The sequence below is a fragment of the Thioclava sp. F1Mire-8 genome (assembly GCF_002213165.1).
Lineage (GTDB): Bacteria > Pseudomonadota > Alphaproteobacteria > Rhodobacterales > Rhodobacteraceae > Thioclava > Thioclava nitratireducens.
This window is the reverse complement of record NZ_NBNY01000006.1, coordinates 1-55,368: the sequence shown is the minus strand read 5'-3', so window position 1 is coordinate 55,368 and position 55,368 is coordinate 1. Positions and strand designations below refer to the sequence as shown.

The following is a 55,368-nucleotide window of genomic DNA, read 5'->3' as shown; positions in this document are numbered from 1 at the left end:
CGCGAAGCTGGCCTTCCCGATCCGGGGGGGCATTCCGATCCTCTTGGAAGACGAAGCGCGCCGGATCGACGAATAAGGCGCGGTGCTTACAGTGCGCGGCCCTGCAACAGGCGGGGCAGGGGGCCCGAAAGCCCCGCCGCTTGCTGCATGAACCCGCGCCGCAGCCCCGGGATTGCCTGCACCAGACCCATTCCCAGATCGCGCCCCGCCTTCAGTAGCGGATTGTCGTTCGAGAACAGCTTGTTCACGGTATCCATGCCGAGTGCGAGCGACGTCGAGTCGAAGCGTCGCCAACCCTGATAACGCTCCAGCACGTCCTCGGCCCCGATATCCTCACCCCGGCGCATTGCTTCCACGACGATCTCCGCCAGTGCCGCCACGTCGCGCAACCCGAGATTCAGGCCCTGTCCCGCGATCGGATGCACCCCATGCGCCGCATCGCCCACCAGCGCCACGCGCGGCGCTACATAGGCTTTCGCAAGCGTCAGATTCAGCGGGTAGGAGAACCGTGGCCCGGCCAGTTTGATCTCGCCGAGGAAATCCCCGAAACGCGGGCGCAGCACAGCGAGGAAATCCTCGTCATCCAGCGCCGAAATGGTCTTTGCGTTTTCTTCGGTCTCGCTCCAGACGATGGAGGACCGATTGCCTTTCAGCGGCAGGATCGCGAGCGGTCCGGTCGGCATGAAGAACTGATGCGCGATGCCGTTATGGGGCTTCTCGTGCTCGACCGCCGCGACCAGCGCGGTCTGACCATAGCCCCAACCCTCACGGGTGATCCCGGCGCGTTCGGCCACGCCCGACCGGCGACCGTCCGCGCCGATCAGCAGTTTCACGGTCAGGGTCTTGCCGGTGGACAGGCTCACCTCGACCCCGCCGGGCACGACCTGCTGTCCCGTGACCTGCGTCTCATGCAGTAGCGTGATCTTGTCGCTCGCCTCCATCGCATCGAGGAACGCGCGATAGAGGTAGCGATCCTCCAGCATGTACCCGACCGGTGCCTGATCCAGCTCGCGCGCGTCGAAATGCAGGAAGAAGGGCGCCGCCCCTTCGCCTGCGTGACCGTCGGCGGCTTTCACCTCCATCATCGGTTGCGCCTGATCGGCAAGCCCGTCCCAGACGCCGATCGCGCGCAGCAGTTTTTGCGACGCGATCGCCAGCGCATAGGCGCGTCCGTCGAACGTGTCGGTCGCGCGCTGGCGAGCCGGCGCCGCATCGACGAGGGTCACGGAAAGGCCGGCGGAGGCCAATGCAAGCGCCAAGGCGGGGCCGTTGAGCCCGCCGCCTGCGATGATGACGTCTGAATCGTGTTTCATGGCGCTTACTATGGCGCTGGAAGCGGGATTGTCCATGCGCGGGACTGTCGCTAGCGTGGCGGAAAGAACGAAGGAGGTGGGGTATGGAATGGCGTCTGGCAGGGGCTGCGGAGCAAGGGCGGGCGATCGCCGCCGGGCAGCTCGATCCGGTGGAGCAGACCGAGGCCTATCTCGCAGCGGCTGAAGCGTCGGAAGACATCTATGCACGCCTTACGCCGCAGCGCGCCCGCGACGAGGCGATGGCCGCGCATCAGCGCGCCAAGCAGGGCCGTCGGCGCGGGATGCTCGATGGCGTTGCGCTGTCGTGGAAGGATCTGTTCGACACCGCGGGCGTGGCGACGGAAGCGGGCACGCGGTTGCTGGCCGGGCGCGTGCCCGAGCGCGACGCCGATGTGCTGATCGAGGCCACGCTGGGGGGCTCGGTCTGTCTGGGCAAGACGCATATGACCGAACTGGCTTTCTCCGGGCTGGGCGTGAACCCGATGACGGCGACGCCGCCGAACATCCATGATCCCGAACTCGCGCCGGGCGGGTCTTCCTCCGGAGCGGCGCTGTCGGTGGCGCGCGGCTTGGCGGCGGCGGCCGTCGGATCGGACACGGGCGGGTCGGTGCGCATTCCTGCGGCATGGAACGATCTGGTGGGGCTGAAGACCACGCATGGCCGGATCACGACCAAGGGTGTCGTGCCGCTGTGTAGGAGCTTCGACACGATCGGTCCGTTGACACGCAACGTCGAGGACGCGGCCCACGTGCTGGCGCTGCTCGAAGGGCGTGCCGCGCCGGATCTGCGCGACGCAAGCCTCAGTGGCAAACGGCTGCTGGTGCTCGAAGGGCTGCCGTTCGAGGGCACCCGCGAAAAGCCGGTGCAAGGCTTTGAGCGGGCTGTTGAGGCCTTCGCTAAGGCGGGTGCGGTGATCGAGCGGCGGGGCTTGCCGATGGTGCGCCCGGCGATGGACCTTTCCGGCGTTCTCTTCGCGCCCGAGGCCTATGGCGAATGGAAGCACGAGATCGAAGCCGCGCCCGAGAAGATGTTCGCAGCGATCCTCGAGCGGTTCCGCAGCGGGCGCGACGCTCTGGCCTCGGATTACGCCAAGGGGTGGCACGCGCTGGAGGGCTATCGCGCCGCCTATCTGGAGGCGACTGCGGAATATGACGCCGTTCTGGTGCCGACATCGCCGATCCTGCCGCCCGATGTCCGCCGCCTTCTCAGCGACAAGCGCTATTTCCAAGAGGAAAACGTGCTCGCGCTGCGCAACACCCGGATCGGCAACGTGCTGGGGCTGTGCGCGCTGAACCTTCCGACGGGAATCCCAAGCTGTGGTATTTCGCTGATGGCGCCGCCCATGACAGAGGATCGATTGCTGCGTTTGGGCATGTGCGCCGAATCGGCGCTGGCCTGAAAACCACATTTCTTGTGGTCAACCCGCTCTGGAGCTTGTCTTTTTCTGGACGAAACGGCGGAGCTTTTGTAACCTCGTCGGTAATAAGGGGCGACATAGACCCCATTCGATGAGGCACAGATGGACTTTCCCGAGCGGTTTTCGAACCTGCCCGAATACGCATTTCCGCGTTTGCGCGCGCTGCTCGATTCGCATGAACCGGGCGGCGACGTCTTGGCCATGTCCATCGGTGAGCCGCGCCATCCGATGCCCGAGTTCGTGGGTGATGTCATTGCGCAATGCCTTGGAGAGTTTGGGAAATATCCCGCCAACGACGGCACTCCCGAATTGCTGGACGCGATCTCTGGCTGGCTCAAGCGGCGCTATTCGGTCGAGATCGGGCCGGAGCGGATCATGGCGCTCAACGGCACCCGCGAGGGTCTTTACAACGCCGCGATGGCACTTTCGCCCGAACAGAAACGCGGCAAGACGCCCGTGATCGCGATCCCGAACCCGTTCTATCAGGTCTACGCGGTGGCCGCGGCAGCGGTCGGCGCGGAGCCGGTTTTCGTGCCCGCAGGCGCCGAGACCGGGTTTTTGCCTAATTATGCGGCACTTCCGGCGGAGGTGCTGGACCGCGTCACCGTCGCCTATCTGTGCTCGCCCTCGAACCCGCAGGGCGCAGTCGCGAGCCGCGAATATCTGGCCGATCTGCTGCATCTGGCCGAGAAGCACGACTTCATGGTTTTCGCTGACGAGTGCTATTCCGAGATCTGGCGCGAGGCCCCGCCGCCCGGTGCGGCACAGGTCGCCGCCGAGGAAGGCATCGACCCCGAGCGCGTGGTGATCTTCCATTCGCTCTCGAAGCGGTCGAACCTGCCGGGTCTGCGCTCGGGCTTCCTCGCCGCCGGGCCGCAAAGCATTAAACATATCCGTCGCCTGCGCGCCTATGCCGGTTCACCGCTGCCGCAACCGCTGCAGCGCGTCGCAGAACGGGCTTGGGCGGATGAGGCTCATGTCACGGAAAATCGTCGCCTTTACGCCGAGAAATACGAGATCGCGGGACAGATCTTCGACGGCGTCGATGGCTTCCAGCTGCCGCAGGGCGGTTTCTTCCTCTGGCTTCCCGTCGAAGACGGGGAGGCAGCGGCGCTCAAGCTTTGGAAAGAGACCGGCATTCGCGTGCTGCCGGGCGCCTATCTCGCGCGCGAGGTGAACGGGGAAAACCCCGGCCAGAAATATATTAGGGTGGCTCTGGTCGCCCCAAAAGCAGAAACGCAGCGCGGGCTCACGCAGCTTCGCGACTGCCTATACGGTTGAGGACGGTAGGTTATGGCATCTTATCAGGTTCGACAGCGCGATCCGCTTTTCGATCAGGACACGCAAGCCGTTCTGGAACGGCGTGGCAAGGAATTGGTAGGGGGGCTGCTGGTCGTCTTCGGCCTGCTCGCCGCGATGATGCTTTTCTCCTATCATCCCGAAGATCCAAGCTGGATGGCAGCCTCGGATGAGCCGGTGCAGAACTGGCTCGGCCGGATCGGCGCCGGGATCGCCTCGCCGTTGTTCGTGATCGTGGGTCACGGCGCGTGGTTGCTGCCTGCGGCGCTGGTGGCCTGGGGCCTGCGCATGATCACCCATCGCGGCGAAGAGCGCCTCGTTTCGCGGATGATCTTCTTCCCGATCGCCGTGGCCGTCGCCTCCGTCTATGCAGCGCTTCTGGTGCCGGGCGATCAATGGGGTCAGGCCTTCGGCCTTGGTGGGCATTTCGGCGATATGATCGCGGGTGCGATGCTGGGGATCGTCCCGATTTCTGGCGTGGTCGGGCTGAAGCTTCTTTCGCTGGTCCTCGCCGCGGCGATGCTGGCGATGGCGACCTTCGTTCTCGGCTTCACCAAGCCCGAGTTGCGCGCGATCACGCGTTTCATGTGGCTGGGCACGGTCGCGGTCTATGTCGGTGTGATGAACGTTCTGGGTCGCGGGGCCTCGGCCTCGGTCATGGGGGCGCGCTCGGCGGCGGAGCGTGCGCGCCAGCGTCGCGCCGAAGCCGCCGAACGTGCCGCTGAGCAGGCGGCTTGGGAAGAGCAGCAGGCGCTCGCCGCGCAGCATTGGGCCCCGGAGGTCGAAGCCGCCCCGGCCGCGCGCCCGTCCTTCCTGTCTCGCATCCGTCGCCCGGTGGAGCCGGACTACGATCCCTATGATGCCTCGCCGGAGCTGTTCGAGACCGAACCCTATTGGGAGGACAAGCCGCCGGCCGCGCCCACCGAAGATCGGATCCGTGCGCGCATCAGCCAGGCGGTGCAGAACCGCAAGGCCGCACCGGTCGCCACCGATTACGCGCCCGAGCCTGCCGGAGCGCCGCTGCATCACGATATGCCCGAAACCTTCGCCGAGCCCGAGCCGGAGCCGCCGCGCCCTTCGGCCTCGGTGCTCGCCGCCGTCGCCAAGCGTCTCGCGCGCGGCCCGCGCCAGCCGCAGGTGGTCCATCAGGAGCCGCGGCTGCGGGCCGAGCCGCAATTGCGTGCGGAGCCACCGCTTCGGGCCAAGCCGCGTTTCATGCCGGGCTTCGGCGCACCGGCCGCAACCGCCCCGGAGCGCGCGCCCGAAATGGCGACCTATGCCGAGGCCGAAGAGCCGCATATGACGGCTGCCGAGCAGGTCGCACAGGAACGCGAATACGCAGGCGAAGAGAGCCGCGACTGGACCCACCCGGATTACGAAGGCTTCGAACCCGATCTCCGCGATATGCGCACCGAGCATTTCTATGCCGGCGAGCCACATTCCTTCGACGAGACCGGCAATGCGCAATGGATCGAGGAAGACGTGGTGCCGGAAATCCCGGCCTCGGCGCGTGGCCTCGACCGTCAGGTCATCAAGCAGCCCGAGCCGAAGCGCGTGGTGCAGCCCGCGGCGAAACCCGCGGCCCCGTCGCGTCGTGCGATCGAAGAGGCGCAGCCCAAGATGACTTTCGAGAAGCCGCAGACTGCGCCCTTCGAAATGCCGCCGCTGTCGCTGCTGACCAATCCCACGACGATCCAGCGTCACCAGCTCTCGGATGAGGCGCTGGAAGAGAACGCACGGATGCTCGAGACGGTGCTCGACGATTACGGTGTGAAGGGCGAGATCGTCTCGGTCCGCCCGGGCCCGGTTGTCACGATGTATGAACTCGAGCCCGCGCCGGGTCTCAAAGCCAGCCGCGTGATCGGTCTGGCCGACGATATCGCCCGCTCGATGTCGGCGCTGTCGGCACGCGTTTCGACCGTGCCGGGCCGTTCGGTGATCGGCATCGAACTGCCGAACGATCACCGCGAGAAGGTGGTGCTGCGCGAGATTCTCTCGGCGCGCGACTTCGACGACAAGAACATCAAGCTGCCGCTGGCTCTGGGTAAGACGATAGGTGGCGAGCCTATCGTGACCAACCTCGCCAAGATGCCCCACCTGCTGATCGCGGGGACGACCGGTTCGGGTAAATCCGTCGCGATCAACACGATGATCCTGTCGCTCCTCTACCGTCTGACGCCGGAAGAGTGCCGCCTGATCATGATCGACCCGAAGATGCTCGAACTCTCCGTTTATGACGGCATCCCGCATCTGCTCAGCCCCGTCGTGACCGATCCGAAGAAAGCCGTCGTCGCCCTGAAATGGGTCGTCTCCGAGATGGAAGAGCGCTATCGCAAGATGTCCAAGATGGGCGTGCGCAACATCGAGGGCTACAACGGCCGCGTGAAGGAGAGCCTTGAGAAAGGCGAGATGTTCAAGCGCACCGTGCAGACCGGCTTCGACGAGGAGACCGGCGAGCCGATCTTCGAGACGGATGAATTCCAGCCCGAACCCTTCCCCTATATCGTCGTGATCGTCGACGAGATGGCGGACCTGATGATGGTCGCGGGCAAAGAAATCGAAGCCTGCATCCAGCGTCTGGCGCAGATGGCGCGGGCCTCGGGCATCCACCTGATCATGGCGACGCAGCGCCCCTCGGTCGATGTCATCACCGGCACGATCAAGGCGAACTTCCCGACCCGGATCTCCTTCCAGGTGACGTCGAAGATCGACAGCCGCACCATTCTGGGCGAGCAGGGCGCCGAGCAGCTTTTGGGCATGGGCGACATGCTCTACATGGCGGGCGGCGGCAAGATTACCCGTTGCCACGGGCCCTTCGTGTCCGACGAGGAAGTCGAGGAAATCGTCAACCACCTCAAGAGCTTCGGTCCGCCGGCCTATATGTCTGGCGTGGTCGAGGGTCCCGATGACGAGGTGGCTTCCGACATCGATCAGGTGCTGGGCCTCAACACTGGCGGCAATACCGGCGGCGAGGATGCGCTCTATGATCAGGCGGTGGGCATCGTGATAAAGGATCGCAAATGCTCGACCTCCTACATCCAGCGCAAGCTGGGCATCGGCTACAACAAGGCCGCGCGCCTCGTGGAGCAGATGGAGGATCAGGGCGTCGTGTCCTCGGCGAACCATGTCGGCAAGCGCGAAATCCTCGTGCCCGAACAGCAATAAGCCGGTCACAATCTGAAATGCAGAGCGCCCCCGGGGGAGACCTCGGGGCGTTTTACATTGGGCCGCACGGGCTATCCGCACCCGGTGTGCTGTCATCCGATACTGGGGGAGATGTTATTGAATGACATCCCCGGTTCGGCGCAAATGCGCTCAAGACGGACCCGCAGCGCGATTGGCGCGTTACGGCGGGACTTCCGCTTTCGCAAGGAGTGCCTAAATCTATGGTCATGAAACAGATCCGCATCCTGCTCGCCGCGATCTTCACGCTGGCGCTCGCCCTTCCGGCCTCGGCCGGGAAAGTCTCGCTGAATCAGATATCGTCCTATCTGAACTCGCTGACCTCCGCTTCGGCGGATTTCACGCAGGTCAACTCGGACGGGTCTATCTCGACCGGCAAGCTGTTCATCAAGCGGCCCGGCCGGGCGCGCTTCCAATACAATAACGACAAGACTTTGGTGCTGGCCTCGGCTAACCGCGTCGCTGTGTTCGATCCGAAATCGAACCAGCCACCGGAGCAATACCCGCTGGTGAAGACGCCGCTGAACCTGATCCTCGGGCGCAATATCGACCTGAATCGTAACGGTATGGTCGTGGGCTACACGACGGACGGGCCGAAGACGATCGTCACCGCGCAGGACCCGCAGCATCCTGAATACGGGAATATTCAGCTCATCTTCACTGACGGGCCGGTTGAGCTGCGCCAATGGGTGATCACCAACCAGTCGGGCGAGAAGACCACGACGATCCTCAACAACCTCCAAAAAGGCGGCAACTTTGCCACCTCGATGTTCTCGATCGACCAGGCGTTGGCCCAGCGGCGCTGATTGTTCAGCGCCGGCAGGCTTGAAGCTGGATCTCGTACATCTGCGCGCGGGATGCGACTCGGTCGGCCACGGCGAGAAGCCAGGATTTCGACCGGTGTGACCCGCGCGAATAGCCGCCGCGCCCTTCGTGATAGGCGAGATACTGGTTGCGCGCGTCGGCCTTGGAGATGCCGAGCTTCTTCTGCGTGCCATCCATGTACCAACCCATGAAGTCGGTGGCATCCGAGATGCGGTTGCGCCGGGCACCGAAGCGACGGGTATCTTCGCGATACTCGTCCCAGGTGCCGTCGAGGGCTTGGCTGTAGCCGTAGGCAGAGCTCTGGCGGCCCAGCGGGATTATCCCGAGCGCGAAGCGCTGCGGTGTCTTCGCGTTGCCGTCGAACTTGCTTTCCTGGTGGATCGTGGCCATCTGAACCGCGACCGGAACGCCCCATCGGGCCTCCGTCCGGCGCATGGCGTTGAAATATTGCGGACGCTCCTTGATGATCGCGCAGGCGTCATCAAGGTTGCGCGGGGGCTTGGACGGTCCGCCTCCGCAGGCGGCCACCGCAAGCAATACGCCGAGGGCGAGGTATTTCTTCATAGCTGCTCTTCTTTGCTCTGACGGCCTTGTTTTTTGTCATCCTATGCGTAATTGGCCCGTTCGAAAACCGGGAAACGCACGATGTCAGCGGACTGTCGCGACGAATCGGACAATCTGTTTCCGGCGGAAATGAGGCGAAAACGTGGACCTGAGCGGTTTCACGATTTAGGTATTAGGTATGAGGATAGACATGCATACCACGCACGCGAAATATCACATCGGCCAAGTGGTGCGACATCGCAACCACCCGTTCCGGGGGGTGGTCTTCGACGTCGATGCAATCTTCTCCAACTCGCAGGAATGGTACGACGCGATCCCCGAGGAGTCGCGCCCGTCCAAGGATCAGCCCTATTACCACCTGCTCGCGGAGAACGACGAAAGCTACTATGTGGCCTATGTGTCCGAGCAGAACCTCGTCGCGGATTTCTCCGGCGAGCCGGTGAGCCATCCCGATCTCGATGATCTGTTCGGTGAGTTCGGAAACGGCTCCTATCGGCTGCAATTCCAGATGAACTGAACGACCCTGCGGGTTCGGCGCCGGCTTATCCCTCTTGGAGTATCTCGACCGGTTCCAGCGGCATCCGGAAGGCCAGCAGATTGCGCCCGTCCTGCCGGTGATAACCAAGATCGGTCGCGAGGTCGCGGATCAGGAACCAGCCGAAGCCGCCTTCGGGCAGGCTGCTCGGGTCGGGCCGCTCCGGGTCGCGGTCCCGGAGGTCGAGGCAGGCCGGGGGCAGAGGGATCCCGTCATCGCTGACCGAACAGTTGAGCCCTTTTCGGTCGCGGACGATGGATAACGCGATCACGCCCTCCTCGCTTTCGCCGTAGCTGTGTTCGACGATGTTGTTGAGGATTTCCGCGAGGATCAGTTCCAGTGTTCCGGCCTCTTCCTCGGTCATCAGACGGATGAAACGCGCCACCGCAGCCCGCAGGGCATCACGCACCGCGATCGGTGTCGCCGGGAAGCTGAGGTTGAAGACGCGCACCTCGCCCCCATCCGGGCGGGGGTCTGGGCGCGCAGTCGTGGCGGGGGCTCTTGCATTCAGACGCTCACGCATATCTCCGGTCCTTCCCCAAGGCGGTTGCGAGATCGGCATGGATCGGCAGGACCGAATTCATGCGGGTGAGGCGGAAAACTTTCACCACATTCGGTGTCAGCCCGCAAAGCTCCAGCTGTCGGTCGGGGGCGAGCGATTTCATCACCGCCACCACCGCGCCGAGGCCGGAACTGTCGAGAAACTCCACCTTCGAAAGGTCGAGCAGTACCCGCGGCGCGGGCTGCATCGTCACATCGCGCATCCGTTCCTTGAACCTGAGGGCGATCGCAGCGTCCAGCCGCGCCTCGGCCAGATGGACGACAAGCGCGCCTTTCAGCGCTTCGGCAGTAAGGTTCATGTACGCCTCCCGCGGTTGATCTGACGGGAAGGCTAGACGGCAATGCTTACCATTCGGTATCCGTGGAACAGGATTTTGGAGGATATCATGGAAAACGTGGTGATCGTCGGAGCGTCGCGCACGCCGATGGGTGGGATGCAGGGCGTCTTCGCAGGTGTGTCTGCGTCCGAACTGGGCGGTGTCGCCATCAAGGCAGCGATGGACGGTGCGGGTGTCGCGCCTGCGCGCATCGAGGAAGTGCTGATGGGCTGCGTGCTGCCCGCAGGTCAGGGGCAGGCGCCCGCGCGGCAGGCGGGTTTCGCGGCGGGCCTCGGCGAAGAGGTGCCCGCGACGACGCTGAACAAGATGTGCGGCTCGGGCATGAAAGCGGCAATGGTGGCCTATGACCAGATCGCGCTTGGCCAGACCGGGGTGATGGTCGCGGGCGGCATGGAGAGCATGACCAACGCGCCTTACATGCTGCCGAAGATGCGCGCAGGGGCGCGGCTCGGCCATGCGCAGGCGCTCGATCACATGTTCCTCGACGGGCTGGAGGACGCCTATGACAAGGGGCGCCTGATGGGCACCTTCGCGGAGGATTGCGCGCAGGCGTTCCAGTTTACCCGCGAGGCGCAGGACGATTACGCGATGGCGTCGCTGAACCGTGCCGTTGCCGCGGAGAAATCCGGGGCCTTCGCGGGTGAGATCGCGCCCGTGACGGTGAAGAGCCGCAAAGGCGAGACCGTGGTCGCGATCGACGAGCAGCCGGGTAATGCGCGCCCCGACAAAATCCCCCAACTCAAGCCCGCCTTCCGCAAGGACGGCACGGTGACGGCGGCGAATTCGTCCTCGATCTCGGACGGGGCGGCGGCGCTGGTGCTGGCCTCGGAGTCTGCGGCGAAGGCCGAGGGGCTGCCGATCCGCGCACGCATTCTGGGCCATGCGAGCCATGCGCAGGCGCCGGCCGATTTCCCGACGGCTCCGGTGCCGGCGGCGGAGAAGCTGCTGAAGAAGCTGGGCTGGACGATCGAGGATGTCGATCTTTGGGAGGTCAACGAGGCCTTCGCGGTCGTGCCAATGGCCTTCATGCACAAGCTGGGCATTTCGCATGACAAGGTAAACGTGAATGGCGGCGCCTGTGCGCTTGGCCATCCGATCGGCGCGTCGGGTGCGCGGATCATCGTGACGCTGCTCAATGCGCTGGAAAAGGCCGGTCTCAAGCGCGGCGTGGCCGCGATCTGCATCGGTGGGGGCGAGGGCACGGCCATCGCGATTGAACGGGTATGAACGTGGATTACCAAGACCTGACGAAACGCATCGCGGCGCTGACCGAGGGCGAGACCGACGAGGTCGCGCTGATGGCGACGCTCGCCTGCGAAATCCACCACGCGGATGACCGCTTCGACTGGACCGGCTTCTACCGGGTCACCGAGCCGGAACTACTGAAGATCGGCCCCTATCAGGGGGGGCATGGCTGTCTCGTGATCCCGTTCTCGCGCGGGGTCTGCGGGGCGGCGGCCCGCGAGGGGCGCACGCAACTGGTGCCCGATGTCGAGGCTTTCCCGGGCCATATCGCCTGCGCCAGCTCCACCCGTTCGGAACTGGTGATCCCGGTCTATGCGCAGCGGGGCCTCATCGCGGTGCTGGATATCGACAGCGACCAGCCCGACGCCTTCACCGAGGCGGATGCCGCGGCGCTGGAAGCGATCCTGAAAAACGTGTTCGGCCATTTGTGAGGAAGCGATGAAACATACCGGCGCGTGCCTGTGCGGGGCGGTCAGCTACGAGGTCGAGGGAGAGATGCAGCCCGTGGTGGCGTGTCATTGCTCCCAGTGCCGCAAGACCTCCGGCCATGTCTGGGCCTCGTCGCAGGTCGACGCCCATCAGCTCGTGCTGATCAACCGCGACGGGCTGCGCTGGTATCGCTCTTCGGAGACGGCGGAGCGGGGCTTTTGCGCGGTCTGCGGCAGCTCGCTGTTCTGGCGTCTGGATGGGGAGGGACGGATCTCGATCGCGGCGGGCACGCTTGACCTGCCGACCGGGCTTTCGATGGCGGAGCATATCTTCGTGGCGTACAAGGGCGATTACTACGAAATAGAGCCGGGGCCGCCCCAATCGCCCTGAGGCTTGACCCGACAGGCGGCGCAGTGCATCTCGCAGTCCATGAGTTATGTCTATGACCCGCCACAGGAGGCCCCGCGCATCCTTCATGCCGATCACGAAATCCTCGTGGTCGACAAGCAGGCGGGGCTTCTCTCGGTGCCGGGCAAGGGGCCGGACAAGGCCGATTGCCTCATTGCGCGGCTGCGGGGGATTTACCCCGAGGTGCTGCTGGTCCATCGGCTCGATACCGATACCTCGGGTGTGATGGTCTTCGCGCTGACGCCCCATGCGCAGCGCCATCTCGGTCTGCAATTCGAGAAGCGCCAGACGAAGAAAGCCTATCAGGCGCGGCTCTGGGGGGAACTGGCCGATAAGGAAGGCCGGGTTGATCTGCCGCTTTGTGTCGACTGGCCGAACCGCCCGCGCCAGCATGTCGATCACCAGAACGGCCGTCCCGCGCAGACCGACTGGCGGGTTATCCGGCATGAGGATGGCACGACGCGGGTGCGGCTGATGCCGGTGACCGGGCGCAGCCATCAGCTGCGGGTGCATATGGCCGAACTGGGCCATCCGATCCTCGGCGATCCGCTTTATGCCGAAGGGGAGGCGCAGGAGTTCGAGCGTCTGATGCTCCACGCCGAGACGCTGCGCTTTCGCCATCCCGATGGCGGGATGCATATGACCTTCACCGCGCCGGTCCCGTTCTGAAACCGATACAATCGCAGGTCTTTTCCCCGCCTGCGCGCGCAGGCATACTCCTGCGAGACCTATTGCGGAGAGCCCGATGTCCAAACCCTTGCGCCTTGGTGTGAATATCGATCACGTCGCCACCGTGCGGAATGCCCGCGGCTCGGCCTATCCTGACCCGCTGCGCGCCGCGCGTCTGGCCGAACAGGCCGGAGCCGACGGGATCACCGCGCATCTGCGCGAAGACCGCCGCCATATCCGCGACGCCGATATCGACGCGCTGCGCGGCGGCATCGACATCCCGCTGAATTTCGAGATGGCCGCAACGCCCGAGATGCAGAAGATCGCGCTGCGCCATTTGCCCCATGCCTGCTGCATCGTGCCGGAAAAGCGCGAAGAGGTGACGACCGAAGGCGGTCTGGACGTGGCGGGCGATGTCTCGCGGCTGACCGATTACGTGGGGCCGCTCGTCGAGGCTGGCATCCGCGTGTCGATGTTCATCGGTCATGATCCGGCGCAGATCGAAGCCTCCGCCAAGATCGGCGCGCAGGTGATCGAGCTGCATACCGGCCATTTCTGCGACATGCATTACGCGGGCGATTTCGCCGCGCGTGATGCCGAGCTGGAGGCGCTGAAAGCGGGCGCAGCCTATGCCGACAGTCTCGGGCTGGAGGTCCATGCGGGCCACGGTCTGACCTACGAGACGGTCGAGCCGATCGCCGAGATGAAGCAGATCCGCGAGTTGAACATCGGCCATTTCCTGATCTCCGAGGCGATCTTCGTAGGGCTCGGCCCCGCGATCGTGCATATGCGCAAGCTGATGGACGCGGCGCGGGGCTGAGGCGGCATGATCCTCGGCATCGGCACCGATCTCGCGAATATCGAGAGGATCGAGCGCACGCTCGAACGCTTCGGCGACCGTTTCCGCAACCGCGTCTTCACCGAAATCGAGCAGCGCAAGGCCGAGCGCCGCAAGGATGTGGCGGGCACCTATGCCAAACGGTGGGCGGCGAAAGAAGCCTGTTCCAAAGCGCTTGGGACCGGGTTGCGGATGGGCATCGCGTGGAAGGATATGGCGGTCACGAATCTGCCAACGGGACAGCCGGTGATGCAGGTCACGGGCTGGGCGGCGGACCGGCTTAAGGAAATGACACCAGAGGGTTACGAGGCCGTCATCCATGTGACGCTGACGGATGACCACCCCTGGGCGCAAGCCTTTGTCGTGATCGAGGCCCGCAAGCTTTCTTGACTCGGGCGCGAGGCCGCGTATTGAGGCCAAGGAATTTTGAGGCAGGGTAAGAGATAATGGCGAAGAACAAGGCCGAGGGCGGTATCCTCGACACGATCAAGACGATTGTCTGGGCACTGGTGATCGCGGGGGTGTTCCGCACGCTGTTCTTCCAGCCCTTCTGGATTCCCTCCGGCTCGATGAAGGACACGCTGCTGATCGGCGACTTCCTCTTCGTGAACAAGATGGCCTATGGCTATTCGCGCTATTCCTGCCCGTTCTCGGCCTGTCCCTTCGACGGGCGCCTGCTGGCCCGCGACCCCAAACGCGGCGACGTGGTGGTGTTCCGCCATCCGACGAAGAACGTCGATTTCATCAAGCGTCTGATCGGCCTGCCGGGCGACAAGATCCAGATGATCAACGGCGTGCTGCAGATCAACGGCAAAGCGGTCGAGATGAAGCCCGAGCCCGATTTCGAGGAAGTCATGCAACCGCAGGGTCCGCAGGGGCTGTTGCCGCGCTGCTCGAATTCGCCGGTCGGCATGGGCGATACCTGCATCAAGAAACGCTATGCCGAGACGCTGCCCAACGGCGTCACGCATGACATTCTGCAGATCAATAATGACGGTCCCGTGGACAACACGCCCGTCTACACCGTGCCCGAGGGCATGTATTTCTTCATGGGCGACAACCGCGACAATTCCGAGGACAGCCGCTTCCCGCAATCGGTGGGCGGTCTCGGCTTCGTCCCGAAAGAGAACCTGATCGGCCGGGCGGACCGGGTGATGTTCTCCTCGGCGGGTCGCTCGCTGTTCTACTTCTGGACCTGGCGTCCGGATCGGTTCTTCAAGGCGATCAATTGAAGCTGAGCGCGGAGATCAAGGCATTCGAGAAGCGCCTCGGGCACAAGTTCAAACGGCCCGAGCTGCTCGCGCGTGCGCTGACGCATAGCTCGATCTCCACGCCGACCCGGCCCGACAACCAGCGGCTGGAATTTCTGGGCGACCGCGTTCTGGGCCTCGTGATGGCCGAGGCGCTGTTCCTAGGTGACCGTGCCGCTTCCGAGGGGCAGATGGCGCCGCGCTTCAACGCGCTCGTGCGCAAGGAAGCCTGCGCCGATATCGCCCGCAAGATCGACCTTGGCGCGGTGCTCAAGCTCGGCCGATCCGAGATGATGACCGGCGGGCGGCGCAAGCTGGCGCTGCTGGGCGACGCGATGGAGGCGGTGATCGCCGCCGTCTATCTCGATGGCGGGTTCGAGGCGGCGAAGGAGCTGATCCTGCGGCTCTGGGAAGACCGGCTCGACAGCGTCGAGGAGGACGCCCGCGACCCGAAAACCGCGCTGCAGGAATGGGCGCAGGCACGCGGTCTGCCGCCACCGCGCTACGAGATCACCCATCGCGACGGTCCCGATCACGCCCCCAATTTCACCATCGAGGTGAGTCTGGAGAACGGCGCGCGCGAAACGGCCAAGGCCGGATCGAAGCGTCAGGGCGAGATGACGGCGGCGAAGACGCTGCTGAAACGTCTGGAAGACGACGCCGAGGGCTGAGATTTCGGTGGGACCGGGGCGACCAGCCCCGGGCCGCGCCCGACCCTCCCCATGGGAGGGCGCATTGGCGATGTCGGCGCGGGCATATCCGCCACTCAGGCTTGAAAGATAAACTGCCCGGCCACGAATGGGGCGAAGCGCCCACCTAAGGATCGGGCGCGGCCCTCGTCGCACAAGCCATATGACAAGATGACTGGCAACACGCGCCGTTATAAGCTACCCCGCGCCCCGTATCGCTTTCGCGTATCGCCAAAAAGGAATCCACATGACCACACGCGCCGGTTTCGTCGCCCTGATCGGAGAGCCCAATGCGGGCAAATCCACCCTGCTCAACGCGATGGTTGGCGCGAAGGTCTCGATCGTCACCCACAAGGTGCAGACCACCCGCGCCCGCATCCGTGGCGTCGCGATGGAAGGCCAGAGCCAGATCGTCTTCGTCGACACGCCCGGCATCTTCCGTCCGCGCCGTCGTCTGGACCGCGCAATGGTCAATGCCGCTTGGGGCGGGGCGGCCGATGCCGACATGATCGTCCTCCTGGTCGAGGCGCATCGCGGCCTCACCCCGGGTGTCGAAAGCATTCTCGAGGCCCTGCGCGGTCGCGAAGGCACGCAGCCGGTGGCGCTTGCGATCAACAAGATCGACAAGGTGAAATCCGAGGAGCTTCTGGGCCTGACCGCGAAGCTCAACGAAGCGTTCGAGTTCACCAAGACCTTCATGATTTCCGCAGAGCGTGGCTACGGCGTGCAGGATCTCAAGGAATGGCTTGCGGGTGAGATGCCCGAGGGGCCGTGGCTCTATCCGGAAGACCAGATCGCCGACCTGCCGATGCGCATGATCGCAGCCGAGATCACCCGCGAGAAGCTGACCCTGCGCCTGCACGAGGAACTGCCCTACCAGCTGACGGTCGAAACCGAGAGCTGGGAGGAGCGCAAGGACGGCTCCGCGCGGATCGATCAGGTGATCTATGTCGCCCGGGACGGCCACAAGGGGATCATCCTTGGCAAGGGCGGCGAGACGATCAAGGCGATTTCCAAGGCCGCGCGCGAGGAACTGATCGAGTTTCTCGACCGGCCCGTGCATCTGTTCCTGCAGGTGAAGGTGCGCCCGAACTGGCTCGAAGAGGCCGAGCGCTATTCCGAAATGGGTCTCGATTTCAAGGACTCGAAGTGATGGCCGAGGCGCGTCTGACCACGGATTTCTGGGTCCGCGCCTATCTCAAGCGGCTGGAGCTCGCGAATATTCCGGCCTATGTCACTGCGCATGGGCAGGCATCTTCCGGTGCCGTTCTGGTGAAATGTGCCCGCCTCGACGGGACCGCGCAAAGCTACGAGCGGCGCGCGGATCTGATGACCGGAGAGAGCGCGTGGATGCTGTTGCATGACGGGCCCGAGGCCGAGGTCGATGCCAGCATCCGCAAGCAGCGCAGTTTCGACCCCGACCTCTGGGTGATCGAGATCGAGAGCCGCGACGGGCAAACGTTGCTGGAAGAGGACGGCCTCAGCGGCTGATCCCGAGCCGGTTGAGACCGCGGCCCAAGGTGACGATCACCAGCCCGCCGATCCAGAAGGCGACGAGGAACTTCACGCACCACAGGCCCAGTCCGCCCCAGCCGAGCTTGTCGAGGTTGAGGAAGAAATACGGGTAGAACCCGGTTTCCAGCCCCCGGATCACCGCATAGACCAAATAGATCAGCGGCCAGGCCAGCCAGATCACTGCGTGATGGCTCGTCAGCCCACCTTTCGGCGCGAAGGCCAGCCACCAGACCGGAACGAGTATCGGGGCTGCGGAGTGATAAAGCAGGTTCGAGACGTAATCGAGCCCGTGCAACGGCGTGTCGCCAGCCAGAAGCAGGTGATAGACCACGCCGACGATCAGCATCCACAGCACCAGAGCGGCAAGGAACGGTTTGGCCAGCGCCCGCTTGCGCCATGCCATCCAGCCGAAGGCGAGCCCCGCCAGCGTATTCGTCCAGATCGTGAAATAGCGAAACATCAGCCACAGGATGCCCAGCGGCACGGCGGCCTGCGGATGTTCGGCCATGTTGTCGAGGAAGCTTGCGCCGAACGCCGTCAACTCGACGAGGGCGATCAGGGCGGCGAAAAGGGTCGAGGCGCGTGTCATGCGACAAACGCTAGTGCGGCGCGGGGCGTTTGCGCAACTCACGAAGCCGCTTGCGCCGCAACGTCACGGAAAGGATAGTCGCAGCCATGGACTGGCAAGACCTCGGCACGATCCTCTCGGCACGACCGCATGGCGAAAGCTCGATGATCGTCGAGCTGTTCACCTCGGCGCATGGGCGTCACGCGGGCGTGGTGCGCGGCGGGGCGTCGCGCAAGATGGCGGGAATTTTGCAGCCGGGAAACCGGGTGACGGCGACGTGGCGCGCGCGGCTGGAAGATCACCTTGGCAGTTATACGATCGAGCCGCTGCAAAGCCGCGCGGTGATCCTGTCGGACCGGCAGGCCTTGGCCGGGCTGAACGCGGCGACGGCGCTGCTGCGGTTCACGCTGCCCGAGCGCGAGGCGCATGACGCGCTGTTTCTGGCGTCCGAGGCGCTGTTCGACGCGATGGCCGAAGGCGGCGATTGGGTGCCGACCTATCTGCGCTGGGAGTTGGGGCTACTAGAGGAGATGGGCTACGGGCTCGACCTGTCGCGCTGCGCGGTGACCGGGTCGCGCGACGATCTCGCCTATGTCAGCCCGCGCTCGGGGCGTGCGGTGAGCCGTCAGGGGGCCGGGGAATGGGTGCCGAGACTGCTGCCGCTGCCGCTCTGCCTGCTGGGGCAGGGGCCCGCGAGCCTGGGCGAGATCGTGCAGGGGCTGCGGCTGACCGGGTTCTTCCTTGGCGAGCGGATGGCGCCGGATCTGGGAGACCGGCCCTTGCCCGAGGCGCGGCAACGGTTCGTGGATTTGCTGGGGCGGAACGTGCGGTAGCTCATGGAGCTTGGCGCGGGGCGACCAGCCCCGGACCGCGCCCGACCCTCCCCCCGGGGGGGCGCATTGGTGATGTCATCGCGGGCACATCCGGCATGCGGGCTTGCGAGATAAAACGCCAAGCCACTGGCGGAGCACAGCGCCCACCCAAGGGTCGGGCGCGCCCCTCACCTCAAGCTCAAGGCCGCTCGCGATCGTCCAGCAACAGCGTCAGCAGCGCCAGATCCAGCCAGCGCCCGAACTTCTTGCCAACCTGCGGCATCAGGCCAACCTGAGTGAAGCCCAGCCGCTCGTGCAGCCGGATCGACCCGTCGTTTGCGGCATCGATCGCGCCGACCATGACGTGAAACCCGCCCTCTTTGGCACGCTCGATCAGTGCCGCCATCAGCTTCGCACCCTTGCCGCCCGCGCGGTGGTCGCGATGGACATATACGGAATGCTCTACGCTCAGGTGATAGCCGTCATGGGGGCGGAACGGGCCGAAGCTCGCATAGCCTACGGCGCGCCCATCTTCCTCCCAGACTAGAACGGGATAACCCGCCGCCTGCCGATCCGCGATATAGGCGCGGCGGTTCTCGGGGCCGACTTCGATCTCGTTCCAGATCGCGGTCGTGTTGCGCACCGCGTCATTGTAAATCTCGGTGATCGCCTCTGCGTCTTCGGCCTTTGCGTCGCGGATCATCTGTGCCCCTCCAGTTCGTCGCGCCAGATTTGGCCGCGAAACCGGGCGAGCGCAACGCTATTTCTGCGCGATGAAATGTCCGGTGCGGCGCACGGCCTCGGCGGCGGGCACGAATTCCACGCCCAGATCGCGCGTTGCGGCCTCGTTGCTGAGCCGCATCGTCATCCCGAGCATCGGCTTGATCAGCGCGATCTGTTCGTCGAACAGCGCAAGGATCGAGACGATCCAGTTCGGCGCCTTCCGGGTCGGGATCTTGCGGTCGGGGAATTCGGCCTTCAGTACCTTCGCCATCTCTAGGAAGGACATGAAGCTTGCCGCACAGATATAGCGGCGACCGATGCTCTCGGGGCGGTCGAGCGCCGCGACATGGCAGGCGGCGACATCGGCCACATCGACCACCGGAATGTCGAACTCCGGCGCCATCGGGTCCTTGCCCGCCATCAACCGCTCGATCACCGCGACCGACGAGCCGGTACGGCGATCCATCGGCGTGCCGCAGACGAGGCCCGGATTGATCACCGTCAGCTGCATCTCGTGGTGATCCTCGATGAATTCCCACGCCGCTTCCTCGGCGAATATCTTCGAGCGCGTATAGGCGCTGCAGGTCGGCGCGCGCGGGTTCGACCAGTCGGCTTCCGTAATCAGGTCGGAGGTCACGCCATGCATCACCGCCTCCATCGAGGAGGTCTGGATCACGCGGGTCACGCCGGCGGCCTGCGCTGCGCTCAGCACCCGCTTGGTGCCCTCGACCGCGGGCTGGATCACCTCGGCCTCGTTCTTGGGGTTGCTGAGCGGGAAAGGGGAGGCGGTGTGGATCACGGCATCGACCCCGGTCATCGCCGCGTCCCAGCCCTCATCCGCCATCAGATCGGCCTCGACGAAGCTCAGCCGCTCCAGCGCCTCGGGGCCGAGGTCGCGAAGCGCCGCTTTCACCTCTTCGCCCCGGCTGGCCTTGCGCAGCGTGCCGCGCACCTTTTCGCCCTGCGTGAGCAGGTCATAGGCGATGCGTTTGGCGATGAAACCGGTGATGCCGGTGACCAGAATTGTGCGGGCCATTCGCGCCTCTCTGCTTTGAACTCTTTCGTTCAGCTTGCGAGGGCTGCGGGCGGGAGTCAAACGAGAACGGGGCGATGCGAGGATCGCCCGCATCGCCCCGTGTTTTCAGTGTGCCCCCGGCGCCGCGACGCGCGGCGCGTTCGTGCGTGAGAGGCTCAACTGGAGCCTCTCCGAGACGGCACTCACCCCAAAAGCCTGCGCGCAATCACCTGCGCCTGAATCTCGGCGGCACCCTCGAAGATGTTCAGGATGCGCGCATCGCAGAGGATACGGCTGATCTGGTATTCCAGCGCGAAGCCGTTGCCGCCATGGATCTGCAGCGCGTTGTCGGCAGCGGCCCACGCCACCCGCGCACCGAGCAGTTTCGCCATGCCAGCTTCCAGATCGCAGCGATGGCCCTGATCTTTTTCCCAGGCCGAGAAATAGGTCAGCTGGCGGGCGATCATCGTCTCCACCGCCATCATCGCGAGTTTCGAGGATACGCGCGGGAATTCGATCAGCGACTTGCCGAATTGCTTGCGGTCGATCGCGTATTGCATCCCGATCTCCAGCGCCGATTGCGCCACGCCCACGGCGCGGGCGGCGGTCTGGATGCGGGCGGATTCGAAGGTCTCCATGAGCTGCTTGAAGCCTTTGCCCTCTTCGCCGCCCAGAAGGTTCTCGCCCTTCACGCGGAAATTGTCGAAACCGAGCTCGTATTCCTTCATCCCGCGATAGCCGAGCACTTCGATCTCGCCGCCGGTCATTCCCTCGGTGGGGAAGGGGTTGTCGTCGGTGCCCGGCGTCTTCTCGGCCAGGAACATCGACAGGCCTTTGTAATTGTCGGTAGCCGGGTCGGTGCGCGCGAGCAGCGTCATCACATGGGTGCGCTGTGCATGGGTGATCCAGGTCTTGTTGCCGGTAATCAGCCAGTCATCGCCATCCTTGACCGCGCGGGTGCGCAACGAGCCCAGATCCGAGCCGGTATTGGGTTCGGTGAAAACGGCGGTGGACAGGATCTCGCCAGAGGACAGGCCCGGAAGCCATTTCTGCTTCTGCTCCTCGGTGCCGCCGCAGATGATCAGCTCTGCCGCGATCTCGGAACGCGTGCCGAGCGAGCCGACACCGATATAGCCGCGCGAAAGCTCCTCGGTCACGACGACCATCGAGGCTTTCGACAGGCCGAGCCCGCCATATTCCTCGGGGATGGTCAGGCCGAAGACGCCCAGTTCGGCGAGTTCCTCGATGATTTCCATCGGGATCAACTCGTCCTTGAGGTGCCATTCATGCGCGTTCGGCTTCACGCGATCTTCGGCGTAGCGGTAGAACTGCTCGCGGATCATCTCGAGATCTTCATCAAGACCGGACTGCCCGAAGATCGAGCGCCCCTGAACGTCGCGCATCAGTTCCACGAGGCGCATTCGGGCGGCGTTGGAATTGCCCGCGGCGATCAATTTCGCGGCCGCGTCCGAGGGCGTCCAGCTGACGCCCATATCGGTCAGGCGCACCATCTCGCCCTGGTTCATCTGGATGCCGCCCGCGATCTGCGCGAGATATTCGCCGAAACCGATCTGCAGGATCAGTTGCTCCATTTCGCCCAGCTTGCCGTCCTCGGTCAGGCGCGCCGCCCAGCCGTGCAGCTGTTTGAGCGCCTGCTGATAGGTCGTCAGCCATGCAAGGCCGTGGGCGCGATACTGGTTCGCTTCGAGCGCGGCGCCGGAAATGCGACCGTCTCTCTCCGTCGCGTTGCGCAGGCTTGCGGTCGCGTCGGAGACCAGCGTCTCCAGCTCGGGCAGGCTCGCTTCCGCAAGGCTCAGGAGGTCATCCAGAATGATCGTCGTCGGCATATCGGCCCCGTCATGTGCCATGAGTCGGCTCCTTATTCTGCAGTTGCAGCCTGTGTAGATACTTCGCAACCGCAGCGCAATAAAAATTCGCCAGCGGCGACAATTGCGACGGATAATGTCGCGGAGATTGTCGGCGCGGTCGTGTATCCCCCTGACTTCACGTCGCTTCCCGGCTGTATCCCACCGCGTAACCCGATAGAAGCGATGCGGGACACGAAGGGGAGTGCGCATGTTCGGGATGGAAGTTTGGCAGATATTCGCGGCGCTTGGCGTCACGCTTTTCGCGGGTTTCGTGAAAGGCGCGGTCGGCTTCGCGATGCCGATGATCATGCTGTCGAGCTTTGCGTCGTTCCTGCCTCCGCATCAGGCGCTGGCGCTTCTGATCCTGCCGACGCTGGTGACCAACGTGATGCAGGCTTTCCGTCAGGGGGTCGGCGCGGCGGTGGGCTCGATCAAGAATTACCGACTGTTCATCGCGATGATCATCATCTTCATCCCGATCAGCGCGACCCTCGTCGATGTAATCCCGCAGCCGCTGATGTATGCGCTTCTGGGGGCGCCGATCCTCGGCTTCTCGATCTGGCAGATCTCGGGACGGCAAATTCCGATGCCCACGCGCCATCGCGCGGTGACCGAGACGGGCTTGGGCGTGATCGCGGGACTCTATGGTGGGATTTCCGGCATCTGGGGGCCGCCGCTGATCATCTACCTGATCTCGATCGACGCGCCGAAACAGGAAGCGGTGCGCATCCTCGGCGTCGTCTTCCTGACCGGGGCGATCATCCTGACCGGCTCGCATCTGGTCTCGGGCGTGCTGAACGCGCAGACCATACCGCTGTCGCTGTTGATGATCCTGCCCGCGCTGGCGGGGATGAAACTGGGCTTCAAGGCGCAGGACCAGCTCGATCCGGTGCGGTTCCGGTGGTGGACGCTGATCTTGTTGGGCGTGGCCGGACTGAACCTGCTGCGCCGCGCGCTGATGGGTTAAGCCACGAAGGGGCGCAGCCCCTGACGGCGGGCGGAGGCCAGCGTCTTCGCCTCATAGCCCGAGACGATCTTGCGCACCGGCTTGCGATGGAGCGGTAGCCCGCCTTCGCGGACTAGCCCCGCAAAGGCCGTGGTCGCCGCCAGAAGCGGTTGCCGGGCGAGCCGCCCGATATGCAGGCTCTCCAGCTTGCAGCCATCCGCCATCAGCAGGTGATGACCGCCCAGCAACAGCCCGTGCCACTCCAGCACGCCGGGGCAATCGGGTTGCAGCGCGGCGCAGCCATCGGCCAGCGACCGCGCCTCGATCAGCACCTCGTCCTCGCCGAAGATGAAATCTACCGACGGCCCGCTCAGCGCCACGCGGTGTTGGGGCATGACCCAGAGGTCCTGACGCGCCGAGAAGACCGGCGCACAGAGTTTCACCGGACGCAGGTGCCCGATCGCAGGCAGGCTGACCCGGCCCGACCAGAGGACCGGCTGCGGTCCGGCATCGATGGTCTCGACCAGGTCGCCCGCGCGCAGCCGCGCGGCAGGCACCACGCCCTCCGGCGTCTGGATTGGGGTCGCGGGGGCGAAGCAGCCCGCCGGTCCCATCGGTTGCAGATGATCGCCAAGCGCCAGCCAATCGACGCGCGGCCCGATCCGCGCGGGCCCCGCCGGATCGAGCAGGGCCGCGGCCTCGTCACGGGTCAGCGGCAGTGGCGCCACGCCGGCCTGCTGTCGGATCGTGCGCTGGTCGAGCGCCTCCAGCGTCAGCAGGCTCTCGCGTCCCGGCCCGTCCCAGCGCCAAATGAGCCGCATCCGCCCGCCGGTCAGCCGCTCCTGCGTGGCGTCGATGGAGATCGCATGGACCGCCGCGCCGCGCCGCTGCGCCAGCACGATCCGCCCGTCGACATCGAGATTGAGCGAGAGGAAATTCCGCCAGCCTTCGCGCTGATGCAGATGGATCAACGGCAGGGGCGATTGCTCGCCGCGCATCAGTGTGAATTCGAGCATCAGGCTGCCCCGTGCGAGCAACTCCGGCAGTCTGCGCTCGTCGAACATGACCGCGCCGCGATGCGCGATCTGCGCACCGATCCAGCCCTGTTGCGCCCTCATCTGCGACGCTCCGAATGCTGCCTTGATCCCATGCCTGTCTCCGCGCCCGGGGAAGCCGACACGGAAAACGCACGCCGCCCGAGAGGGCCGCGCGTCGGTCTGCTGCGTCTGAATCCGGGCTTTGCCCTGCTCGATACGCCCGATTTCGGGCTTTTACTTTTGACATATCATGGCACCGTGACCTGCCATTGGGTAGTCCCTGTCTCTGCGTCACATGCTCCCGGTGGCGGGCCTGCAACAGCCATTGCCCCTAGGGCTTCGGCACTCTAAGCCTGTAGCGCTGAAAAGGAGTGCCCATGACGACCGACCCCATCCGCCTGAGCGCCGATCTGATCCGCTGCCCCTCTGTGACCCCGGAGGAGGGCGGCGCGCTGGTCTTGCTCGAAGAGCTGCTGAGCGGGGCGGGCTTCACCTGCACGCGCGTCGATCGCAACGGCACGCCGAACCTCTACGCGCGCTGGGGCGCGAAGGGGGCGGCGAAGAGCTTCGGCTTCAACGGACACACGGATGTCGTGCCGGTGGGCGATGCCGCCGCCTGGACGCACGATCCCTTCGGCGCCGAGATCGTCGATGGTGTGATGTGGGGGCGGGGCGCGACCGACATGAAGACCGCCGTGGCGGCCTTTGCCGCGGCAGCGGTCGATTTCGTGACCGAGAGGCCGCCCGAAGGCGCGGTGATCCTCGCCATCACCGGCGACGAAGAAGGGCCGGGGCGCGACGGCACGCGGGCGCTTCTGGATTGGATGAAGGCCGAGGGCGAGGCGATGTCGGTCTGCCTCGTGGGCGAGCCGACCTGCCCGAACGAGATGGGCGAGATGATGAAGATCGGGCGGCGTGGCTCGCTCAGCTTCTATATCGAGGCCGAGGGCGTGCAGGGCCATGCCGCCTATCCGCATCGCGCGAAGAACCCGCTGCATGCGCTGGTCGATCTGCTGGGCCGGATGACCGCAGAGCCGCTCGATAACGGGACCGATCATTTCCAGCCCTCGAGCCTGCAGATCACCACCATCGATTGCGGCAACCCGGCCAATAACGTGATCCCGGCCAAGGCGCGCGCGACCGTGAATATCCGCTTCAACGACGCCCATACCGGCGAGGGGCTGATCGCCTGGGCCGAGGCCATGGCCTACGAGATCGCCGCCGAGACCGGCATCCGCATCGCGCTCAACCCCGACATCTCGGGCGAAAGCTTCGTTACGCCGCCCGGACCTTTCGTCGACCTCGTCGCGAAATCGGTCGAGGCGGAAACGGGCCGCGCGCCGGAGCTGTCCACCTCGGGCGGCACCTCGGATGCGCGCTTCGTGAAGGATCACTGCCCGGTCGTGGAATTCGGCCTCGTCGGCGCGACAATGCATCAGGTGGACGAACGTGTCCCGCTCGATCAGATCGAAACCCTCACGCGCATCTATGCCCGCATATTGAAAGACTATTTCGCATGATCAAGATCGAGCCGGTCACCGATTACACGCCCTGCCACGCGCTGCGCCGGGCCGTGTTCATCGAAGAACAGGGCATCCCGGAGCCCGAGGAATGGGACGATCTCGACGATCAGGCCATCCATCTGCTGGCCACGGACAACGGCACGCCGCTCGGCACCGCGCGGCTGATCCGCAAGGGTGAGACCGGCAAGATCGGTCGCATCTGCGTGGCGAAATCCGCGCGCGGCACCGGGCTTGGCGCGGCGCTGGTGCGCGAGGCCTGCGCGCGGTTCGAGGAGATGGGCTGTACCCGCGCCTATCTCTCGGCCCAGAGCTACGCGATCCCGTTCTATGAAAAGCTCGGCTTCGTGCCCTATGGCGCGGATTACGACGACGCGGGCATCCCGCATCGCGATATGGAAAAGCCGCTCTGAGCGTCCTCTTGGCGAAAATATCCCGGAGGGCGCGTCGGCGCGGGGGCAGAGCCTCGTCCGCCTGGGCCCTGCGCGCCTGCGCGCGGGGGCCGCGCCCCTCGACACCCACGAATAGCGTTCCACTCTTTGAGTGACGCCCCTCACGCCCCATGTTAGGCAAACCCATGAGCAAACCCGCCCCCATCCCCTCGCGCCAGCAGATCCTCGACTGGCTGAACGACAACCCCGACCAAGGGGCCAAGCGCGACATCGCGCGGGCTTTCGGTGTGAAAGGGCAGGCGAAGATCGAGCTGAAGCGCATTCTCAAGGACATGGCCGACGAAGGCCTGATCGAGAAGCGCCGCCGCAACTTCCGCGACCCCAATGTGCTGCCGCCGGTGTCGGTACTGCGGGTAATGCGCGAGGATAGCCAGGGCGATCAATGGGCCGAACCTGCGGAATGGAGTGGCGAGGGGCCTGCGCCCTTGGTTCTCTTCGTTCCGAAGGACGGCGATCCTACGCTGGCCGAGGGCGACCGTATCCTCGGTCGCCTGACCCCGGTCGAGGATGAGGATTACGGCTACGAGGCGCGGCTGATCCGCAAGATCGGCCAGGCCTCGCATCGCATCGTCGGCATCTTCCGCAAGAATGCCGAGGGCGGGCGGATCATGCCGATCGACAAGGGGGTCGGCAACGAATGGCAGGTGCCGGCGGCGGTCACGCAGGGCGCCAAGGATGGCGAGCTGGTCGAGGCTGAACAGACCGGGCCGCGCGGCCGCATGGGCCTGCCCAAGGCGCGCGTGATCGAGGTGCTGGGCGATCCCTCCGCGCCGAAGGCGGTCTCGCTCATCGCGATCCATCAGCATGGCATCCCCGACGATTTTCCCGATGCGGTCGTGGCCGAGGCCGATGCCGCCGAGCCTGCGCCTCTGGGCGAGCGCGAAGACCTGCGCAAGCTGTCTTTCGTCACGATCGACCCGGCGGATGCCCGCGACCGCGACGACGCCGTACTGGTGATCCGCGATGAGGATCCGAAGAACGAGGGCGGCTTCCTGATCTGGGTGGCGATTGCCGATGTGGCGCATTACGTTACGCCGGGCTCCGAGCTGGACCGCGAGGCGCGCAAGCGCGGCAACTCCACCTATTTCCCCGACCGCGTCGTACCGATGCTGCCGGATCGTCTGTCGGGCGATCTGTGCTCGCTGCACGAGAACGTGGACCGTGCGGTATTGGCGGTGCGGATGAAGATCGACGCGCAAGGGCGGAAGGTTTCGCATCGCTTCACGCGCGGGATGATCCGTTCGGTCGGCTCGCTCGAATACGGGCAGGTGCAATCCGCGCGCGACGGCAACCCGGACGAGAAGACCGAGGATATGGTCGAGGAGATCATCGACCCGATCTACGAGGCTTACGAGGCGCTCAAGCATGCTCGTGCGATCCGTCAGCCGCTGGAACTGGACCTGCCCGAGCGGCAGATCGTGATCGGTGACGATGGCCATGTCGCCTCGATCCGGTTCAAGGAACGGCTCGATGCGCATAAGCTGATCGAGGAGTTCATGGTGCTGGCCAACGTGGCCGCCGCCGAGGAACTGGAGAAGTTGCGCCGTCCGCTGCTGTATCGTGTCCACGAAGAACCCAGCCTCGAGAAGATCGAGAGCCTGCGTGAAGTGGCGCAGGCGTCGGGCTTCACGCTGGCGAAGGGGCAGGTGCTGCAGACCGCGCATCTGAACAACCTGCTGAGCCAGTCCGAGGGCTCCGAGTTCGACGAGTTGATCAACATTTCGACGTTGCGCTCGATGACACAGGCCTATTACGCGCCGACGAATTATGGCCATTTCGGCCTCGCGTTGCGGTCCTACGCGCATTTCACCTCGCCGATCCGGCGCTATTCCGACCTGATCGTGCACCGCGCGCTGATCCTCGGCCATGGCTGGGGCAAGGACGGGCTGAGCGCGTGGGATATCGAGAACCTCGAGGACACGGCAAAGCAGATTTCCGATACCGAGCGCCGTTCGATGGTGGCCGAACGCGACACGACCGACCGCTATCTGGCCGCTTACCTGTCGGACCGCGTGGGCAGCGAGTTCACCGGCCGCATTTCGGGCGTGCAGAAATTCGGCGCTTTCGTAAAGCTCGACGAGACCGGCGCGGACGGGCTGATCCCGATCCGCGAGATCGGGCGCGAGTTCTTCCATTTCGATCGCGAGGCGCAGGAGCTGGTGGGCTCCGATACCGGCATGGTTATCACGATCGGGCAGCGGGTCCGGGTGCGGCTGTCGGAGGCCGTGCCGATCACCGGCGGGCTGATGCTGGAGCTGCTGGAAGTCGAAGGGCAGGGGGTGCCCTCGGGCGACGGCAAGCGCCGCAAAGGACGTCGTCCCGGCACCCGCCCGCCGCGCAAAGGGCCCGGCAAGGGACCGCGCAAACCGGCCCGCGACGCTGCCAAGAAGAAGGCGGTCGCGCGCAAGGTGAAACGCACGCGCAAGAGCTGAGGTCTTAGAGCATCCACTCGATCGGCAGACGCTGCGCCACCCACAGGAAGATGCGATGCGAGAAGGGCACGCCCGGCTCGCGCTTGCGGACGCCGTGACCGGGCCGCGACCAGCGCAATTGCTGCGCACGGGTCAGGCGCAGCCGCCATGCGCGGGTGGGGATGAACTCCTTGAACGTCTCGGAGATCTCGCTCGCGATCTCGGGCGCAGCGATCACGATCCCCAACTCGGTATTCAAACGCATCGAGCGCGGATCGAAGTTGAACGAGCCGATGAAAACCCGCGCGCGATCCACCGCGAAGACCTTGGCGTGAAGCTTGTTGCGCGAAAACGGCGAGGTCCCGCGAATGTCGGAGCCAAGCAGCCGTTCGCGCCGGTTACGCTCGTTCGGGCGGCGATCTTCGGCATCGGCGGCGTATTCGTAAAGCTCGATCCCGGCACGCAACAACCCTTTGCGACGATGGGCATAGCCCGAATGCACGAGCGCCACATCGGTTGCGGCATAGGAGTTCGTCAGCACCTTGATCTTCGCCCCCGATTTCGCGATCCGCTTGAGATAGCGCACGCCGGTCCGCGTCGGCACGAGATAGGGCGTGATCAGCACCAGTTCCTGCAGCGGCTGGCCGAGGGCACGCACCAGATATTGCCAGAGCAGCTTGCGCCCCTGCAAAAGCCCGTGAATCTTCGACGGGTGGTCGTAGATCAGCTGCGCCTCGGCGAAGATCACCGGCGCCTTGCCCGACAGCAGCCGAGAGAGCCGGTCGGGATGCCGCAGGTCCGCGGCATAGCGCTTCGCCTCTGGCTCGGAGAGACGAACCTCCTCATTCTTGATGATGTCTTCGGCTTCCGCTGCCTTGCAGCCACCCAGCATTTTCTCCGCCGGGATCGCGGGCGGGGCGTTCCAGTAAAGGTCGAACTGCTTTCCGATCTGCGCCAGAACGGGCCCTGCGACGGCAACGTCGAGATCCATGTAGAGCCCGCTCTCGGAGAGGCTGTTGAAGTAGTCGTCGCCGATATTGCGCCCGCCGAGGATCGCCATCCTTCCATCCGCGATCATCGCCTTGTTGTGCATCCGGCGGTTCAGACGACGAAAATCGGAGAGGTAGCCGAGAACCCGCGCGGTCCGGATCGGGAAGGGGTTGAAGAGGCGCACCTCGACATTGGGCAATTCGTCGAGCGCGGCCAGCGTACGGTCCATCCCGGCGGTGCCGTTGTCGTCGATCAGAAGCCGGACATGGACTCCGCGTCCGGCCGCCCTGCGCAGCGCGCCGAGCATGATCGCGCCCGCAGTATCGTTCTGCCAGATGTAATATTGAAGATCGAGAGAGACCTCCGCCGCTTCGATGAGTTCCAGTCGCGCCGCAAGCGCATCGAGCGGATCGGCGAGCAGCTGGACCGCGTTTTTCGTTTCGAGCCCCGCAAGTCGGTCCTGCAGCGCGGTGGCAAAGCGGCCGGTTTCGGGGGCGATCTGCATCTTCGACTCGGGGAAGGGCCCTTTCGGTCGCCGATGCGACAGCCTCGCGACGATCAGAGTCAGGCCGGCCAGGGCGATGAGGCCAGCGAGCAGGGCGAAGCCCAGAATATGAAGCAGTTCCAGTTTCATGGCTGGCATCATGTAGGCGGTTCAAGGGTTTAGGAAAGTGGGCTTCGCGCATGAAAAAGGCCGGCGTGATCGCCGGCCCCTTTAAATATTTCGTGTTCCCGGTTCAGCGCATCAACCGATCGCGGCGGCTTTCACATCGTCGTCGATGTAGGGCACGTATTGCGCGAAATTGTCCGAGAACATCTCGACCAGTTTCTGCGCCTGCGCGTCATAGGCGGCCTTGTCGTCCCAGGTGCGGCGCGGATCGAGGAGCACGTCCGAGACGTTCGGGACCGAGACCGGAACCTCGAAGCCGAAGTTGGGATCCTTGCGGAACTGCACGTTGTGGAGCGAGCCGTCGAGCGCGGCTTTCAGAAGCGCACGGGTCGCCCGGATCGGCATCCGCGAGCCGGTGCCGAAGGCGCCGCCGGTCCAGCCGGTATTGACCAACCAGCAGGATGCGCCAACGTCGCGGATCTTCTCCTGCAGCAGCTTGCCGTAGACCTCGGGGCGGCGCGGCATGAACGGCGCGCCGAAGCAGGTCGAGAAGGTCGGGATCGGCTCGACCACGCCCACCTCGGTGCCCGGCGTCTTCGAGGTGAAGCCCGACAGGAAGTGATACATTGCCTGCGCCGGGGTCAGTCGCGCGATCGGCGGCAGCACACCGAACGCGTCGCAGGTCAGCATGATCACGTTCTTGGGCTGGCCCGCCATCGCGGTATCCGAGGCGTTCGGAATGTAATGCAGCGGATAGGCGCAGCGCATGTTGTCGGTGATCGAGTTGTCGTTGAAGTCCAGCTCCAGCGTCTCCTCGTCGAAGACCATGTTCTCGATGACCGTGCCGAACATCGAGCACGTATCGTAGATCTCCGGCTCCGCCTCTTTCGAGAGGTTGATCGTCTTGGCGTAGCAACCGCCCTCGAAGTTGAAGATGCCGTTGTCGGACCAGCCATGTTCGTCATCGCCCACGAGGATGCGCGAGGGGTCGGCCGAGAGCGTCGTCTTGCCCGTGCCCGAGAGGCCGAAGAAGACCGCCGCGTCGTCGGGATCGTCGATCGCGTGGTTGGCCGAGCAGTGCATCGCCATGACGCCTTCGCCGGGCAGAATGTAGTTGAGAAGGGTGAAAACGCCCTTCTTGTTCTCGCCCGCGTAGGCGGTGTTGCCGATCAGGATCGTCTTCTTGTCGAAGTTCAGCGCGATCACGGTTTCCGAGCGGCAGCCGTGCTTCGCGGGGTCGGCCTTGAAGCTGGGGCAATTGATGATCGTCCATTCCGGATCGAACGCGTCGAGCTCCTCGCGCTCGGGGCGGCGCAGCATGGTGCGCAGGAACAGGCCGTGCCATGCAAGCTCGGCCACCAGGCGCACGTCGAGACGGTGCTCCGGATCGGCGCCGCCGAAGAGGTCCTCGACGAAGTAATCCTTGCCCTTCATGTGCTCCAGCATGTCGGCGTGGAGGCGATCAAAGGCGTCGGGCTCCATCGGGGTGTTGTTCTCCCACCAGATGGTGTCCTCGACGGAGGTGGTGCGCACGACGAACTTGTCTTTGGGCGACCGGCCAGTGTGCTTGCCGGTCGTGCAGTAGAAGGCGCCGCCCTTGCCGAGTATGCCTTCGTCGCGCTTGATCGCTTCTTGGATCAGCGCCGGTTCCAGCAGGTTGTAATAGACATTCCCGAGACCTTCGATGCCTTGATCTTCCAGTCGTTTCGCGGGGTTAACGCGTCCAATGTCCATCTGATGCTCCCGATGCCGTCGCGCGGCGTTCACAGGGTTATTCCCGGCGCGTCGGGGCCTCGAAGCGCCGATCCAAGCAACAATCTTACCCGGATGGATCGCCTATAGCATGACATTTTTGCAATGGAACAGAATGGTAGGGTGCAGTTAGCGCAACCATCCGGAGGTTTAGCGCAATCACGGCGAAATGTCGCGGAAAGGTGAGGCAAATTAGTCAAAGGTTGGGAAATTCTGGCTCTATTGATTCGCGAAAACTTGGTGATTCGCAGCTTTTTGTTGATTTGAAGGCAGTGAACGCGGAATATGTGCGTAAACGCGGAATAAGTGCGTAATAACTATAAAGTAGCAGTGAAGGGGTATTCCGACATGTCGAGAATCGCGCTGGTCGATGACGACCGCAATATTCTGACCTCGGTCTCGATGACGCTCGAGGCGGAAGGTTACGATGTCGAAACGTATAACGATGGACAGGCTGCATTCGACGCGTTTACCAAACGCCTCCCCGACATGGCGGTTCTGGATATAAAGATGCCGCGGATGGACGGCATGGAGCTGCTTCAGCGGCTCCGGCAGAAGACCGCGATGCCGGTGATCTTTCTGACCTCCAAGGACGATGAGATCGACGAGGTTCTTGGTCTTCGCATGGGTGCGGACGACTACGTCAAGAAGCCGTTCTCGCAGCGTCTTCTGGTCGAACGCATCCGCGCGCTGCTGCGCCGGCAGGAAGCGATCTCGACCGGCGAGGTCGCCTCGACCGAAGACACCAAGGTGATGGTGCGCGGCTCGCTCGAGATGGATCCGCTGCGCCACGCGGTGACCTGGAAGGGCAAGGATGTCACGCTGACCGTGACCGAATTCCTGCTGCTTCAGGCGTTGGCCCAACGGCCCGGTTTCGTGAAGTCGCGCGATCAGCTTATGGACGTGGCCTACGACGATCAGGTCTATGTCGACGACCGCACGATCGACAGCCACATCAAGCGCCTGCGCAAGAAGATGCGCAGCGTCGACGATGATTTCTCGGCGATCGAGACACTCTACGGCATCGGGTACCGGTATAACGAAGAGTGATCCCACGTCGATGAGTATTGCCGGGAAGATCGGATTGGCTCGAAAGCGCTCCTCAAACTTCGCCCGTCGCGCGCCGGAAACGGATGTCGTGCTCGGCGAGGATTGGGTCGGCCCAGCCGATATCGTCGATGACGATCTGCGCAAGGGGCGGGCGCGGCGGTCCATGTTCTCGCTCAACCGCTCGCCGCTGGCGCGCAAGATCATCACCTTCAACCTGTTGGCGATGATCGTGCTGGTGACAGGCGTGCTTTACCTCAATCCGTTTCGCGACAGCCTCGTGCTGCAACGCGAAAGCGGGCTCGTGAACGAGGCGCAACTGGCTGCCGACGTGTTCGAGGCGCAGCTGCCCGCGGGTGCTCCGGTCAATCTGGCGGCGGGCGACGGGCTCGATCCGCTTGCGACGATCCGCGGGATGGAGCTGCCCGAGGGCGCCGATCTCTACCTGTTCGACCCAAGTGCTGCATTGCTCGGCACGACGACCACGGGCGACCGCGCGCCGGTCGAAGAGGTCGATGGGCTCAATTTCGACAAACGCTCGACCGTGCTCAGCGATTTTCTGGGCCAGATCTGGGACTCGGTCGCCGGCCTGTTCGAGCGGGGCGGCGGCACCGCAGCCGATAGCGCGCTCGATATGGTGCGCGATCTGGTGCCCTCCGCGCTGGAAGGGCGCACGAAGATCTCGTCTCAGAAGAACGCGGCGGGCTCGACAATATTCGCCGTCGCCACGCCGATCCGGCAGGGGGATCGCGTCGTTGGCGTCGTGGGCCTGATCTCGGTCGCGGGGCAGATCGATGCGCTGGTCCGCGTCGAGCGCGAGCAGGTGCTGCAGATGTTCGTGATCGCGATCATCGTCTCGATCGGCCTGTCGCTGGTGCTGGCCTCGACCATCGCAAATCCGCTCTCCGATCTCGCGGCGGCGGCCGAAATCGGGCGCGACAAGAATGCGCGCAAGATGGCGCCCGCCCGGGTGCGCATCCCCGACCTCACCGCCCGACCCGACGAGATCGGGCGGCTGTCGGGCGCAATGCGCGGCATGGTCGGCGCGCTATACGAACGCATCGACGCGAACGAACAATTCGCCGCCGACGTCGCCCATGAAATCAAGAATCCGCTGGCCAGCCTGCGCTCTGCCGTGGCCTCGCTGCATATGGTCAAGAAGGACGAACAGCGCACGCGTCTTCTCGAAGTCATCGATCACGACGTGCGCAGACTGGATCGTCTGGTGAGTGACATCTCCAATGCGTCGCGGCTCGATTCCGAGCTGGTGAAGGAAGAGGAAGAGCAGTTCGACCTGATCAAGATGGTGTCGAACCTCAGCGAGTTCCTCGGTCAGCAGGCGCGCGAGAAGGGTGTCGACTTCATCACCGATCTGCCGTCGCAGTCCGTGATCATCTCGGGGCTGGAAGCGCGTCTGGCCCAGGTATTCGTGAACCTGATCACCAATGCGACCTCGTTCTGCGAAGAGGGGGACGCGGTGCGGGTCTGGGCACGCCAGCGCGACAACCGCGTGCTGGTCGTGGTCGAGGATACCGGGCCGGGCATTCCCGAAGAGGCGCTCACCAAAGTGTTCAAGCGCTTCTACTCGGAACGTCCCGAGGGGCAGTTCGGCGACCATTCCGGTCTCGGCCTTGCGATCTCCAAGCAGATCGTCGAAGCGCATGGCGGCGTGATCTGGGCCGAGAATATCCGCCCGACTGATGCCGACCGGACCTCCGATCCTCTGGGCGCGCGTTTCGTCGTGGGCCTGCCGGTAAGCTGAATGACCGGGTCGGACGACCTCTCGACCAATCTCCATGCCAGTGCCGTCGCGCTCGACCCCGAGCGCGGCGTTCTCATTCGCGGCGCGTCGGGCAGCGGCAAGTCTCTCCTCGCGCTGCGGTTGATGGCGCTGGGGGCGTCGCTCGTAGCCGACGACCGGGTTGACCTGCGGGCCGAGAACGGGGAGCTGATCGCCAGCGCGCCGGAGATGATCGCGGGCCGGATTGAGGCGCGCGGCGTCGGTATCCTGAGGGCCGATCCCCTGTCGCATGCCCGCATCATCCTGCTCGTCGACCTCGACCGGGAAGAGACCGCGCGCCTCCCAACCTGTCGAAAAGACAGTATGTTGGGGGTCAGTCTGCCCCTTGTGCTGCGCGTGCAGCATCGTCATCTTGATGTGGCAATCCTGCAATGGCTGAAAGGGGGCCGATGGGCGTGACCCGATCCGATCCGGTATGGGCACAGGCTGGCCAGCGCGTCGTGCTGGTGACCGGCCCCTCAGGTGCGGGCCGCACCACCGCAATCGGCGCCCTGGAAGACCTGGGCTACGAGCCGATCGTCAACCTGCCGCTGAATCTCGTACCGCGCCTTCTCAAGGGCCATCTGACCGGCCCGGTCGCGCTTGGCGTCGATGTGCGCGGGCGCGATTTCTCGGCTGCGGCGCTGATCGAACTGGTCGATATGCTGACCAAACGGCCGGATCTGGATCTCGACTTGCTCTATCTCGACGCGCGTCCCGAGGTGCTCGAACGGCGCTATTCGGAGACCCGCCGCCGTCATCCGCTTTCGCCCGAGGAAGACCCCGGCGCCGGTATCGCGCAGGAGATGGATCTTCTCTCGCCGATCCGGATGCGCGCCGATGTCCTGATCGATACCTCCGAGATGAGCCCGCATGATCTGCGCGCCGAGGTCGGGCGTTTCTTCGACACGGGCCGCACCGAGCCGCTCTCGGTCACAGTGAATTCCTTCAGCTATAAGCGCGGGGTGCAGCGCGGGCTCGATCTGATGTTCGATTGCCGCTTCCTCGCCAATCCCCATTGGGAACCGGGGTTGCGCGCGCGCGACGGGCGCGACGCGGTGGTCGCGGAGTATGTCGCCGCCGATCCCCGCTTTGCCGAGTTCCACCAGCGCGTTCTCGATCTGCTTCTGTTCCTGCTCCCCGCCTATGTCGCGGAGGGCAAGGCCTATCTCTCGGTCGGCTTCGGGTGTACCGGGGGGCAACACCGCTCGGTCGCAATGACCGAGAGCATCGCCAAAGCGCTTGCGGAAGCAGGGTGGCGCGTGTCTAAACGTCATAGGGAATTGGAGCGTCTCGGCCATGCCGAGAACGAAGAAACGAAGGTGAGGTCGGGCGCGTGATCGGTATCGTGATCGTGGCACATGGTGGTCTGGCGCGCGAATATCTCGCCGCTATAGAGCATGTCGTGGGCCCGCAGCGCGGCATTCGTGCCATCACGATCGAGGATGATCACGACCGCGCGGGCAAGCAGGCGGAGATTCGCGCCGCCGCCGATGCGGTCGATGACGGCACGGGTGTCGTGGTTGTGACCGACATGTTCGGCGGCTCGCCTTCCAACTTGTCGCTGATGGCCTGCGAGGCGCGCGACCGCGAAATCATCTACGGCGCGAACCTGCCGCTTCTGATCAAACTGGCGAAATCGCGCAGCCTCGCCGTGCATGCCGCGGTCGAGGCCGCGCTCGATGCCGGGCGCAAATACATCAACAGTTACAACGCCCAAGCGGGAGTGGTGAAATGTCCGTGACCCGCGAATTGGAGATCGTGAACGAGAAAGGCCTGCATGCGCGCGCCTCCGCCCGTTTCGTCGAGGTTGTCGAGGATCACGACGCCCGCGCCACGGTGGCGAAGGACGGCCAGTCGGTCTCGGGCGACTCGATCATGGGGCTTTTGATGTTGGCAGCTTCGCGTGGAACCACTATTGAAGTGACGACAAGCGGGGCCGAAGCCGAAAAGCTCGCCGATGCGCTTCAGGCATTGGTGGCCGACAAATTCGGCGAAGGTATGTGACGCGCTCCGCACCCAGCGAGGGGGTTCGACCAATGAACCAAGAGAGCGACATCGCAATCGAAGCCGCGCAAGCCGTATCGAAGCCGTATGATAAGCGTCGCCTGTCCTATGCGGGAACGTTTTCCAACCCGTTCAAGGTCGGCACGATCCGCACTCTGGAATGGATGACGGCGAAGGCGCAGCTTCTGCACCTGATCCGCAAGTTCGAGAAGCGCGGCGCCCCGGTCGGGGCCGAGTTCTGGCCGCAAGCGCTCGACGTGATGGGGATCGAGGTCACGACGCCACCTGAACAGATCGCCCATATCCCGAAGGAGGGGCCGTTGGTCGTTGTCGCCAACCACCCGCATGGGCTGGTGGACGGGATGGTGCTGGCCTACCTGATCGGCCAAGTGCGCGACGATTTCCTGATCCTTACCCGCTCGCTGCTGACCGGGATTCCCGAGGTCGAGCAATACATGCTGCCCGTGCCCTTCCCGCACGAGCCCAATGCCCGCGAAGACAGTCTCAAGATGCGCGCAGCGTGCATGGCGCAGCTCAAGCGCGGTGGCGTTGTGGTGCTGTTCCCTGCGGGGCAGGTTGCCCATTCCGAGACGCTGATGGGCCCGGTGATCGAGCAGGAATGGAATCCGTTCACCGCGAAGATGCTCGCCCGGTCGAACGCCTCGGTGCTGCCGATCCACTTCCCGGGGCAGAATTCGCGCGCCTATCAGATCGCCAACAAGCTGAGCGCGACGGTGCGTCAGGGGCTTCTGCTGTACGAGATCAAACGCGCGCTGAACAAGCCGCAGAACCCCGCGATCGGCCCGGCAAAGCGGCCCGAAGAGATTGCCGAGGCCCTGAAGAACCCGCGCAAGTTCCTTGCGGATCTGCGGGCGGAAACGCTGGCGCTGTAAGACGGCTGACGGCGAGGGCTCTGTCCCCGCGGTTCCGCCGTTCCCCGGGATATTCGACCCATTTGGAAAGAAAAACGCCCGACTTTGCCTCTTAGATCAGAGCTAGCCGGGCGCTTCCAACTGCGCGGGGATCGGCGTCCCGCCTGTTCCGCGAGACCATTTAAGTGGAGCGGGGTAAAGAAAGCCTGAGCGGCTTTCCAGCTGCCCCAAATATCCCGGGGGGAGCGACGAAGTCGCGAGCGAGGGGCAGCGCCCCTCGATCCCGTCGCCTCAGCGCGTCGGCACCGGCTCTTCGCCGCGATAGTCGTAGAAGCCGCGCCCGGTCTTGCGGCCGAGCCAGCCGGCTTCGACATATTTCGTCAGAAGCGGGCAAGGGCGGTACTTGGTATCGGCCAGCCCGTCATGCAGCACGTTCATGATCGCGAGGCAGGTGTCGAGCCCGATGAAGTCGGCCAGTTCCAGCGGCCCCATCGGATGGTTCGCGCCGAGCTTCATCGACTCGTCGATCGAGCGCACGTTCCCCACGCCTTCATAAAGCGTATAGACCGCCTCGTTGATCATCGGCATCAGGATGCGGTTCACGATGAAGGCCGGGAAATCTTCGGCAGACGCGGCGGTCTTGCCGAGTTTCTCGACGACCTCGTGCAGCGTCTTGTAGGTCTCCTGATCGGTCGCAATGCCGCGGATCAGTTCGACCAGTTGCATTACCGGCACCGGGTTCATGAAGTGGAAGCCCATGAACTTCTCGGGGCGGTCGGTGCGCGAGGCAAGCCGGGTGATCGAGATCGACGAGGTGTTCGAGGTCAGGATCGTCGTCGGCTTGAGATGCGGCAGCAGGTCTTCGAAGATCGCCTGCTTGACGGTCTCGCGCTCGGTTGCGGCCTCGATGACCAGATCGGTCGGGCCCAGTTCGCTCAGTTTCGTGGTCGTGGTGATCCGCTTCAGCGCGGTGTTCTTCTCGTCTTCCGAGATTTTCCCGCGCGATACTTGCCGATCGAGGTTCTTGGTGATCGTGGCGATCGCCTTCGTCAGCGCCTCGTCGCTGATGTCGTTCAGCAGAACGTCATATCCGGCCAGCGCGAAGACATGGGCGATCCCGTTGCCCATCTGCCCTGCACCCACGATGCCCACTTTCTCGATCGCCATAATTTTCCCTCTCACGTTTTGCGCCCTGACCATAGTTCTCCGCTCGGTCCATGCAAGCGAAACGCAGGGCTGAGATCATTTTAACATTAGCCGTTTGGCAAGACTTCGGGCGCATTCTGGCCTCGGGCGAGTCGAATACAGACTGAGGTGGGAAAATGGCTTTCGAATATACGGGCGATGGCGCTCTCGATTACTTCCCGTGCAGATATGGGAAATCCAAACTGCTGTTCCGCGGGCCGCGCCGTGCGCTGCAAGGCGATTTCATCGCCGCGATGGGCGGGACGGAGACCTATGGCAAGTTCGTGGAGCATCCCTGGCCCGCGCTACTCGAGGCGCGGCTGGAGATGCCGGTGGTGAATTTCGGTTATCTGAATGCCGGGATCGACGTGTTCCTGCACGAGCCGCAACTGGCCGCCGCATCAGAGGCCGCGAGGGTCACGGTGATCCAGTTGCTCGGGGCGCAGAATATGTCCAACCGCTTTTATGCCGTGCATCCGCGCCGCAACGATCGGTTCCTGCGCGCTTCGAGCCTGATGCGCTCGATCTTCCGCGGCGTGGATTTCACCGAGTTCAACTTCACGCGCCACATGCTGAGCGCATTGAAAGAACGCGAGCCCGAGAAATTCACGCTGCTCGAGGCCGAGTTGCAGGAGGCATGGCAGCAACGGATGACGGCGCTTCTGGCCAAGATCAAGGGGCGCAAGCTGCTGCTGTGGCTCGGGGCGTTCAACGATTCCGCCCGGAGCGACGATCTTGGGCCCGAGCCGTTGATGGTCACCGAACCCATGGTGGAGGCACTGCGCTCGCTCGTGTCGGACGTGGTCCGGGTCAAGCCTTCGGCGGCGGCACGTAGCGCGGGCACGGCGGGGATGCACTTCACGCCGCTTGAGGAACCAGCCGCGGAAATGGTGCCGGGGCCGCTGGTGCATGAGGAGATCGCAGCGGCGCTCGCGTCTGCTCTGAGGCCATTGCTCTAACAGGAAAGGGCGGGGGATTTCCCCGCCCTTTCGATTTGGTTCCACTATCGCGGGGGGCAGCGCCCCTTCCGCGGATCAGAGCTTTTCGGTCAGCGCCGGAACGGCGTCGAAGAGGTCCGCGACCAGGCCGTAATCGGCGACCTGGAAGATCGGCGCTTCTTCGTCCTTGTTGATCGCGACGATGATCTTCGAGTCCTTCATGCCGGCGAGGTGCTGGATAGCCCCCGAGATGCCGCAGGCGATGTAGAGCTCGGGTGCCACGACCTTGCCGGTCTGACCGACCTGCCAGTCGTTCGGCGCGAAGCCCGAGTCGACGGCGGCGCGCGAGGCACCCACAGCCGCGCCGAGCTTGTCGGCCAGCGCTTCGATCACCTTGAAGTCCTCCTCCGAGCCGACGCCACGGCCGCCCGACACGACGATCTTCGCCGAGGTCAGCTCCGGACGATCGCTCTCGGCGACCTTGTCTTCGATCCAGCTCGACAGGGCGGGCGCGTCCGACATCGCCACGGTCTCGACCGAAGCCGAACCGCCTTCGCCGGCGGCGTCGAAGGTCGAGGTGCGGAAGGTGATGACCTTCTTCTCGTCCTTCGATTTCACGGTCTGAATCGCGTTACCCGCGTAGATCGGGCGCTCGAACGTGTCGGCATCGACGACGCCGGAGACATCCGAGATCACCATCACGTCGAGAAGGGCTGCGACACGCGGCATCACGTTCTTCGCATCGGTCGTGGCAGGCGCCACGATATGCGAGTAATCGCCCGCGAGCGACACGATCAGCGCGGCGGTCGGCTCCGCCAGACGGTGGCTCAGCGACGGGTCCTCGGCCACGAGCACCTTCGCGACACCGTCGATCTTGGCGGCGGCTTCACCGGCCGCGGCAGCAGAGGCACCCGCGCAGAGCACGGTCACATCGCCCAGCGATTTTGCGGCGGAGACGGCCTTGGCGGTCGCGTCGACCGACAGTTCGCCATCATTCACTTCACCCAGCAGCAGAACGGCCATCACACGACCCCCTTCTCTTTGAGTTTCGCAACCAGCGTGTCGACATCCGGCACCATTTCGCCAGCCTGACGCGCTTCGGGCTCGGTGACCTTCACCACTTCGAGACGCGGCGAGACGTCGACGCCGTAATCCTCGGCGGTTTTCTCGTCGAGCGGCTTCTTCTTCGCCTTCATGATGTTCGGCAGCGAGGCGTAGCGCGGCTCGTTCAGACGAAGGTCGGTGGTGACGATCGCGGGCAGCTTGACCTCGATGGTCTGCAGACCGCCGTCGACTTCACGGGTGACCTTCGCGGCCTCGCCCTCAACCACGACTTCCGAGGCGAAGGTCGCCTGACCCCAGCCCAGAAGTGCGGCCAGCATCTGGCCGGTCGCGTTCATGTCGTTGTCGATCGCCTGCTTGCCGAGGATCACCATGCCGGGCTGCTCTTCCTCGACGACCTTGGCGAGGATCTTGGCGACGGCCAGCGGCTCGATATCGGTTTGCACGTCATCGGCAGCGACCACAAGGATCGCACGGTCCGCACCCATCGCGAGCGCGGTGCGCAGCGTTTCCTGCGCCTGCTTCACGCCGATCGAGACCGCGACGATCTCTTCGACGGCGCCCTTCTCCTTCAGACGGATCGCCTCTTCGACAGCGATTTCGTCGAACGGGTTCATCGACATTTTGACATTGGCGAGATCGACACCGCTTCCGTCCGCTTTCACGCGAGCTTTCACGTTATAGTCGATCACGCGTTTGACGGGTACCAGGACCTTCATGCGTGTCTCCCTTGTCTGGTCCGCCAAATTGCGGCGAACGGATTCATTCGGCAATTTTGTTACAAGAGCACGGGGCGAAGGGACAGGGGGAAAACGCCTCGTTTTGGCCCTGAAACGTCACGTCTTTTCGACTGTTTGCGCTAGCGGTCGGGGCCCATTGCCGTTGCGTCGCCCCGGTACCGTCTCGCCGATGGCAAAAAGGCCGCCCCGGGGACGGCCTTTCCTTGATTTGGCTTTCCGGCTGCGAGCTCAGTCCTGGCGCCGCTCACCGGCGATCCGCGCGTCGTTCTGCATCTCGAGCCACATCGCGTTGGCGACGGCGACCAGAGCGGCCAGCGGAAGTCCGAGGATCCATGCGAAGTACCACATCTGTCTGTCTCCTTAATAAGCTGTATGGCTGTCGCGCTCGACATCTGCGACCGTCACCTTGCCCCACAGAACCTTATAGACCCATGCGGTATAGGCGAGGATGAGCGGCATGAAGATCAACGCGGCGATGAGCATGATGAAGAGCGTCTGGTGGGAGGACGAGGCGTCCCAGACCGTCAGCGAGGCGTCGGGCATTTTCGAGCTCGGCAGGATGAAGGGGAACATCGTCAGGCCGACCGAGGAGATCACGCCGAAGATGCCCAGTTTCGACCAGAGCAGCGTCGAGACTTCGCGGCCGGCGCGCAGCCCCCGCACCGCCATGGCGATCCCCGCGAGGCCGAGGATCGGCGCAATCGCGATCCACGGGCGGTCCGCATAGGCCTGCATCCAGCTCCCGCCATGCTCGACCGTCGAGAAAAGCGGGTTGGAGGGGCCATTCGCCGGCACGACCGAGGTGACGTGGTAGCCCTTGATCCCGAAGGCGAGCCAGATGCCAGCGACGATATAGGCAACGAAGGCCACCATGCCCGCAACAGAGCCGATCTCGGTCGCGCGGACTTTCACCGCGCCTTCGGTCTTCACCGAGAGCCACGCCGCGCCATGCATCATCAGCATCGACAGCGACACCACGCCTGCAAGCAGCGCGTAGGGGTTCAGAAGGCCCAGCAGCTTCATGATGAAGTTGCCCGGATAGAGCGGCATCAGCATGTCGTTGAGCTCGAAGGGCACGCCTTGCAGCACGTTGCCCACGGCCACGCCGAAGATCAGTGCCGGAACCGCGCCGCCCACGAAGAGCGCCCAGTCCCAGCCATTGCGCCACGCAGCCGAGTCGCGCTTCGAGCGATACTTGAAGCCGACCGGACGCAGGATCAGCGCCGCGAGCACGAGGAACATCGCGAGGTAGAACCCCGAGAAGCTTACTGCGTAGAGGGGTGGCCAGGCCGCGAAGATCGCGCCCCCGCCAAGGATGAACCAGACCTGGTTGCCTTCCCAGACCGGGCCGATCGTGTTGATCGCCACGCGGCGCTCGCTATCGCTCTTGCCGACGAAGGGCAGCAGTGCGCCCACGCCCATGTCGAAGCCGTCGGTCAGCGCGAAGCCGATCAGCAGGACGCCCAGCAGCAGCCACCAGATGACGCGTAGAACGTCGAGGGGGATAAGTTCATAGAGGATCATTGGTTCTTACTCCGCAGGCATGGTGACAGGGTTGCCGCCGCGACCGGACAGGCGATCGTCATGTCGTTGCAGCCACTCCTGGGTGACCTCGACATCCTGATACGGGCCTTTCTTGATGTATTTGAGCATCAGGCCCATCTCGACGACGAAGAGCACGGTATAGAAGGCGACGAAGCCCAGCAGCGTGAACAGCAGGTCGCCCACCGAGAGGTGGCTGACCGAAAGCGCCGTAGGCAGCACGCCGTCGACCGTCCAGGGCTGGCGTCCGAACTCGGCGGTGAACCAGCCCAGTTCCGCGGCGATCCAAGGGGCGGGGATGACGATCACGGCCAGACGCAGCGCCCAGCGGGGATAGTTCATGCCCTTCCAGTTCGAGACGACGAAGAAGTAGACCATCAGCGCGATGAAGGAGAAACCTAGCGCAACCATCAGGCGGAAGGACCAGAAGATCGGCCAGACCGTTGGGACCGTGTCGTTCGCGGCTTTCTTGATCTGCGCGTCGGTCGCTTGACGCGGATCGTCCACGTAGCGTTTGAGCAGGTAGGCGTAACCGAGATCGCCGACGTTCTTGTTGAATTCCGCGGTGACGTCAGCGGGGACATCCCCCTTCGCTTCGCGAATTTTCAGCAGGTCATTATAGGCGACGATGCCGTTGCGGATCCGCTCCTCGGAGCCTTTGACGAGATCGTCGATCCCGGTGATCTGCTCGGTCAGCGAGCGGGTACCGATGAGGCCCATCACCCACGGGATATGGATCGCGTATTTCGTTTCGCGCGCTTGCTGGTCGGGAATGCCGAAAAGCGTGAAGGAGGCGGGGGCCGGTTCGGTCTCCCACATGGCTTCCATCGCGGCGAGTTTCATCTTCTGGTTATGCGTCGTCTCGTAGCCCGACTCGTCGCCGAGGATCACCACCGACAGCGCCGAGGCGAGGCCGAACGCAGCGGCGACCGCGATGGAGCGGCGGGCCAGTTCGAGGTGACGCCCCTTGAGCATGTACCAGCTCGACACGCCCATCACGAAGACGGCCGCTGTGACGTAGCCAGCGGAGACCGTGTGCACGAACTTGGCCTGGGCTACCGGGTTGAACACGACATCGAAGAAGGAGGTCATTTCCATCCGCATCGTCAGCGGATTGAACGCCGCCCCGACCGGGTTCTGCATCCAGCCGTTCGCGATCAGGATCCACAAAGCAGAGAAGTTCGATCCGATGGCGACCAGCCACGTGACGACCATGTGCTTGACCGGGCTCAGCTTCTCCCATCCGAAGAACATCAACCCGACGAAAGTCGCTTCCATGAAGAAGGCCATCAGGCCCTCGATCGCGAGCGGTGCGCCGAAAATGTCGCCGACGTAATGCGAGTAATAGCTCCAGTTCATGCCGAACTGGAATTCCATCGTGAGGCCCGTGGCCACGCCCAGCACGAAGTTGATGCCGAACAGTGTGGCCCAGAACTTGGTCATTTGCCGCCAGACAGGGCGGTTGGTCATCACATAGACCGTCTCCATGATCGCCACGATGATCGACAGACCAAGCGTCAGCGGCACAAAGAGGAAGTGATACATCGCTGTCATGGCAAATTGCAGCCGTGACAGCTCGACGATCCCGAAATCCATTCTCGTTCTCCGTTTCCCTACTTGCATCCGGCGCGGTGAAAAGCCGGATTCTCCGGAAATGTTTTTCCTGGATGCAGGTTATGAGGAGGCGGTCAGCGCGCGACTTTGAGCCAAATCAAATTGACGATGTGTCGCACGCGGACGTGAACAGAGGTGAACGGGAATATGTCTCGTGATTTTAGGGGCTTATCGTCGCAGGTCGTGCGTCATTTCAGCGCGATCGTGGCCGTGGCGGCGCTCTGGTCGGGCTGGCGGTGAGAGACCAGAACGAAGCCCGCCTCGGGCAGAAGCGCCCGTAATCCGGCCAGCGTCGCGGCGGCGGTTTGGGCGTCGAGTCCCTCGGTCGGTTCGTCCAGCAGAAGGATGTCGGGCCGGCGCAGTGCCGCACGGGCCAGCGCCAATCGTTTCGCCTGCCCGCCGGACAATCCCGTGCCGCCTTCGCCAAGCCGTGCTTCGAGCCCGCCGCGCGCCACGATCACTTCATCCAGCGCCACGGCGCGCAGCGCGGCCCATGCCGCATCGTCATCGAGTTGCGTTCCGGGAGGCACGGCGAGCGCGAGATTCTCGGCAATAGTGCCGCCGATCAACTGGCTGCGCTGCGGCACCATTGTGAGCACATCGCGCAGGTCTCCCTCCGGCCAGTCGGCCAGCGCGCGGCCCATCGCCGTGATCTCGCCACCGGACGGCTTGAGAAGGCCGGACAGCACGGCGAGTGCGGTGGATTTCCCCGCGCCCGAAGGCCCGGCAAGCATCACGGTCTGACCGCGCGCGAGGGTGAAGGTCAGATCGGAAAAGAGCGGCGCGGCGCTCTTGGCGCGGGTGAAGGCGACTTTTCGCGCCTCGAGCAGCGGGGCGTCCATATCGGTGGGGGCGTGGCCGTCGGGCTGGGCGCGTGTGGGCGTATCGGTCAGCTCCATGACCCGCGCGCCCGCCTCCTGCATGCGTCCAATCTCGGCCATGCCTCGGCGCAGCAGCATCAGCGACTCGGCCAGTGCCAGCGCGACGAACAGGCCCACGGCGGCGCGCGCGGGCGTGATCTGCCCGGCCCGCGCCATCTGTCCGGCGATCGCCAGGGCGGCCGCCCCGGCAAGCGCGGTGGTGGCGGAAATCACCGCCCCCACCCGGCGGTCGAGCGCCTCGAGATTGCGCCGCGCGAGCGCTTCGGCCTCGACCTCGGCCAGGGTCTGCGCAGTTGCGGCCTCCAGCTGTCCGGCCACGGCCAGATCGGCTCGCGCGCGCATCGTCTCCAGCGCGCGGCGGCGAATGTTCTGCAGCGCCGTTTCGGCGGCGCGGGCATCGTGGCGGGCGGCTCGGGCGACCCAAATCAGGCCGAGCCCACCGCCCAGCAGGTAGATCAGGAAGACCGCGAGCCCGATCGGCAGCCCTTCGAGCCACCCCAGCATCAGAAGCGCCGCGATCTGGACCATGCCGCCTGCAAGGAAGGGGATGACCAGCCGCAGCAATACGCCATCAAGCGCATCCACGTCCGAGGTGATCCGGTTCAGCGCCTGCGCACCGCGCAGCCGCGCCTGTTCCTCATGCGGGCGGCGCGAGACGCCATCCATCAGGTCGATGCGCAGCTTCGCCAACGCGCGCAGTGTGGCGTCATGGGTCAGTAGCCGCTCGCCATAGCGCGAGACCGCGCGGCCGAGCGCGAGACCGCGGACACCTGCCGAGGGGGTGAAGAAATTGAAGTTTAGGCCCATCCCCGCGATCCCGGCCAGCGCGGAGGCGGTGATGAACCAGCCCGACAGGCCGAGCAGCGCTGCCCCCATCGCGAGCACGAGGAACGACAGCGCGAGGCCCCTGCTGAAGGCCCATTTCTGATCGCTGATCAGGCGAGCGGTGAGGGTCAGAAGCGTTCTCATGCTGCGCCCTCCAAGTCGATCTGACGGTCCATCGCGGCAACGAGGGCAGGGTCGTGGCTTGCGACGATCAAGGTCGTACCCTGCGTTCGCAACGCCAGAAGAGCTGCGATGACTTTCGCGCCCGTCTCGCCATCGAGATCGGCGGTCGGTTCGTCGGCCAACACGATCGGGCGGCCCGCGTAATGGGCCCGCGCGATCAGCAGACGCCGCGCCTCGCCGCCCGAGACGCCGCCGCCCATATCGCCCAGCCGGGCGTCGAGCCCGCCGGGAAGGCCCGCGACGACCTCGGTGGCCTGCGCGGCGTCGAGCGCTGCATCGAGGTCGCCGGGACGGTTCAGCGTGATCAGTTCGCGCAGGCTCGCATCGGCGAAGCGCGGGCTTTGAGGAATCCAGCCGAAGGCTGCGCGCCAGTCATCGGCGTTTTCCTCTGTCAGGGAGGTATCGCCCAGCGTGATCTTCCCCGCCTCGGGATGGATCAGCCCGACCAGAGCGGTCAGAAGCGTCGTCTTGCCTGCGCCCGACGGTCCTGTGATTGCGACCGCCTCGCCCGGGGCGATGTCGCCATCGGGCAGGGGGAGCGGAGCGGCGGCCTCGCCGGGGCGGATTTGCAGCCCGTGCCAACGCAGCGCGCCAAGCGTCGGTGCCGCGCCTTCGCCTCCAGTGCCCATCAGCGTGTTGGCCTTGGCGATGGCAGTCTCGGTCGTCTCCAACTCGGAGGCTACGGCGAGCGCAGCGGCCCGGTCATGCCATGCCGCAGCGAGATCGCGCAGCGGCTGGAAAAACTCGGGCGCGATCATGAGCAGGAAAATCCCCTCGGCCGGGGTCATCTTGCTGCCCCATGTGCCGAAATTCATCCACCCGATCAGCGAGAAGCCGACATAGACCGCGACCAGCGCCACGCCGATCGCGGCGAACAGTTCCAGAAGCGTCGAGGAGAGGAAGGCAACCCGCAGAACCGCCATCGTGCGGAGGCGCAGGTCTTCGGATTTGGTTTCCAGATCGGCGCGCGAGCGGGCCTCCGCGCCCAGAAGTCGCAGATCGGTGATCGCGGCGATCCGATCGATCAGCAGCCGGTTGAGCGAACCGATTTCGACCATCTGCTTTTCCGAGGCGTCCTGCGCGGCCATGCCGACAAGCGCCATGAAGATCGGGATCAGCGGCCCGGCGATCAGCAGGATTCCCGCAACCGCCCAGCTTTGCGTGGCGGCGAGCAGGATGAAGGCGAGGGGGATGATCCGGGCGCGCAGGAAGGCGGGCTGATAGCGCGTGGCCCATGGGCCGAGCGCGCCGAGCTTCTCCGCGGACAGCGAAGCCAGTTCCGCAGGCGACAGCGCGGCGGCGCCGCTAGCCTGACGCAGCGCCTTTCGGATCAGCTTCTCGCGGCTCTCACGCAGCACCACCTCGGCGGCATCGGCCGAGAGCTTCTGCGAAATCCAGTCGAGGACGATCCGCACGAGCGCCAGCACCACGAAGCCAGCAGCCCCGGCGAGCGGCGAGAGCGACGGGCTCACCCCCGGTGCGACCAGGTCGCCAAGTACCAAACCGATCAGAGCGGCCTGCGCGGGCCAGATAAGGGCCGAGGCCACACCGAGCCACCCGGCGAGCTTCAACTTGCCCGCGACGGGCTGAGCGATGCGGGTCAGAACGGCTTTCGGCTTCGGCGCTTCGGTCGTGGCGTCTGTCATACGGGTTTTGGGGTCTTTTCCTCTTTCGCGCTTGGCTGTCGAGATAGCCGGGCAGAGGGGCTGCGACAATGGAGTGCGACAATCCGCGCTTGTCACGTCTGCGGTACGAACCTTCATGCCGACATGAAAAAACCGTTCGGATGAGGGTCCGAACGGTTTTCGAGGTTACCTGTGGCGGGGCCTTAGCAGGGCGCGATGTACTCGCGGCCATACGAGTCACGATAGCGGCACTGACCCGGCTGGTTGGCTTTACCGATCAGGGCGCCGGCAACGGTGCCGACTGCGCCGCCGATCGCGGCGTTTTGAACGCGGTCGCCATCATCCGAAACGGCAGCGCCGATCGCGGCACCGGCAACACCGCCGGTCGCGGCAGCGCGGTCCTGTTGCGACATCTGGCAGCCTGCAACGGCAACGGTGGCGCTGAGCGGCAGGATCAGGAACATCTTCTTCATGGTACGTGTCTCCCTTCTGTGTCTTCGGACATCCAACGTCGCCCCTCTCCGGGCAGTTCCAAGTTTTTCTTAATTAGTTTTGAGCATCTATTCTGGAGCCGTGATGACCCAGCGGCTTGACATGCGCGGTCATTCGGGGGTCAAGCAAAGAAAGACATCTCGAGACATACGACAGAAAGACCCGCCTATGAGTTCGACCGCCTGGCGCGTTCCCCTGATCGGAGCGCTTTTCCTTTTCGCATTGAGCGCGGTGGTGTTGATGATCATGCGCCCGCTGATGGCGATCGACGAGACGCGCTATGTCACCGTCGCCTGGGAAATGTGGCAGGGTGGCTCCAAGCTGGTGCCGCATCTCAACGGGGCGATCTATTCCGACAAGCCGCCGCTTCTGTTCTGGCTCATCAATATCGTCTGGAGCGTGACTGGCCCCAGCGAATGGGCGGCGCGGCTCGTGGCGCCCGCCTTCGGGCTGCTGTCGGTCGGACTGGTCGCGGTGCTCGCGCGCAAGCTCTGGCCGGAGGAACCGGAGCGCGCCGGACTCGCAGCACTGATCCTTGGGACGAGCGGGGTGTTTCTGCTCTTCGGCTCGACAACGATGTTCGACACGATGCTCACGGCGGCGACGCTGACGGGAATGCTCGCGGTCTGGGCGATGCGCGACACGGAGCGCTTCGCCCCGGTGATCGGGCTTGGCATCGCGCTGGCCTTCGGCGTCTTCGCCAAGGGGCCGGTGATCCTGGTGCATGTGCTGCCGACCGCGCTTTTGATGCCGCTTTGGGCGACCGGGGCGGAGCGGCCCGCGCTCAAGCAGTGGTATGCGCGGATCGGAATCGGTTTTCTGATCGGTTTCGGCATCGTCCTGCTATGGCTCGGCCCCGCGATCATCTTCGGCGGTGCTGAATACCGCGAGCAGATTCTGTGGAAGCAGAGCGCCGGGCGGATGGTGGAAAGCTTTGCCCATGGTCGCCCCGTCTGGTTCTTCGTGGCGTTGCTGCCGTTCTTCCTCTGGCCCTGGGGCTGGAGCCGCGCCGGGCTGGCTACGTTCAAGCCGTCGCGCCTTTGGGAGGATGCGGGCACGCGCATGGTGACGGTCTGGTTCGTCGCCGCCTTCGTCGCCTTCTCGCTGATCTCGGGCAAACAGGCGCATTACCTTGTGCCGGAAATGCCCGCGCTGGCGCTGATCCTGTCGGGATTGCTGCCCACGGCGGAGCGCCGGATGCGCTGGCTGCGCCTGCTGTGGCTTCTGCCCGGCGTGGCGACAGCGATTGCTGCGGCTTCGGTGCATTTCGGGGCGTTCCCCGAACTGCCCGAGGGCACCGGATCGTGGCTCTTCGTGATCGCTGGCGTGGCGATGCTCGTGGGCGGCGCGCTAATCGTGCTTAAAGCGCGGCAGGGCTGGTTCGCCGAAGCCTTCGTCGCGCCGCTGGTGCTGATCGCCATTCAGATCATGGTCTGGCCGATCCTCTGGAAAGTCTACGATCCGGCACCGATCGCGAGCCTGATCGCTTCGCATTCGGAAAATGGCGTGGCCACCACCGATCGCGGCTATGCAGGGCAGTTCTCCTTCGTCGCGCGGCTCGAGAACCCGGTGACGGTGCTTGGCAACAGCGCCGATCTCGGGCGCTGGATGGCGGCGCATCCCGACGGGCTGGTTCTCGCAGCGAATCCGATCGAGGGCGTCGACGGTCTGAGCCAGATCGCCGAGCGGCATTTCCGGCAAAACGACTGGCGGCTCTATCAGGTCGCGGAGGCGATTGCGCCGTCTGCTTCGGATGCTACGGCCACTCCCACCAGTGCGAACTGACACTTCAAACAAAAGACACGCCCGAAGCGGATGCTCCGGGCGTGCCTTCAAACCGATAGACTGCAAGTATTACGACTTGGTCTTCTCGGTGGGCCGCTCATCGAGAGTGACGGAGAGCGTGAGCGGCTTGTTCGCGCGCAGCAGCGAGAGCTGCACTTCGGTGCCCGGCTCGTCGGACCCGATCGCACGGGTCAGATCGCGGGGGGCTTTCATCGGCTTGCCATCCACGCCGACGATGATGTCGCCGCGCTTCAGACCAGCTTTCTTCGCGGGCGTGTCGGGCGACACGTCGGCTACGAGCACACCTTCCGGTTGGTCGAGCCCCAGCGCCGCGGCGATGTCCTCGCTGACCGGCTGGATCTGCACGCCGAGGAAGCCGCGCTTCACCGTGCCATTGTCCTGCAGGTCGGCGACGACGCTCTTGATGGTGTCGGAGGGCACCGAGAAACCGATCCCGACGGAACCGCCAGTGGGCGACAGGATCGCGGTGTTCATGCCGATCACCTGGCCTTGGTCGTCAAAGAGCGGGCCACCCGAGTTGCCTTTGTTGATGGCTGCGTCGGTCTGGATGTAGTTATCGAAGGGGCCCGATTTCAAGTCGCGGCCTTTGGCCGAGACGATGCCGGTCGACACGGAGGTGCCCAGGCCGAACGGGTTGCCGATCGCCACGACCGGCTCGCCGACCTGCGCGGCCTGACTGTCGCCGAAGCCCACGGTGTCGAGGTCCTTGTTGGTATCGACCTTGATCAGCGCGATGTCAGTGGCCTTGTCTTCGCCGATCACTTTCGCATCCGCGGTCGAGCCGTCGGAGAAGGTGACCTTCACGCTCTCGGCGCCGTCGACGACGTGGGCGTTGGTGACGATATGGCCGTCTTTCTGGATGATGAAGCCAGTGCCGAGACCGGTGATCTCAGGACGCTGCATCGGCTGACCCTGACCGTTGGGGCCCATGTCGGGCATACCGAAACGACGCTGGAAGAACTCGAAGGGGAAATCCTGAGGCATCCCCATCTGGGCCATTTCCTGATCGTTGGCCTGCTTCTTGATCTCGATGGTGACCACGGCGGGCATCACCTTCTTCACCAGGTCGACGGTGTTGGTGAAGGTTTCGGCCGCGGCCACGTTCGGGACCAGTGCCAGACCGCTCGTCGCCACGGCGCCGGCGCCGAGCATGGCGGTGGTGGCGAGGGTGCGCAGCAGGGGAGCTTTGCGAATGTCCTGCATGTTTCTCTCCTTTTTGACAGGTATGCACCCTATGTGAGGGCCTAGCCTGTCAGGGACTCTGCGGGAAGATTGCAGAGTTGTTATCCTTTTCACCTTTAGGGGAGGGGTGCGTGACTTGTGCGGTGTCATCGGCCACATATGTCGCGAACCGAGAAAGCGAGTGCGATGAAACTGCTGTTGATCGAAGACGACGCGACCACCGCCGATTACGTTCTGCGTGGCCTGCGCGAAGAGGGCCACACGGTCGACCATCTCGCGAATGGCCGCGACGGGCTGACCCAGGCGCTGGGCGGCAGCTATGACGTGATGATCATCGACCGGATGCTGCCGGAGCTGGACGGTCTCTCGATCACCCGCGCGATCCGGGCCGCAAAGGTCACGACGCCGATCATCTTCCTGACCGCGATCGGCGGGGTGGATGACCGGATCGAGGGGCTCAACGCGGGTGCCGACGATTATCTCGTGAAACCCTTCGCCTTCGGCGAGCTGTCGGCGCGGCTCGCGGCGCTGGCGCGTCGCCCACAAGCGCAGTCGGAGCAGGTAATGCTGGAGGCGGGCGATCTGAAGATGGACCTGATCGCGCGCAAGGTGACGCGCGGCGGACAGGAGATCGACCTTCTGCCGCGCGAATTCTCGCTGCTGGAATTTCTGCTGCGCCGCAAGGGCCGGGTGCAGACCCGGACGATGCTGCTGGAGGGCGTGTGGGATCTGAATTTCGATCCGCAGACCAATGTGGTGGAGACGCATATTTCGCGGCTCCGGAACAAGGTCGACAAGCCGTTCGACCGTGATCTCATCCACACCGTGCGCGGCGCGGGCTACCGGATCGAGGGCTGATGAAGGCACGTCTGAATCGCGCGGAAATCCTTGCATCGACGCCGCTGCGACAGGCGCTCGGGCTGATGGGGATCGTCTTTGCGATCCTGCTGGTGACGCTGGGCTTCGCCTATGTCGCGCTGCGCTCCTCGACCGAGGAATCGATCCGCGCCGATCTAAAGCAGCAGACGGCGGTGTTTCAGGTTGCCGCCAACCCCGAGACGCTCTCTGTGATCGTGTCGGCGGAGGCGCGGGCGTCCGATCCGTCAGAGCGCGCCATCGCCTTCGTGATGTCGGACGGGCGGCAGGTCGGCAATGTCCGGGTCACCCATGAGGGCGACAGCTGGGTCATCTCGCGTCATCCCGAATATGCGCCGCTATCGAAACATGGATATTTCACGCTGACCATGCCGCTTGCGGGCGGCTTGCTGGTGATCGGCGAAAGTCGCGCGCCGATTGCGGAACTGACCTCGACCTTCCTCGCGATTCTCGTCTTCTCCTTCGTACCCTCGCTTCTGGTCTCTGCCGCCTATGGTGCGTGGGTCGGGATGCGGGCGCGCAAACGGGTGAGCGCGATCGAGAACACGCTGGACGATCTTACAGAGGGGCGGCTCGAGGCGCGGGTGCCGCGCGACGAGGTGAAGGCGCGACGCGGCGATGACCTCGCACGGATCGGGGCGCGGCTTAACGTGATGGCCGAGACGCAGGAGGCGACGGTTGCGGCGCTGCGTCAGGTCTCCGCCGATATAGCACATGACCTGAAGACGCCGATGCAGCGGATTTCGGTGCTCCTCTCGGAATTGCAAGAGGCCTTGCCCGAGGACGCGCCGCCCCGCGCGCTGGCCGAGCAGGCAGGCACCGAGGCGGAGCGCGCGGTCGCCGTGTTCCACTCGTTGCTGCGGATCGCCCAAATCGAGGGCGGCAGCCCGAAGGCACGTTTCGCGACGGTCGATCTGGGCGCGCTCGCCGCCGATATCACCGAGTTGTACGAGGCCAGCGCCGAAGAGGCGGGTGGGGCGCTGACCCTGCAACGGCCCGATACGTCGCTGATGGTGCACGGCGACCGGGGGCTGCTGGGACAGATGCTGTCGAACCTGATCGAGAACGCGATCCGTCACGGCGGCCCGGCGCCGAAGATCGCGGTGACTCTGTCTCGCGAACGCGGTGCGGTCACGCTCAGCGTCGCAGATCATGGTCCCGGCATCCCCGAGGCCGAGCGCGAGAAGGTTCTGCGCAGGCTCTATCGGCTTGAACGCTCTCGCACGACGCCGGGCAACGGGCTGGGCCTTGCGCTGGTTCATGCGGTGGCGGGGCTGCACGAGGCCGAATTGCAACTGTCCGACAACAATCCCGGTCTGATCGTGTCGCTACGCTTCGTCGGGTCCGCTCAGTCGGCCTGATCGGGCAGATCGATCTCGGTCAGGAAACGCAGGCTCAGCGGCAGGGTCGCGGCCCCCAGCGCGCGCGCATCGGGCCCCACCTGACCCTCGCGCACGATCGGAACGCCCGCGCCCGAGAGGTTGATCTTCGCCAGTTCCGATTCGGTCGCGGCGACGAGCCGCGCGCGCAGATCGTCGGGCATCCAGCCGTCGATCACGATCGCATCGAGGTCGCACAGCGCCGCCGAGGACGCGGCGACAGTCGCGAGGCCCCGCGCCGCTTTCGCGAGCCAGTCGTCGACGATGTCTTCGGGAAGATCCCACTCATCGCGCCGCTCCCAGAGGAAACTCGCATCGAGCCCGCGCTCCGTCATCGCGGCTTCGATGACCGACAGCGAGGCCACGTCGAGCAACTGGCACTGGCCGCCGTGACCGTCGGGCACCGGCATCGAGGCAAGCGCGCCCGCATTGTTGTTGGGGCCGGTCACAAGCGAGCCGCTCATCACCAGCCCGCCACCTACGAAGAAGCCCACGAACGCATAGAGGAAATCGTCGGGCAATGTCTGATCGCCCAGCAAAAGCTCTGCCGAACAGGCGGCAGAGGCATCGTTTTCCAGCACCACGGGAAACGGATAGAGCGCCTCCAGTTCGGCGCGGATATCGCGTTCGCGCCAATCGGCCATCGCGCTTTCCTCGAGCCCGAGCGCGACGCCCCAATCCCACATCCTGAACGGCGCCCCGATGCCGAGGCCGGCGATGCGCTCGCGCTTCGAGGCGGGGAGTTCTGCCACCATCCGGGCGATCGCGTCGATGGCGAAGGCTATCGTGTCAGCCGCCGTGGGGTAGTCGTGGCGCGCGACACGGCGCGAGACCGGCGTGCCCATCATGTCGATCAGGATCACCTCGGTCCGGCGACGCCCGACCTTCAGGCCAAGAAAATAAGCCCCCTCGGGGTTCAGGCGCATCGGCACGGTGGGCTGGCCCACCTTGCCGCGCACCGGGTCGCAGCGCAGCAGGAAGCCTTCATCCTCAAGCGCGCGCATGATGACCGACACTGTCTGTGCCGAGAGCCCCGTGAGCCGTGCGATCTCGGATTTCGCCAAGGCGCCGCGACGGCGAATCAGCGACATCACGAGCCGCTCGTTGCGGTTGCGCATCGCGGAGTGATCCGAACCGATCTTCCCCGCTCCGGTCTTGATCAATTCCATCACGCGGTGGGCCAAAATTCATTCTCCGAGGCTGCTCGCGCATAAACTACGCCTTGTATTTATCGGCTTCCAGAGGCTCTTCTGTCAATTAATAAATCCATTTGATTTATCTATTGACGAGTCGGCCCGTGTTCGCACATGATTTACCTCGAAGCCGATCGGAGGACGGCTGGACATGTTTCTGGGAGGAGACCTGACATGAAGAAGACAACCGCGATTCTGGGAGCGACGGCGCTTGGGTTGATGGCGACCGGGGCCTGGGCGGAGACGACCGCCTGCCTGATCACGAAGACTGACACCAATCCGTTCTTCGTGAAGATGAAGGAGGGTGCGACGGCGAAAGCCGAGGAGATGGGCATCAAGCTCAACACCTATGCGGG

The 55,368-nt window shown here is 64.5% G+C and carries 54 protein-coding genes and 1 pseudogene (1 of these 55 only partly in view); 33 read left to right on the top strand and 22 right to left on the bottom strand.

Translation table 11 applies throughout. The features are described 5' to 3' along the window. On the top strand, window positions 1–76 hold the end of the coding sequence (locus B6V75_RS17355; protein ID WP_075776835.1) for a Trm112 family protein. The gene continues 137 nt to the left of window position 1, outside the view; only the last 76 of its 213 coding nucleotides appear in the window; its start codon lies off the left edge, out of view; its stop codon occupies window positions 74–76. Between the two features lie 10 nt (window positions 77–86). Here B6V75_RS17355 and B6V75_RS17350 read toward each other — a convergent pair whose 3' ends face one another. Continuing rightward, window positions 87–1,313: an FAD-dependent monooxygenase gene (locus B6V75_RS17350; protein WP_240496996.1), complete on the bottom strand. Its 1,227-nt coding sequence runs from the start codon at window positions 1,311–1,313 to the stop codon at window positions 87–89. 83 nt (window positions 1,314–1,396) lie between these two features. Here B6V75_RS17350 and B6V75_RS17345 point away from each other — a divergent pair, with 83 nt between their 5' ends. The 4 genes from B6V75_RS17345 to B6V75_RS17330 all read left to right on the top strand — a co-directional run bounded on the left by B6V75_RS17345 (window position 1,397) and on the right by B6V75_RS17330 (window position 8,019). Then, on the top strand, window positions 1,397–2,713 hold the full coding sequence (locus B6V75_RS17345; RefSeq protein ID WP_088720519.1) for an amidase family protein: 1,317 nt from the start codon (window positions 1,397–1,399) through the stop codon (window positions 2,711–2,713). Between the two features lie 120 nt (window positions 2,714–2,833). Continuing rightward, a complete protein-coding gene (locus B6V75_RS17340; protein WP_088720518.1) occupies window positions 2,834–4,012 on the top strand; it encodes an aminotransferase class I/II-fold pyridoxal phosphate-dependent enzyme in 1,179 nt (392 codons plus the stop codon). A gap of 12 nt (window positions 4,013–4,024) precedes the next feature. After that, window positions 4,025–7,195 (top strand): DNA translocase FtsK, encoded by a 3,171-nt coding sequence (locus B6V75_RS17335; RefSeq protein ID WP_088720517.1) that lies wholly within the window; start codon window positions 4,025–4,027, stop codon window positions 7,193–7,195. 227 nt (window positions 7,196–7,422) lie between these two features. Then, on the top strand, window positions 7,423–8,019 hold the full coding sequence (locus B6V75_RS17330) for an outer membrane lipoprotein carrier protein LolA (RefSeq protein WP_075776891.1): 597 nt from the start codon (window positions 7,423–7,425) through the stop codon (window positions 8,017–8,019). 4 nt (window positions 8,020–8,023) lie between these two features. Here the strand turns inward: B6V75_RS17330 and B6V75_RS17325 are convergent, their stop codons facing one another. Beyond that, window positions 8,024–8,602 carry a lytic transglycosylase gene (locus B6V75_RS17325; RefSeq protein WP_075776840.1) on the bottom strand — a complete coding sequence of 193 codons (579 nt, stop codon included), beginning with the start codon at window positions 8,600–8,602 and terminating at the stop codon, window positions 8,024–8,026. A 190-nt stretch (window positions 8,603–8,792) separates the two neighbouring features. Here B6V75_RS17325 and hspQ point away from each other — a divergent pair, with 190 nt between their 5' ends. Further along, complete coding sequence (gene hspQ / locus B6V75_RS17320) at window positions 8,793–9,119, top strand: heat shock protein HspQ (RefSeq protein WP_075776841.1); 327 nt, start codon at window positions 8,793–8,795, stop codon at window positions 9,117–9,119. Window positions 9,120–9,144: 25 nt separating this feature from the next. On the opposite strand, the gene B6V75_RS17315 is transcribed toward hspQ, so the two are convergent. Next, window positions 9,145–9,660, bottom strand: coding sequence for an ATP-binding protein (locus B6V75_RS17315; RefSeq protein ID WP_158275138.1), 516 nt, complete (start codon window positions 9,658–9,660; stop codon window positions 9,145–9,147). Further along, entirely contained in the window at window positions 9,653–9,997 is a 345-nt protein-coding gene (locus tag B6V75_RS17310; RefSeq protein WP_075776842.1) for an STAS domain-containing protein, read from the bottom strand. The genes B6V75_RS17315 and B6V75_RS17310 overlap by 8 nt, the downstream gene beginning before the upstream one ends. An 87-nt stretch (window positions 9,998–10,084) precedes the next feature. Between B6V75_RS17310 and B6V75_RS17305 the strand changes: the two genes are divergently transcribed. The 10 genes from B6V75_RS17305 to B6V75_RS17260 all read left to right on the top strand — a co-directional run bounded on the left by B6V75_RS17305 (window position 10,085) and on the right by B6V75_RS17260 (window position 17,055). Beyond that, the gene (locus B6V75_RS17305; protein ID WP_088720515.1) at window positions 10,085–11,263 is read left to right on the top strand and encodes an acetyl-CoA C-acyltransferase; all 1,179 of its coding nucleotides are present in this window, start codon (window positions 10,085–10,087) and stop codon (window positions 11,261–11,263) included. Continuing rightward, window positions 11,260–11,712, top strand: a complete 453-nt coding sequence (locus tag B6V75_RS17300) for a GAF domain-containing protein (RefSeq protein WP_075776844.1) — start codon at window positions 11,260–11,262, stop codon at window positions 11,710–11,712. Before B6V75_RS17305 ends, B6V75_RS17300 begins: the two co-directional genes overlap by 4 nt. A gap of 7 nt (window positions 11,713–11,719) precedes the next feature. Next, the gene (locus B6V75_RS17295; protein WP_088720514.1) at window positions 11,720–12,100 is read left to right on the top strand and encodes a GFA family protein; all 381 of its coding nucleotides are present in this window, start codon (window positions 11,720–11,722) and stop codon (window positions 12,098–12,100) included. 39 nt (window positions 12,101–12,139) lie between these two features. Next, complete coding sequence (locus B6V75_RS17290) at window positions 12,140–12,787, top strand: pseudouridine synthase (RefSeq protein WP_088720513.1); 648 nt, start codon at window positions 12,140–12,142, stop codon at window positions 12,785–12,787. 76 nt (window positions 12,788–12,863) lie between these two features. Further along, window positions 12,864–13,607: a pyridoxine 5'-phosphate synthase gene (locus tag B6V75_RS17285; RefSeq protein ID WP_088720512.1), complete on the top strand. Its 744-nt coding sequence runs from the start codon at window positions 12,864–12,866 to the stop codon at window positions 13,605–13,607. A 6-nt stretch (window positions 13,608–13,613) separates the two neighbouring features. Next, window positions 13,614–14,015 (top strand): holo-ACP synthase, encoded by a 402-nt coding sequence (acpS, locus tag B6V75_RS17280; RefSeq protein WP_075776848.1) that lies wholly within the window; start codon window positions 13,614–13,616, stop codon window positions 14,013–14,015. A 53-nt stretch (window positions 14,016–14,068) separates the two neighbouring features. Further along, entirely contained in the window at window positions 14,069–14,857 is a 789-nt protein-coding gene (lepB, locus tag B6V75_RS17275; protein WP_075776849.1) for a signal peptidase I, read from the top strand. After that, on the top strand, window positions 14,854–15,546 hold the full coding sequence (rnc, locus tag B6V75_RS17270) for a ribonuclease III (protein ID WP_075776850.1): 693 nt from the start codon (window positions 14,854–14,856) through the stop codon (window positions 15,544–15,546). The genes lepB and rnc overlap by 4 nt, the downstream gene beginning before the upstream one ends. 265 nt (window positions 15,547–15,811) lie before the next feature. Further along, a complete protein-coding gene (gene era, locus B6V75_RS17265) occupies window positions 15,812–16,717 on the top strand; it encodes a GTPase Era (protein WP_088720510.1) in 906 nt (301 codons plus the stop codon). After that, window positions 16,717–17,055, top strand: coding sequence for a DUF1491 family protein (locus B6V75_RS17260; RefSeq protein ID WP_075776852.1), 339 nt, complete (start codon window positions 16,717–16,719; stop codon window positions 17,053–17,055). Before era ends, B6V75_RS17260 begins: the two co-directional genes overlap by 1 nt. Here the strand turns inward: B6V75_RS17260 and B6V75_RS17255 are convergent. Continuing rightward, entirely contained in the window at window positions 17,045–17,668 is a 624-nt protein-coding gene (locus B6V75_RS17255) for a Pr6Pr family membrane protein (protein WP_088720509.1), read from the bottom strand. The genes B6V75_RS17260 and B6V75_RS17255 overlap by 11 nt on opposite strands. An 86-nt stretch (window positions 17,669–17,754) precedes the next feature. On the opposite strand from B6V75_RS17255, the gene recO reads away from it, so the two are divergent. Next, window positions 17,755–18,480, top strand: coding sequence for a DNA repair protein RecO (recO, locus tag B6V75_RS17250; RefSeq protein WP_088720508.1), 726 nt, complete (start codon window positions 17,755–17,757; stop codon window positions 18,478–18,480). A gap of 178 nt (window positions 18,481–18,658) precedes the next feature. Here recO and B6V75_RS17245 read toward each other — a convergent pair whose 3' ends face one another. From B6V75_RS17245 to B6V75_RS17235, 3 genes are all read right to left on the bottom strand, one after another. After that, entirely contained in the window at window positions 18,659–19,162 is a 504-nt protein-coding gene (locus B6V75_RS17245) for a GNAT family N-acetyltransferase (protein WP_075776855.1), read from the bottom strand. 57 nt (window positions 19,163–19,219) lie between these two features. After that, entirely contained in the window at window positions 19,220–20,218 is a 999-nt protein-coding gene (locus tag B6V75_RS17240; RefSeq protein WP_168174508.1) for an aldehyde reductase, read from the bottom strand. 182 nt (window positions 20,219–20,400) lie between these two features. Further along, on the bottom strand, window positions 20,401–22,065 hold the full coding sequence (locus B6V75_RS17235; RefSeq protein WP_088720506.1) for an acyl-CoA dehydrogenase family protein: 1,665 nt from the start codon (window positions 22,063–22,065) through the stop codon (window positions 20,401–20,403). 208 nt (window positions 22,066–22,273) lie between these two features. Here B6V75_RS17235 and B6V75_RS17230 point away from each other — a divergent pair, with 208 nt between their 5' ends. Further along, the gene (locus B6V75_RS17230; protein ID WP_088720505.1) at window positions 22,274–23,032 is read left to right on the top strand and encodes a sulfite exporter TauE/SafE family protein; all 759 of its coding nucleotides are present in this window, start codon (window positions 22,274–22,276) and stop codon (window positions 23,030–23,032) included. Here the strand turns inward: B6V75_RS17230 and B6V75_RS17225 are convergent. After that, window positions 23,029–24,129 carry a Hint domain-containing protein gene (locus B6V75_RS17225; protein WP_088720504.1) on the bottom strand — a complete coding sequence of 367 codons (1,101 nt, stop codon included), beginning with the start codon at window positions 24,127–24,129 and terminating at the stop codon, window positions 23,029–23,031. The genes B6V75_RS17230 and B6V75_RS17225 overlap by 4 nt on opposite strands. Before the next feature lie 296 nt (window positions 24,130–24,425). Here B6V75_RS17225 and dapE point away from each other — a divergent pair, with 296 nt between their 5' ends. The 3 genes from dapE to rnr all read left to right on the top strand — a co-directional run bounded on the left by dapE (window position 24,426) and on the right by rnr (window position 28,452). After that, on the top strand, window positions 24,426–25,568 hold the full coding sequence (gene dapE / locus B6V75_RS17220; protein WP_088720503.1) for a succinyl-diaminopimelate desuccinylase: 1,143 nt from the start codon (window positions 24,426–24,428) through the stop codon (window positions 25,566–25,568). Further along, window positions 25,565–25,981 (top strand): GNAT family N-acetyltransferase, encoded by a 417-nt coding sequence (locus tag B6V75_RS17215; protein WP_088720502.1) that lies wholly within the window; start codon window positions 25,565–25,567, stop codon window positions 25,979–25,981. The genes dapE and B6V75_RS17215 overlap by 4 nt, the downstream gene beginning before the upstream one ends. A 164-nt stretch (window positions 25,982–26,145) precedes the next feature. Continuing rightward, window positions 26,146–28,452, top strand: a complete 2,307-nt coding sequence (rnr, locus tag B6V75_RS17210; RefSeq protein ID WP_088720501.1) for a ribonuclease R — start codon at window positions 26,146–26,148, stop codon at window positions 28,450–28,452. Between the two features lie 4 nt (window positions 28,453–28,456). Here the strand turns inward: rnr and B6V75_RS17205 are convergent, their stop codons facing one another. Continuing rightward, window positions 28,457–30,055 carry a phospholipase D family protein gene (locus tag B6V75_RS17205; RefSeq protein ID WP_168174507.1) on the bottom strand — a complete coding sequence of 533 codons (1,599 nt, stop codon included), beginning with the start codon at window positions 30,053–30,055 and terminating at the stop codon, window positions 28,457–28,459. A 111-nt stretch (window positions 30,056–30,166) separates the two neighbouring features. Beyond that, window positions 30,167–31,765 carry a phosphoenolpyruvate carboxykinase gene (locus B6V75_RS17200; protein WP_088720499.1) on the bottom strand — a complete coding sequence of 533 codons (1,599 nt, stop codon included), beginning with the start codon at window positions 31,763–31,765 and terminating at the stop codon, window positions 30,167–30,169. Window positions 31,766–32,131: 366 nt separating this feature from the next. On the opposite strand from B6V75_RS17200, the gene B6V75_RS17195 reads away from it, so the two are divergent. Genes B6V75_RS17195 through B6V75_RS17165 form a run of 7 tightly spaced genes read left to right on the top strand, consistent with a single transcriptional unit; the run spans window position 32,132 to window position 37,510 of the window. Next, window positions 32,132–32,833: a response regulator transcription factor gene (locus B6V75_RS17195; protein WP_075776864.1), complete on the top strand. Its 702-nt coding sequence runs from the start codon at window positions 32,132–32,134 to the stop codon at window positions 32,831–32,833. Window positions 32,834–32,843: 10 nt separating this feature from the next. After that, a complete protein-coding gene (locus B6V75_RS17190) occupies window positions 32,844–34,592 on the top strand; it encodes a sensor histidine kinase (protein WP_088720498.1) in 1,749 nt (582 codons plus the stop codon). Next, window positions 34,593–35,030, top strand: a complete 438-nt coding sequence (locus B6V75_RS17185) for a serine kinase (RefSeq protein ID WP_075776865.1) — start codon at window positions 34,593–34,595, stop codon at window positions 35,028–35,030. It begins immediately after the preceding gene. Continuing rightward, window positions 35,021–35,950, top strand: coding sequence for an RNase adapter RapZ (gene rapZ, locus B6V75_RS17180; RefSeq protein WP_088720497.1), 930 nt, complete (start codon window positions 35,021–35,023; stop codon window positions 35,948–35,950). Before B6V75_RS17185 ends, rapZ begins: the two co-directional genes overlap by 10 nt. Beyond that, window positions 35,947–36,354, top strand: a complete 408-nt coding sequence (locus B6V75_RS17175; protein ID WP_075776867.1) for a PTS fructose transporter subunit IIA — start codon at window positions 35,947–35,949, stop codon at window positions 36,352–36,354. The genes rapZ and B6V75_RS17175 overlap by 4 nt, the downstream gene beginning before the upstream one ends. Next, complete coding sequence (locus B6V75_RS17170) at window positions 36,345–36,617, top strand: HPr family phosphocarrier protein (protein ID WP_075776868.1); 273 nt, start codon at window positions 36,345–36,347, stop codon at window positions 36,615–36,617. The genes B6V75_RS17175 and B6V75_RS17170 overlap by 10 nt, the downstream gene beginning before the upstream one ends. A 32-nt stretch (window positions 36,618–36,649) precedes the next feature. After that, complete coding sequence (locus B6V75_RS17165) at window positions 36,650–37,510, top strand: lysophospholipid acyltransferase family protein (RefSeq protein WP_088720496.1); 861 nt, start codon at window positions 36,650–36,652, stop codon at window positions 37,508–37,510. Window positions 37,511–37,780: 270 nt separating this feature from the next. Here the strand turns inward: B6V75_RS17165 and B6V75_RS17160 are convergent, their stop codons facing one another. Further along, window positions 37,781–38,656: a 3-hydroxybutyryl-CoA dehydrogenase gene (locus B6V75_RS17160; protein ID WP_075776870.1), complete on the bottom strand. Its 876-nt coding sequence runs from the start codon at window positions 38,654–38,656 to the stop codon at window positions 37,781–37,783. A 155-nt stretch (window positions 38,657–38,811) separates the two neighbouring features. Here B6V75_RS17160 and B6V75_RS17155 point away from each other — a divergent pair, with 155 nt between their 5' ends. Then, the gene (locus tag B6V75_RS17155; RefSeq protein ID WP_088720495.1) at window positions 38,812–39,633 is read left to right on the top strand and encodes a DUF6473 family protein; all 822 of its coding nucleotides are present in this window, start codon (window positions 38,812–38,814) and stop codon (window positions 39,631–39,633) included. Between the two features lie 75 nt (window positions 39,634–39,708). Here B6V75_RS17155 and B6V75_RS17150 read toward each other — a convergent pair whose 3' ends face one another. The 8 genes from B6V75_RS17150 to B6V75_RS17115 all read right to left on the bottom strand — a co-directional run bounded on the left by B6V75_RS17150 (window position 39,709) and on the right by B6V75_RS17115 (window position 48,557). Continuing rightward, window positions 39,709–40,635, bottom strand: a complete 927-nt coding sequence (locus B6V75_RS17150; protein ID WP_078542565.1) for an electron transfer flavoprotein subunit alpha/FixB family protein — start codon at window positions 40,633–40,635, stop codon at window positions 39,709–39,711. Next, on the bottom strand, window positions 40,635–41,393 hold the full coding sequence (locus tag B6V75_RS17145) for an electron transfer flavoprotein subunit beta/FixA family protein (protein WP_075776873.1): 759 nt from the start codon (window positions 41,391–41,393) through the stop codon (window positions 40,635–40,637). Before B6V75_RS17145 ends, B6V75_RS17150 begins: the two co-directional genes overlap by 1 nt. A gap of 249 nt (window positions 41,394–41,642) precedes the next feature. After that, window positions 41,643–41,762, bottom strand: coding sequence for a cytochrome bd-I oxidase subunit CydX (gene cydX, locus B6V75_RS17140; RefSeq protein ID WP_075776874.1), 120 nt, complete (start codon window positions 41,760–41,762; stop codon window positions 41,643–41,645). Between the two features lie 12 nt (window positions 41,763–41,774). Continuing rightward, window positions 41,775–42,938, bottom strand: a complete 1,164-nt coding sequence (gene cydB, locus B6V75_RS17135; protein ID WP_088720494.1) for a cytochrome d ubiquinol oxidase subunit II — start codon at window positions 42,936–42,938, stop codon at window positions 41,775–41,777. A 6-nt stretch (window positions 42,939–42,944) separates the two neighbouring features. After that, window positions 42,945–44,552: a cytochrome ubiquinol oxidase subunit I gene (locus tag B6V75_RS17130; protein WP_088720493.1), complete on the bottom strand. Its 1,608-nt coding sequence runs from the start codon at window positions 44,550–44,552 to the stop codon at window positions 42,945–42,947. A gap of 206 nt (window positions 44,553–44,758) precedes the next feature. After that, window positions 44,759–46,420, bottom strand: coding sequence for an ATP-binding cassette domain-containing protein (locus B6V75_RS17125; RefSeq protein WP_088720492.1), 1,662 nt, complete (start codon window positions 46,418–46,420; stop codon window positions 44,759–44,761). Then, complete coding sequence (cydD, locus tag B6V75_RS17120) at window positions 46,417–48,105, bottom strand: thiol reductant ABC exporter subunit CydD (protein WP_088720491.1); 1,689 nt, start codon at window positions 48,103–48,105, stop codon at window positions 46,417–46,419. The genes B6V75_RS17125 and cydD overlap by 4 nt, the downstream gene beginning before the upstream one ends. A 182-nt stretch (window positions 48,106–48,287) precedes the next feature. Beyond that, window positions 48,288–48,557 carry a YMGG-like glycine zipper-containing protein gene (locus tag B6V75_RS17115; protein WP_075776878.1) on the bottom strand — a complete coding sequence of 90 codons (270 nt, stop codon included), beginning with the start codon at window positions 48,555–48,557 and terminating at the stop codon, window positions 48,288–48,290. 187 nt (window positions 48,558–48,744) lie between these two features. On the opposite strand from B6V75_RS17115, the gene B6V75_RS17110 reads away from it, so the two are divergent. Then, window positions 48,745–50,361 (top strand): glycosyltransferase family 39 protein, encoded by a 1,617-nt coding sequence (locus B6V75_RS17110; protein ID WP_168174506.1) that lies wholly within the window; start codon window positions 48,745–48,747, stop codon window positions 50,359–50,361. A 69-nt stretch (window positions 50,362–50,430) separates the two neighbouring features. On the opposite strand, the gene B6V75_RS17105 is transcribed toward B6V75_RS17110, so the two are convergent. Continuing rightward, entirely contained in the window at window positions 50,431–51,585 is a 1,155-nt protein-coding gene (locus B6V75_RS17105; RefSeq protein WP_075776880.1) for a Do family serine endopeptidase, read from the bottom strand. A 165-nt stretch (window positions 51,586–51,750) separates the two neighbouring features. Here B6V75_RS17105 and B6V75_RS17100 point away from each other — a divergent pair, with 165 nt between their 5' ends. After that, window positions 51,751–52,422 carry a response regulator transcription factor gene (locus B6V75_RS17100; RefSeq protein WP_075776881.1) on the top strand — a complete coding sequence of 224 codons (672 nt, stop codon included), beginning with the start codon at window positions 51,751–51,753 and terminating at the stop codon, window positions 52,420–52,422. Next, the gene (locus B6V75_RS17095) at window positions 52,422–53,801 is read left to right on the top strand and encodes a HAMP domain-containing sensor histidine kinase (protein WP_088720489.1); all 1,380 of its coding nucleotides are present in this window, start codon (window positions 52,422–52,424) and stop codon (window positions 53,799–53,801) included. The genes B6V75_RS17100 and B6V75_RS17095 overlap by 1 nt, the downstream gene beginning before the upstream one ends. Here B6V75_RS17095 and B6V75_RS17090 read toward each other — a convergent pair. Continuing rightward, on the bottom strand, window positions 53,789–55,003 hold the full coding sequence (locus B6V75_RS17090) for an ROK family transcriptional regulator (RefSeq protein WP_346393651.1): 1,215 nt from the start codon (window positions 55,001–55,003) through the stop codon (window positions 53,789–53,791). The two genes, B6V75_RS17095 and B6V75_RS17090, sit on opposite strands and share 13 nt — an antisense overlap. 183 nt (window positions 55,004–55,186) lie before the next feature. On the opposite strand from B6V75_RS17090, the pseudogene B6V75_RS17085 reads away from it, so the two are divergent. Then, window positions 55,187–55,368 (top strand): annotated as a pseudogene (locus tag B6V75_RS17085) (sugar ABC transporter substrate-binding protein); the annotation flags it as partial.

Excerpts from the sequence above, each read along its gene's own strand:
- B6V75_RS17245 (WP_075776855.1), bottom strand. The coding sequence starts at position 19,162 with ATGATCCGCGACGCAAAGGCCGAAGACGCAGAGGCGATCACCGAGATT.
- B6V75_RS17240 (WP_168174508.1), bottom strand. The coding sequence starts at position 20,218 with ATGGCCCGCACAATTCTGGTCACCGGCATCACCGGTTTCATCGCCAAA.
- B6V75_RS17155 (WP_088720495.1), top strand. The coding sequence starts at position 38,812 with ATGGCTTTCGAATATACGGGCGATGGCGCTCTCGATTACTTCCCGTGC.
- B6V75_RS17105 (WP_075776880.1), bottom strand. The coding sequence starts at position 51,585 with ATGCAGGACATTCGCAAAGCTCCCCTGCTGCGCACCCTCGCCACCACC.
- dapE (WP_088720503.1), top strand. The coding sequence starts at position 24,426 with ATGACGACCGACCCCATCCGCCTGAGCGCCGATCTGATCCGCTGCCCC.
- B6V75_RS17230 (WP_088720505.1), top strand. The coding sequence starts at position 22,274 with ATGTTCGGGATGGAAGTTTGGCAGATATTCGCGGCGCTTGGCGTCACG.
- B6V75_RS17315 (WP_158275138.1), bottom strand. The coding sequence starts at position 9,660 with ATGCGTGAGCGTCTGAATGCAAGAGCCCCCGCCACGACTGCGCGCCCA.
- B6V75_RS17190 (WP_088720498.1), top strand. The coding sequence starts at position 32,844 with ATGAGTATTGCCGGGAAGATCGGATTGGCTCGAAAGCGCTCCTCAAAC.
- B6V75_RS17195 (WP_075776864.1), top strand. The coding sequence starts at position 32,132 with ATGTCGAGAATCGCGCTGGTCGATGACGACCGCAATATTCTGACCTCG.
- B6V75_RS17205 (WP_168174507.1), bottom strand. The coding sequence starts at position 30,055 with ATGAAACTGGAACTGCTTCATATTCTGGGCTTCGCCCTGCTCGCTGGC.
- B6V75_RS17335 (WP_088720517.1), top strand. The coding sequence starts at position 4,025 with ATGGCATCTTATCAGGTTCGACAGCGCGATCCGCTTTTCGATCAGGAC.
- B6V75_RS17130 (WP_088720493.1), bottom strand. The coding sequence starts at position 44,552 with ATGGATTTCGGGATCGTCGAGCTGTCACGGCTGCAATTTGCCATGACA.
- cydD (WP_088720491.1), bottom strand. The coding sequence starts at position 48,105 with ATGACAGACGCCACGACCGAAGCGCCGAAGCCGAAAGCCGTTCTGACC.
- hspQ (WP_075776841.1), top strand. The coding sequence starts at position 8,793 with ATGCATACCACGCACGCGAAATATCACATCGGCCAAGTGGTGCGACAT.
- B6V75_RS17110 (WP_168174506.1), top strand. The coding sequence starts at position 48,745 with ATGAGTTCGACCGCCTGGCGCGTTCCCCTGATCGGAGCGCTTTTCCTT.
- B6V75_RS17235 (WP_088720506.1), bottom strand. The coding sequence starts at position 22,065 with ATGGCACATGACGGGGCCGATATGCCGACGACGATCATTCTGGATGAC.
- B6V75_RS17145 (WP_075776873.1), bottom strand. The coding sequence starts at position 41,393 with ATGAAGGTCCTGGTACCCGTCAAACGCGTGATCGACTATAACGTGAAA.
- B6V75_RS17200 (WP_088720499.1), bottom strand. The coding sequence starts at position 31,765 with ATGGACATTGGACGCGTTAACCCCGCGAAACGACTGGAAGATCAAGGC.
- recO (WP_088720508.1), top strand. The coding sequence starts at position 17,755 with ATGGACTGGCAAGACCTCGGCACGATCCTCTCGGCACGACCGCATGGC.
- B6V75_RS17295 (WP_088720514.1), top strand. The coding sequence starts at position 11,720 with ATGAAACATACCGGCGCGTGCCTGTGCGGGGCGGTCAGCTACGAGGTC.
- cydB (WP_088720494.1), bottom strand. The coding sequence starts at position 42,938 with ATGATCCTCTATGAACTTATCCCCCTCGACGTTCTACGCGTCATCTGG.
- era (WP_088720510.1), top strand. The coding sequence starts at position 15,812 with ATGACCACACGCGCCGGTTTCGTCGCCCTGATCGGAGAGCCCAATGCG.
- B6V75_RS17260 (WP_075776852.1), top strand. The coding sequence starts at position 16,717 with ATGGCCGAGGCGCGTCTGACCACGGATTTCTGGGTCCGCGCCTATCTC.
- B6V75_RS17290 (WP_088720513.1), top strand. The coding sequence starts at position 12,140 with ATGAGTTATGTCTATGACCCGCCACAGGAGGCCCCGCGCATCCTTCAT.
- B6V75_RS17300 (WP_075776844.1), top strand. The coding sequence starts at position 11,260 with ATGAACGTGGATTACCAAGACCTGACGAAACGCATCGCGGCGCTGACC.
- B6V75_RS17185 (WP_075776865.1), top strand. The coding sequence starts at position 34,593 with ATGACCGGGTCGGACGACCTCTCGACCAATCTCCATGCCAGTGCCGTC.
- B6V75_RS17225 (WP_088720504.1), bottom strand. The coding sequence starts at position 24,129 with ATGAGGGCGCAACAGGGCTGGATCGGTGCGCAGATCGCGCATCGCGGC.
- B6V75_RS17285 (WP_088720512.1), top strand. The coding sequence starts at position 12,864 with ATGTCCAAACCCTTGCGCCTTGGTGTGAATATCGATCACGTCGCCACC.
- B6V75_RS17340 (WP_088720518.1), top strand. The coding sequence starts at position 2,834 with ATGGACTTTCCCGAGCGGTTTTCGAACCTGCCCGAATACGCATTTCCG.
- B6V75_RS17115 (WP_075776878.1), bottom strand. The coding sequence starts at position 48,557 with ATGAAGAAGATGTTCCTGATCCTGCCGCTCAGCGCCACCGTTGCCGTT.
- B6V75_RS17095 (WP_088720489.1), top strand. The coding sequence starts at position 52,422 with ATGAAGGCACGTCTGAATCGCGCGGAAATCCTTGCATCGACGCCGCTG.
- B6V75_RS17125 (WP_088720492.1), bottom strand. The coding sequence starts at position 46,420 with ATGAGAACGCTTCTGACCCTCACCGCTCGCCTGATCAGCGATCAGAAA.
- B6V75_RS17305 (WP_088720515.1), top strand. The coding sequence starts at position 10,085 with ATGGAAAACGTGGTGATCGTCGGAGCGTCGCGCACGCCGATGGGTGGG.
- B6V75_RS17345 (WP_088720519.1), top strand. The coding sequence starts at position 1,397 with ATGGAATGGCGTCTGGCAGGGGCTGCGGAGCAAGGGCGGGCGATCGCC.
- acpS (WP_075776848.1), top strand. The coding sequence starts at position 13,614 with ATGATCCTCGGCATCGGCACCGATCTCGCGAATATCGAGAGGATCGAG.
- B6V75_RS17170 (WP_075776868.1), top strand. The coding sequence starts at position 36,345 with ATGTCCGTGACCCGCGAATTGGAGATCGTGAACGAGAAAGGCCTGCAT.
- B6V75_RS17255 (WP_088720509.1), bottom strand. The coding sequence starts at position 17,668 with ATGACACGCGCCTCGACCCTTTTCGCCGCCCTGATCGCCCTCGTCGAG.
- cydX (WP_075776874.1), bottom strand. The coding sequence starts at position 41,762 with ATGTGGTACTTCGCATGGATCCTCGGACTTCCGCTGGCCGCTCTGGTC.
- B6V75_RS17350 (WP_240496996.1), bottom strand. The coding sequence starts at position 1,313 with ATGAAACACGATTCAGACGTCATCATCGCAGGCGGCGGGCTCAACGGC.
- B6V75_RS17165 (WP_088720496.1), top strand. The coding sequence starts at position 36,650 with ATGAACCAAGAGAGCGACATCGCAATCGAAGCCGCGCAAGCCGTATCG.
- B6V75_RS17330 (WP_075776891.1), top strand. The coding sequence starts at position 7,423 with ATGAAACAGATCCGCATCCTGCTCGCCGCGATCTTCACGCTGGCGCTC.
- B6V75_RS17100 (WP_075776881.1), top strand. The coding sequence starts at position 51,751 with ATGAAACTGCTGTTGATCGAAGACGACGCGACCACCGCCGATTACGTT.
- B6V75_RS17310 (WP_075776842.1), bottom strand. The coding sequence starts at position 9,997 with ATGAACCTTACTGCCGAAGCGCTGAAAGGCGCGCTTGTCGTCCATCTG.
- B6V75_RS17150 (WP_078542565.1), bottom strand. The coding sequence starts at position 40,635 with ATGGCCGTTCTGCTGCTGGGTGAAGTGAATGATGGCGAACTGTCGGTC.
- B6V75_RS17160 (WP_075776870.1), bottom strand. The coding sequence starts at position 38,656 with ATGGCGATCGAGAAAGTGGGCATCGTGGGTGCAGGGCAGATGGGCAAC.
- B6V75_RS17215 (WP_088720502.1), top strand. The coding sequence starts at position 25,565 with ATGATCAAGATCGAGCCGGTCACCGATTACACGCCCTGCCACGCGCTG.
- rnr (WP_088720501.1), top strand. The coding sequence starts at position 26,146 with ATGAGCAAACCCGCCCCCATCCCCTCGCGCCAGCAGATCCTCGACTGG.
- B6V75_RS17325 (WP_075776840.1), bottom strand. The coding sequence starts at position 8,602 with ATGAAGAAATACCTCGCCCTCGGCGTATTGCTTGCGGTGGCCGCCTGC.
- rapZ (WP_088720497.1), top strand. The coding sequence starts at position 35,021 with ATGGGCGTGACCCGATCCGATCCGGTATGGGCACAGGCTGGCCAGCGC.